45 protein-coding genes and 1 pseudogene (1 of these 46 running past the window's edge) are annotated in these 57,671 nt (G+C 72.6%); 21 read left to right on the plus strand and 25 right to left on the minus strand.

The genetic code is table 11. From position 1 onward, the window contains the following. Positions 1-88: the 5' portion of a chaplin gene (locus ACZ7KF_RS21870; protein WP_471077385.1), read on the minus strand. It extends 572 nt beyond the left edge of the window; only the first 88 of its 660 coding nucleotides appear in the window; it begins with the start codon at positions 86-88; the stop codon falls past the left edge of the window. 307 nt (positions 89-395) lie between these two features. Between ACZ7KF_RS21870 and ACZ7KF_RS21875 the strand changes: the two genes are divergently transcribed. After that, positions 396-1,997 (plus strand): alpha/beta hydrolase, encoded by a 1,602-nt coding sequence (locus tag ACZ7KF_RS21875; protein ID WP_471077388.1) that lies wholly within the window; start codon positions 396-398, stop codon positions 1,995-1,997. Between the two features lie 165 nt (positions 1,998-2,162). Further along, positions 2,163-2,681, plus strand: a pseudogene (locus tag ACZ7KF_RS21880) (DUF4232 domain-containing protein); the annotation flags it as partial. Positions 2,682-2,737: 56 nt separating this feature from the next. Here ACZ7KF_RS21880 and asnB read toward each other — a convergent pair. Together asnB and ACZ7KF_RS21890 are read right to left on the minus strand one after the other, a co-directional pair. Beyond that, positions 2,738-4,579 carry an asparagine synthase (glutamine-hydrolyzing) gene (gene asnB, locus ACZ7KF_RS21885; RefSeq protein ID WP_471077390.1) on the minus strand — a complete coding sequence of 614 codons (1,842 nt, stop codon included), beginning with the start codon at positions 4,577-4,579 and terminating at the stop codon, positions 2,738-2,740. Positions 4,580-4,856: 277 nt separating this feature from the next. Beyond that, entirely contained in the window at positions 4,857-5,636 is a 780-nt protein-coding gene (locus ACZ7KF_RS21890) for an alpha/beta fold hydrolase (protein WP_471077393.1), read from the minus strand. Between the two features lie 170 nt (positions 5,637-5,806). On the opposite strand from ACZ7KF_RS21890, the gene ACZ7KF_RS21895 reads away from it, so the two are divergent. Together ACZ7KF_RS21895 and ACZ7KF_RS21900 are read left to right on the plus strand one after the other, a co-directional pair. Continuing rightward, entirely contained in the window at positions 5,807-6,901 is a 1,095-nt protein-coding gene (locus ACZ7KF_RS21895) for a baeRF3 domain-containing protein (RefSeq protein WP_471077396.1), read from the plus strand. A gap of 71 nt (positions 6,902-6,972) precedes the next feature. Then, the gene (locus ACZ7KF_RS21900) at positions 6,973-7,998 is read left to right on the plus strand and encodes a Gfo/Idh/MocA family protein (RefSeq protein ID WP_471077399.1); all 1,026 of its coding nucleotides are present in this window, start codon (positions 6,973-6,975) and stop codon (positions 7,996-7,998) included. Here ACZ7KF_RS21900 and ACZ7KF_RS21905 read toward each other — a convergent pair. Next, positions 7,988-8,668, minus strand: a complete 681-nt coding sequence (locus tag ACZ7KF_RS21905) for an alkaline phosphatase family protein (RefSeq protein WP_471077401.1) — start codon at positions 8,666-8,668, stop codon at positions 7,988-7,990. The genes ACZ7KF_RS21900 and ACZ7KF_RS21905 overlap by 11 nt on opposite strands. Next, positions 8,665-9,078, minus strand: coding sequence for an SsgA family sporulation/cell division regulator (locus ACZ7KF_RS21910; protein ID WP_471077404.1), 414 nt, complete (start codon positions 9,076-9,078; stop codon positions 8,665-8,667). Before ACZ7KF_RS21910 ends, ACZ7KF_RS21905 begins: the two co-directional genes overlap by 4 nt. 349 nt (positions 9,079-9,427) lie before the next feature. Between ACZ7KF_RS21910 and ACZ7KF_RS21915 the strand changes: the two genes are divergently transcribed. Beyond that, complete coding sequence (locus ACZ7KF_RS21915) at positions 9,428-10,858, plus strand: PP2C family protein-serine/threonine phosphatase (protein WP_471077407.1); 1,431 nt, start codon at positions 9,428-9,430, stop codon at positions 10,856-10,858. Positions 10,859-10,963: 105 nt separating this feature from the next. Here the strand turns inward: ACZ7KF_RS21915 and ACZ7KF_RS21920 are convergent, their stop codons facing one another. Next, entirely contained in the window at positions 10,964-12,460 is a 1,497-nt protein-coding gene (locus ACZ7KF_RS21920; protein WP_471077410.1) for a DNA-binding protein NsdB, read from the minus strand. A 343-nt stretch (positions 12,461-12,803) separates the two neighbouring features. Between ACZ7KF_RS21920 and ACZ7KF_RS21925 the strand changes: the two genes are divergently transcribed. Further along, entirely contained in the window at positions 12,804-13,949 is a 1,146-nt protein-coding gene (locus ACZ7KF_RS21925) for an aminoglycoside phosphotransferase family protein (protein WP_471077413.1), read from the plus strand. 294 nt (positions 13,950-14,243) lie between these two features. Next, complete coding sequence (locus ACZ7KF_RS21930; protein ID WP_471077416.1) at positions 14,244-16,214, plus strand: N-acetylmuramoyl-L-alanine amidase; 1,971 nt, start codon at positions 14,244-14,246, stop codon at positions 16,212-16,214. 15 nt (positions 16,215-16,229) lie between these two features. Here the strand turns inward: ACZ7KF_RS21930 and ACZ7KF_RS21935 are convergent, their stop codons facing one another. The 9 genes from ACZ7KF_RS21935 to ACZ7KF_RS21975 form a co-directional block, all read right to left on the minus strand. Continuing rightward, the gene (locus ACZ7KF_RS21935; RefSeq protein WP_030783931.1) at positions 16,230-16,727 is read right to left on the minus strand and encodes a glycosyltransferase family protein; all 498 of its coding nucleotides are present in this window, start codon (positions 16,725-16,727) and stop codon (positions 16,230-16,232) included. 58 nt (positions 16,728-16,785) lie between these two features. Continuing rightward, complete coding sequence (locus ACZ7KF_RS21940) at positions 16,786-18,216, minus strand: 3-hydroxybutyrate oligomer hydrolase family protein (RefSeq protein WP_471077419.1); 1,431 nt, start codon at positions 18,214-18,216, stop codon at positions 16,786-16,788. A gap of 140 nt (positions 18,217-18,356) precedes the next feature. Then, on the minus strand, positions 18,357-19,622 hold the full coding sequence (locus ACZ7KF_RS21945) for an extracellular catalytic domain type 1 short-chain-length polyhydroxyalkanoate depolymerase (protein ID WP_471077422.1): 1,266 nt from the start codon (positions 19,620-19,622) through the stop codon (positions 18,357-18,359). A 191-nt stretch (positions 19,623-19,813) separates the two neighbouring features. Next, the gene (locus tag ACZ7KF_RS21950; RefSeq protein ID WP_471077425.1) at positions 19,814-20,716 is read right to left on the minus strand and encodes a universal stress protein; all 903 of its coding nucleotides are present in this window, start codon (positions 20,714-20,716) and stop codon (positions 19,814-19,816) included. A 149-nt stretch (positions 20,717-20,865) separates the two neighbouring features. After that, positions 20,866-21,108: a DUF397 domain-containing protein gene (locus ACZ7KF_RS21955; protein WP_471077428.1), complete on the minus strand. Its 243-nt coding sequence runs from the start codon at positions 21,106-21,108 to the stop codon at positions 20,866-20,868. A 117-nt stretch (positions 21,109-21,225) separates the two neighbouring features. After that, complete coding sequence (locus ACZ7KF_RS21960; protein ID WP_471077431.1) at positions 21,226-22,392, minus strand: thiolase domain-containing protein; 1,167 nt, start codon at positions 22,390-22,392, stop codon at positions 21,226-21,228. After that, positions 22,389-23,459 carry a thiolase domain-containing protein gene (locus ACZ7KF_RS21965; RefSeq protein ID WP_471077434.1) on the minus strand — a complete coding sequence of 357 codons (1,071 nt, stop codon included), beginning with the start codon at positions 23,457-23,459 and terminating at the stop codon, positions 22,389-22,391. Before ACZ7KF_RS21965 ends, ACZ7KF_RS21960 begins: the two co-directional genes overlap by 4 nt. Then, positions 23,456-24,397 carry a Zn-ribbon domain-containing OB-fold protein gene (locus tag ACZ7KF_RS21970; protein ID WP_471077437.1) on the minus strand — a complete coding sequence of 314 codons (942 nt, stop codon included), beginning with the start codon at positions 24,395-24,397 and terminating at the stop codon, positions 23,456-23,458. The genes ACZ7KF_RS21965 and ACZ7KF_RS21970 overlap by 4 nt, the downstream gene beginning before the upstream one ends. 15 nt (positions 24,398-24,412) lie before the next feature. Continuing rightward, positions 24,413-25,213, minus strand: a complete 801-nt coding sequence (locus ACZ7KF_RS21975) for a crotonase/enoyl-CoA hydratase family protein (protein ID WP_471077439.1) — start codon at positions 25,211-25,213, stop codon at positions 24,413-24,415. 188 nt (positions 25,214-25,401) lie between these two features. Between ACZ7KF_RS21975 and ACZ7KF_RS21980 the strand changes: the two genes are divergently transcribed. Together ACZ7KF_RS21980 and ACZ7KF_RS21985 are read left to right on the plus strand one after the other, a co-directional pair. Next, entirely contained in the window at positions 25,402-27,021 is a 1,620-nt protein-coding gene (locus ACZ7KF_RS21980) for an acyl-CoA synthetase (protein ID WP_471077442.1), read from the plus strand. Between the two features lie 168 nt (positions 27,022-27,189). Continuing rightward, entirely contained in the window at positions 27,190-28,938 is a 1,749-nt protein-coding gene (locus ACZ7KF_RS21985; protein ID WP_471077445.1) for an alkaline phosphatase family protein, read from the plus strand. Positions 28,939-29,028: 90 nt separating this feature from the next. Here the strand turns inward: ACZ7KF_RS21985 and ACZ7KF_RS21990 are convergent, their stop codons facing one another. After that, the gene (locus tag ACZ7KF_RS21990; RefSeq protein WP_471077448.1) at positions 29,029-29,922 is read right to left on the minus strand and encodes an alpha/beta fold hydrolase; all 894 of its coding nucleotides are present in this window, start codon (positions 29,920-29,922) and stop codon (positions 29,029-29,031) included. Between the two features lie 208 nt (positions 29,923-30,130). Between ACZ7KF_RS21990 and paaK the strand changes: the two genes are divergently transcribed. The 3 genes from paaK to ACZ7KF_RS22005 all read left to right on the plus strand — a co-directional run bounded on the left by paaK (position 30,131) and on the right by ACZ7KF_RS22005 (position 33,117). Then, entirely contained in the window at positions 30,131-31,435 is a 1,305-nt protein-coding gene (paaK, locus tag ACZ7KF_RS21995; RefSeq protein ID WP_471077451.1) for a phenylacetate--CoA ligase PaaK, read from the plus strand. An 89-nt stretch (positions 31,436-31,524) separates the two neighbouring features. Continuing rightward, positions 31,525-31,857: an ArsR/SmtB family transcription factor gene (locus tag ACZ7KF_RS22000; RefSeq protein ID WP_471077454.1), complete on the plus strand. Its 333-nt coding sequence runs from the start codon at positions 31,525-31,527 to the stop codon at positions 31,855-31,857. 378 nt (positions 31,858-32,235) lie between these two features. After that, the gene (locus tag ACZ7KF_RS22005) at positions 32,236-33,117 is read left to right on the plus strand and encodes a TIGR03620 family F420-dependent LLM class oxidoreductase (RefSeq protein WP_471077457.1); all 882 of its coding nucleotides are present in this window, start codon (positions 32,236-32,238) and stop codon (positions 33,115-33,117) included. Here ACZ7KF_RS22005 and ACZ7KF_RS22010 read toward each other — a convergent pair. Next, on the minus strand, positions 33,107-34,603 hold the full coding sequence (locus tag ACZ7KF_RS22010) for an acyl-CoA synthetase (RefSeq protein ID WP_471077460.1): 1,497 nt from the start codon (positions 34,601-34,603) through the stop codon (positions 33,107-33,109). The two genes, ACZ7KF_RS22005 and ACZ7KF_RS22010, sit on opposite strands and share 11 nt — an antisense overlap. 113 nt (positions 34,604-34,716) lie before the next feature. On the opposite strand from ACZ7KF_RS22010, the gene ACZ7KF_RS22015 reads away from it, so the two are divergent. Next, complete coding sequence (locus tag ACZ7KF_RS22015) at positions 34,717-37,134, plus strand: penicillin acylase family protein (protein ID WP_471077463.1); 2,418 nt, start codon at positions 34,717-34,719, stop codon at positions 37,132-37,134. Between the two features lie 42 nt (positions 37,135-37,176). Here the strand turns inward: ACZ7KF_RS22015 and ACZ7KF_RS22020 are convergent, their stop codons facing one another. Further along, positions 37,177-38,727, minus strand: coding sequence for an acyl-CoA synthetase (locus ACZ7KF_RS22020; protein WP_471077466.1), 1,551 nt, complete (start codon positions 38,725-38,727; stop codon positions 37,177-37,179). Continuing rightward, complete coding sequence (locus tag ACZ7KF_RS22025) at positions 38,724-39,848, minus strand: nitronate monooxygenase (RefSeq protein WP_471077469.1); 1,125 nt, start codon at positions 39,846-39,848, stop codon at positions 38,724-38,726. Before ACZ7KF_RS22025 ends, ACZ7KF_RS22020 begins: the two co-directional genes overlap by 4 nt. A gap of 162 nt (positions 39,849-40,010) precedes the next feature. On the opposite strand from ACZ7KF_RS22025, the gene ACZ7KF_RS22030 reads away from it, so the two are divergent. Next, the gene (locus tag ACZ7KF_RS22030) at positions 40,011-41,798 is read left to right on the plus strand and encodes a serine hydrolase domain-containing protein (RefSeq protein WP_471077472.1); all 1,788 of its coding nucleotides are present in this window, start codon (positions 40,011-40,013) and stop codon (positions 41,796-41,798) included. 98 nt (positions 41,799-41,896) lie between these two features. On the opposite strand, the gene ACZ7KF_RS22035 is transcribed toward ACZ7KF_RS22030, so the two are convergent. Then, positions 41,897-43,459 (minus strand): phytoene desaturase family protein, encoded by a 1,563-nt coding sequence (locus ACZ7KF_RS22035; RefSeq protein WP_471077475.1) that lies wholly within the window; start codon positions 43,457-43,459, stop codon positions 41,897-41,899. Positions 43,460-43,654: 195 nt separating this feature from the next. Beyond that, positions 43,655-44,506 (minus strand): oxygenase MpaB family protein, encoded by an 852-nt coding sequence (locus ACZ7KF_RS22040; protein ID WP_471077478.1) that lies wholly within the window; start codon positions 44,504-44,506, stop codon positions 43,655-43,657. A gap of 233 nt (positions 44,507-44,739) precedes the next feature. Here ACZ7KF_RS22040 and ACZ7KF_RS22045 point away from each other — a divergent pair, with 233 nt between their 5' ends. From ACZ7KF_RS22045 to ACZ7KF_RS22075, 7 genes are all read left to right on the plus strand, one after another. Further along, positions 44,740-46,104 (plus strand): alkaline phosphatase, encoded by a 1,365-nt coding sequence (locus ACZ7KF_RS22045; RefSeq protein WP_471077481.1) that lies wholly within the window; start codon positions 44,740-44,742, stop codon positions 46,102-46,104. 233 nt (positions 46,105-46,337) lie between these two features. Continuing rightward, positions 46,338-46,703 (plus strand): peptidoglycan-binding domain-containing protein, encoded by a 366-nt coding sequence (locus ACZ7KF_RS22050; protein WP_471077484.1) that lies wholly within the window; start codon positions 46,338-46,340, stop codon positions 46,701-46,703. 156 nt (positions 46,704-46,859) lie between these two features. Continuing rightward, complete coding sequence (locus ACZ7KF_RS22055; RefSeq protein WP_471077487.1) at positions 46,860-48,056, plus strand: exo-beta-N-acetylmuramidase NamZ family protein; 1,197 nt, start codon at positions 46,860-46,862, stop codon at positions 48,054-48,056. Between the two features lie 98 nt (positions 48,057-48,154). Beyond that, complete coding sequence (locus ACZ7KF_RS22060) at positions 48,155-49,135, plus strand: GNAT family N-acetyltransferase (RefSeq protein ID WP_471077490.1); 981 nt, start codon at positions 48,155-48,157, stop codon at positions 49,133-49,135. Then, entirely contained in the window at positions 49,132-50,460 is a 1,329-nt protein-coding gene (locus ACZ7KF_RS22065) for an ABC transporter substrate-binding protein (RefSeq protein WP_471077493.1), read from the plus strand. The genes ACZ7KF_RS22060 and ACZ7KF_RS22065 overlap by 4 nt, the downstream gene beginning before the upstream one ends. Further along, positions 50,454-51,416 carry a carbohydrate ABC transporter permease gene (locus ACZ7KF_RS22070; RefSeq protein WP_471077496.1) on the plus strand — a complete coding sequence of 321 codons (963 nt, stop codon included), beginning with the start codon at positions 50,454-50,456 and terminating at the stop codon, positions 51,414-51,416. Before ACZ7KF_RS22065 ends, ACZ7KF_RS22070 begins: the two co-directional genes overlap by 7 nt. Next, positions 51,413-52,282: a carbohydrate ABC transporter permease gene (locus tag ACZ7KF_RS22075; protein ID WP_471077498.1), complete on the plus strand. Its 870-nt coding sequence runs from the start codon at positions 51,413-51,415 to the stop codon at positions 52,280-52,282. The genes ACZ7KF_RS22070 and ACZ7KF_RS22075 overlap by 4 nt, the downstream gene beginning before the upstream one ends. Positions 52,283-52,339: 57 nt before the next feature. Here the strand turns inward: ACZ7KF_RS22075 and ACZ7KF_RS22080 are convergent, their stop codons facing one another. From ACZ7KF_RS22080 to kdpA, 4 genes are all read right to left on the minus strand, one after another. Then, the gene (locus tag ACZ7KF_RS22080) at positions 52,340-53,023 is read right to left on the minus strand and encodes a response regulator (RefSeq protein WP_471077501.1); all 684 of its coding nucleotides are present in this window, start codon (positions 53,021-53,023) and stop codon (positions 52,340-52,342) included. A 132-nt stretch (positions 53,024-53,155) separates the two neighbouring features. Beyond that, positions 53,156-53,863, minus strand: coding sequence for a potassium-transporting ATPase subunit C (locus ACZ7KF_RS22085; protein WP_471077504.1), 708 nt, complete (start codon positions 53,861-53,863; stop codon positions 53,156-53,158). Positions 53,864-53,868: 5 nt separating this feature from the next. Next, complete coding sequence (gene kdpB, locus ACZ7KF_RS22090; protein ID WP_471077507.1) at positions 53,869-55,971, minus strand: potassium-transporting ATPase subunit KdpB; 2,103 nt, start codon at positions 55,969-55,971, stop codon at positions 53,869-53,871. Between the two features lie 32 nt (positions 55,972-56,003). Continuing rightward, positions 56,004-57,665 (minus strand): potassium-transporting ATPase subunit KdpA, encoded by a 1,662-nt coding sequence (gene kdpA / locus ACZ7KF_RS22095; protein ID WP_471077812.1) that lies wholly within the window; start codon positions 57,663-57,665, stop codon positions 56,004-56,006. Between the last annotated feature and the right edge of the window lie 6 nt (positions 57,666-57,671).

The raw sequence follows: 57,671 nt of genomic DNA on the forward strand, positions 1-57,671 counted from the left end.
CCGCCGCACCGTGGGCGTCGGCCGCGAAGGCGGCGGACACCGGCAGTGCCACGGCCATCGCGCCCGCTGTGGTGGCGACGGCGATCACGCCGTTTCGGGTAGCCCGTCTCATAGGTTCCCTGCCTTCCAGACGTCGTCGCGGGCACTCACCCGCACCTCGTAGAACGCAGGCGAACCATCCGAGTTATGGCTTATCGGCCTTTCACCCCATCGAGCGTCACTGTTATCGAACTGGATGTAAAACCATCCAATGATCGCCAAGGGGAACGCAGGGCGCGAAGGATACGCCCGCGGGCGCCGTCCCGCTCGCCCGGGAGGCGGGTCGGCCGGGGCCCGCTTATGGTGATCCGAGGGCGCCGACCCCGGTCCGAGGCGGGCGCCCCGGGAGGCGATCGATGCTGGCCATGCTCTCCACCCGGCCCGCCGTGCGGCGCTGTGCGGGTGTCTCGGCGCTCGTCCTCGCGCTGCTCGGAGCCGGGCTGCCCGCGGTCGCCGCCGACCAGCCGCAACCGGACCTGTCCCGGTTCTACCGGCAGAAGCCGACCTGGGCCGCCTGCCAGGGGCCGGACATGCCGAAGGACCTCCAGTGCGCCAAGGTCACCGTGCCGCTCGACTACGCGAAGCCGGGGGCGGGCACGCTCGACGTGGCACTGGCCCGCTACCGCGCCACCGGGAAGTCACGGGGATCGGTGCTGCTGAACTTCGGCGGCCCGGGCGGTGCCGGCATCCCCGCGCTGGCCACCCAGGGCAGGCAGTTCATGGACCTGACCAACGGCTACGACGTGGTCACCTTCGATCCGCGCGGCGTCGGCCGCTCCTCCCCGGTGAGCTGCGGGGAGGGCAGTGACGACGCCTTGGCCCTGGCGGACGACGAGGACATCGGCCGTCCGCAGGCCCTGTTCCGGCAGTTGCGGCAGGCCGCCGGCCAGTGCGCCCGCAACTCCGGTCCGGTGCTGCCCCACATCGGCACCGTGAACGCCTCCCGCGACCTGGACGTCATCCGCCAGGCGCTCGGCGACGACAAGCTCGACTACCTCGGCTTCTCCTACGGCACCCGGCTCGGCGCGGTGTACGCGGCGCAGTTCCCGGGCAAGGTGGGCCGGCTCGTCCTCGACGGCGTGGACACCCTGACCGAGTCGCCGGCCGAGCAGGGGATGGCGGGCGCCGAGGGGCAGCAGACGGCACTGGACGGCTTCCTGGACTGGTGTACGACGGACACCGGCTGTCCGTTCGGGCAGGACCGGCGCAGGGCCGGGGACGAGGTGGTCCGGCTGGTCCACTCGCTCGACAAGGACCCGGTGCCCACGGGCTTCGGCGGCTCGTTCACCGGCCAGGACCTGGTGGGCGCCATCGGCCAGGCCCTCTACGACAAGGAGCTGTGGTCCTCCCTGGAGCGTGCGCTGATCTCGCTGGTCGAGGACGGCGACACCCGGCGCGTCCTCGCCTTCGCCACCGGCGGCATCGGTCTGCCCCGCGACCCGCACCGGACGAACGGCGGGCTGGTCGACACCGAGGACGTCCCGCTGGACAACCTGTCGGCCGCGCTGATGGCGATCAACTGCGCGGACGATCCCGACCGGCCCGCCGCGGCCCGGCTCACCAAGGACCTGAAGGACCTGCGGGCGGCCTACGACCACGCCTCGCCCGTCTTCGGCCGCTACCGGCTCACCCAGCTGCTGATGTGCTACGGCCGGCCCAAGGGCACCGACTTCATCCGCGAGCGGGTGAAGAACGTGCACTCGGCGAAGATGCTGCTCGTCGGCACGCGCGGCGACCCGGCGACGCCGTACCGGTGGGCCGTGGAGACCGCCCACCGGCTCGGCCCGTCGGCGGTGCTGCTCGACAACAAGGGCGACGGCCACACCGGGTACTCCTCGTCCCTGTGCGTGCACCGCAAGATCGACGACTTCCTGCTCTACGGCTCGCTCCCGCCCGACGGCAGTTCCTGTCCCGCGGACGCGCCCCCCGAGTCCGCCACCTCGGACAGCGCCGACTGAGCACGGCGCGCCCCGTGACCCCGCCCCCCCGCCGACGGGTGACAGGAGTGGCGCAACCGGGTGACAGCCGCGAACCGGGGCAACCCGCGCGCCGCGCCGGTCGTCACACTGGGCAGGCGGTCCGGCCGCCGCAGCCCGTACGTGACCACGACAGGGGGCATCCTCATGCGCATCCGCGCCGCCGTCGCCGTACCCGCCGCCTCGGCCGCCGTGGCGGCCCTGCTGCTGACCGCCCCGCAGAGCCGGGCCGCCACCGGCCACGACCGGCCCGTCCGCTGCGCCGAGAAGGCGCTGACGATCCGGGCGAAGGCCGCGGCCGGCCACTCCACCGTGCTGCGGGTCGAGGTCACCAACCGCGGCGCCCGTGCCTGCGTCGTCGACCGCGTGCCCACGGTCACCTTCGGGGACCTGGACGGCGCCGCGCTGCCCGTACCGGAGGGCGGCGCCGGCGACTACCCGCTCGCGGCGGGCGGCACGGCCTACGCCGCTGTCCGGACCATCGCCGACCCCGCCGACCCCGAGGCCCGCCGGGTGGACGCGGTCACCGTGGCGGCGTCGGCCGCGCACTGGGGCCGTTCCTTCACCGCCGCGCGGCTCGGCACCGGGCGGCGGGTCCTCGTCTGGGAGCCGGTGACCACCTGGTGGCAGCGCTCGGCGGCGGCCGCCGACCGGGCCGTCGGGCTGGACCGAGCACCGGCCCGGGCGAGCGGGTCAGTCCAGTACCAGCCCGGGCGAGCAGGTCAGTCCAGGACCAGCTCGGGCGAGTAGAGGTCCAGCCACCCCGCGAGGTCCAGGGTGCGTTCCAGGCCGCGCCGGGCCGCCTGGGTGCTGACCGGCGCGCTGCGCTCGGCGGCCTGCCGGACCCGGTCCCGGTCGACCAGGTCGAAGACGGGGTGGGAGGGCCGGGCGAGGACCTCCTTGACCTGCTCCTGGAGCGCGCGGGCGTACTGCGGGTCCTGCGTGGACGGGTACGGGCTCTTCACCCGCTCGTACACCGACCGCGGCAGGACGTCTGCCGACGCTTCCCGGAGCAGGCTCTTCTCCCGGCCGTCGAAGGACTTCAGGGCCCAGGGCGTGTTGTAGACGTACTCGACCAGCCGGTGGTCGCAGAACGGCACCCGGACCTCCAGGCCGACGGCCATGCTCATCCGGTCCTTGCGGTCGAGCAGCATGCGGACGAAGCGGGTCAGGTGCAGATGGCAGATCCGCCGCATCCGGTACTCGAAGTCGCTCTCGCCGTCCAGCCGGTCGATGCCGGCGACGGCGGTGCGGTACCCGTCGGCGACATACCCCTCCAGGTCCAGGGCCTTGGTGACGTCCGCGCGCACCACGTCTGCGTCCTCCCCGAAGTGGCGGCCCATCGTCGTCAGCCAGGGGAACGTGTCGGCGCGGCGTGCCTCCTCGTCGAAGAACTGGAGATAGCCGCCGAAGACCTCGTCGGCGGACTCGCCGGAGAGGGCCACCGTGGACTTCTCCCGGACGGCGCGGAAGAGGAGCAGCAGCGAGCTGTCCATGTCGCCGAGGCCGGACGGCAGGTCGCGGGCCCGGATCACCCGCTCGCGCACGGCGGGGTCGGCCAGGGCCTCGGAGTCGAGCACGATGTCCTGGTGCTCGGTGCCGGCGAGCCGGGCCACGTCGTGCACGAAGGGCGTGTCGGGGGTGCCCCGCAGTTCGTCGGCGACGAAGTGCTCGGTCTGGCCGGCGAAGTCGACGGCGAAGCTGCGCACCTTCTCGCCCTCCGCGGCGAGTTGCCGGGCGGCGAGGGCGGTCATGGCGGAGGAGTCGAGCCCGCCGGAGAGCAGGGTGCAGCGCGGTACGTCGGCGACCAGTTGGCGCCGGACGATGTCGTCGAGGAGCGAGCGCACGGTGGCGATGGTGGTGTCGCGGTCGTCGGTGTGCGGGCGGGTCTCCAGACGCCAGTACACGCGGGTGGACAGGCCGGTGCCGTCGACGGTGACGACGGTGCCGGGCTCCACCTCGGACATGCCGTCCCAGACGGCGTGTCCCGGCGTCTTGACCATGACGAACAGCTCGCGCAGGCCGTCCAGGGTGACCCGGGGGCGGGCCAGCGGATTGGCCAGGATCGCCTTGGGTTCGGAGCCGAACAGGACGCCGTCGGGGGTGGGGTAGTAGTAGAAGGGCTTGATGCCCATGCGGTCGCGGATCATCACCAGCTTGTCGTGCCGGCCGTCCCAGACGGCGAACGCGTACATGCCGTTGAGCCGTTCGGCGACCGCGTCGCCCCACTCCAGATAGCCGTGCAGCACGACCTCGGTGTCGGAGTCGGTGGTGAACCGGTGGCCACGGTCCGTCAGTTCCCGGCGCAGCTCGGTGAAGTTGTACGTCTCCCCGGAGTAGACCAGGGCGACGGTCCCCCCGGGAGTGGACAGGGACATCGGCTGACGGCCGCCGGGGAGGTCGATGATGGCCAGCCGGCGGTGCCCCAGGGCGGCCGGACCCTCGCACCAGGTGCCGCGATCGTCCGGGCCGCGGCAGGCCATCGTCTCCGTCATCGCATGCAATGTGGTGGTCTCGGCCGTCAGATCACGGTCGAAGGAGACCCATCCGGTGATGCCGCACATGCGCTGCCTCCTGCCTCCGGCCTGCCGGTAGGACCCCGCCCACCTGGGCATTCCTGGTGTCGGAGACCTGCCGGGGCAAACCAGTTGTATCGAGCACCTATATGACGAGCGTCCGCCAGGTGCCCGCGCGCGTCAACGCGGCCGTAACACGACCCGGCCGCCCACCCCGCGGTTCCGGCCGCATTTTGCCTCGGCAAAGTCCGGGGACAGCCGTGTCACCGCGTCCGGGAGGGAAGGAACCGGCCATGGGCAAAAACTTCCTCAAGCGGCCCGCACGTCAGGGCTTCGCGGTCAGGAACGAGTCGAGCACCCCGGTCAGCTCGGCCGGCTTCTCCAGCGGCAGCTCGTGCCCCGCGTCCAGGATGCGCACGACTGCGTCGGGGTAGGCCTTGGCCATCCGGAGCATCTGCCGCACCGGCAGCTGGACGTCGTGGTAGCCGTGCACCATCAGGGTGGGCACGGAGATCTCGCCGGCGCGGTCCAGGACGTCGAAGGCCCGCATCGCGCCGTACAGCGTCATGACGACCTCCCGCGGGGTGGCGGCCGAGGCGCGGATGTGCGCCCGGATCTCCTCGCGCGGGTAGCCGGGCGCGAAGGCCCGCTGGATGTTGGCGGCCACGAAGAGCTTGTACGGCACCAGGGTGGAGGCCGCCATGAGCAGACCCCGGCCCCGGCTGTAGGTCATCCGGCCGATGGAGCCCACCAGCACCAGCCGCTCCACCCGGGCGGGGTGCGCGAGGGCGATGGTCTGCGCGATCATCCCGCCCATCGAGTGACCGACCAGCACGCACCGCTCCACCCCGAGGTGGTCGAGGAGCGCGAGGACGTCGCGCGCCAGCTCGGCGATGGTCCGCACCCCCGCCCCCGTGCTCTCGCCGTGCCCGCGCAGGTCCAGCCGGACCACCCGGCGCCCCGCGGAGAAGTGCGCCATCTGGTGGTCCCAGCGGTGCCGGTTCGCGGTCCAGCCGTGCACGAACACCACGGGCACGTCCGGGGCGTCACGGGGGCCCTCGTCGTCGTACGTCAGCGTCGCTCCGTCGACGTCGAGCTGCGGCATGGGGGCCTCCCGGGGGTGCGGCACGGTCTGGTTACTGACGGGTACGTTATCCGGCGGCACGGCTTCGCGTCACCGGCCGCCGCCGGGAAATCCGGGCCGCGACCGACAGAGTCACCCGTGCCCGGAATACCCCGAATGCCGTAAAGGTGAATCCGCCCTATCGTGCTGTCATGGAGCACGCACTGAGTCCCGCGACCCTCGCCGAACTGCGGCGCCCACGTCCCTACCCGGCGGTCTCCGTGCTGACCCCGACGCACCGTCGGGAGCGCGGCGTCGGCCAGAATCCGGTCCGGCTGCGCAACGCGGTGGCCGAGGCCAGGAGGCGGCTGGAGGCCGACCCCGCCGTCACCCGGGAGCGGCGCGCCGACATCGTCAGCCAACTCGACCGCGCCCTCGCCGAAGTGGATCTCTCACACACCGAGGACGCCCTGGTGATCTTCGCGGCGCCGGGCGAGCACCAGGTCTGGTCGCTGGCCCGCACCGTCCCCGAGCGGGTGGTGTTCTCGGACACCTTCCTCACCCGCAACCTGGTCTCCGCGCAGGCCGCCGAACGGCCCTTCTGGGTGCTGTCGCTCGCCGCCGACCGCATCACGCTGTGGAGCGGCGGCCCCGACCGGGTCGTCGAGGACCACTGCGGAGGCTTCCCGCTGCTGCACGTCCGGGAGAACTTCGACGCCGAGCGGCAGATGCAGATCGGCGACCAGCCGAGCACCTTCCGCGACGAGGGGACGCGCCAGTACCTGCGCGAGGCGGACATCGCCATGAGCACGGTCCTGCGCGAACAGCCCCGCCCGCTGTACATCACCGGCGAACAGGCGGCGCTCTCCCTGCTGGACGAGGTGGGCAGCGTCGCCAAGTCCGCCGTCCACGTGCCGCACGGCGGACTCGCCCACGCCGGTCCGGAGGCCGTGTGGCAGGCACTCCAGCCGGTCCTGGAGGCCGAGGCCCGCAAGGACACCACGTCCGTCATCAGAGAGCTGATCGCGGCACGCGGGCGCAGGAACTTCGCCGCCGGCGTGGACGAGCTGTGGCAGAACGCCCGGGACGGCCGGGTCCGGCTCCTCGCCGTCGAGGAGAACTACCGCACGACCGTCCGCGACAACGGCGACCACCTCCTGCCTGCCGAGCCCGGCGATCTGGACGCCCGCGACGACATCGTGGACGAGATCGTCGAGCAGTGCCTGGAGACCGGCGCCGACGTCCGCTTCGTCCCGGACGGCGCTTTGGGCGACGCGAACGGCATGGCCGGGGTGCTGCGGTACTGAGAACGGCCCCGGAGCGCGCTCCCCGCGCGGCGTACGCTACGGCGTGATCGTCTGCGTAAGGGAGCGCGCGCATGGGTGACCTGCTGGGTGTGGCCGTACTGGGTGCCGGACACATGGGAGCCGATCACATACGACGCCTTGATCAGGTGGTGAGCGGCGCCCGGGTGGCCGCCGTGGCGGACCCCGACACCGAGCGCGCGCAGGAGGCCGTGGCCGGCCTGGACGGCGTGACCGTGCACACGGACCCCGTGGCCGCGCTCGACACACCCGGTGTGGCGGCCGTCCTGGTCGCGTCTCCCGGCCCCGCGCACGAGGAGGCGCTGCTCGCCGCCTTCGCCCGCGGGCTGCCGGTGCTGTGCGAGAAGCCCATGGTCCCGGACTCCGCGGGCGCCCTCCGGGTCCTGGAGGCCGAGGCGCGGCTCGGCCGCCGGCTGGCACAGATCGGCTTCATGCGCCGCTACGACACCGAGTACCGCCGGCTGAAGGCTCTGCTCGACGGGGGCGGCCTGGGCCGGCCCCTGATGCTCCACTGCACGCACCGCAACGTCTCCTCCCCCGCCCACTTCACCAGCGCCATGCTGATCAACAGCTCGGTCTCGCACGAGATCGACGCGGCCCGCTGGCTGCTCGGGCAGGAGCTGACGGCGGTCACCGTGCTGCGGCCCACCCCGTCCTCGGACGCGCCCGAGGGTCTGCTCGACCCGCAGTTCGTGCTGTTCGAGACCGAGCGGGGCGCCCTGGTGGACGTGGAGGTCTTCGTCAACTGCGGATTCGGCTACCAGGTGCGCTGCGAGGCCGTGTGCGAGGCGGGCAGCGCCCGGATCGGCGAGGAGCACACCATGGTGGTCACCTCCCGGGGCGGCGCCGCGGAGGAGGTGGCGCAGGACTACCTCGTCCGCTTCGCCGACGCCTACGACCGCGAGGTGCAGGCGTGGGTCGACGCCACCCGGCGCGGAGAGGTCACCGGCGCGAGCGTCTGGGACGGCTACGCGGCCTCGGTCGTCGCCGAGGCGGGGGTCCGGGCGCTGGAGACCGGCGGCCGGGTGGCCGTCGAACTGGCCCCGCGCCCGGACCTCTACGCGCGGGTCAGCCGCTGATTCCGGCGGCGCCCGTCTCCCGAGGCGCCCGCGGCGACGGTGTACGTCCAGGGGGCTGGTACGGCAGCGCGCGGGCCGCGCGGGTGCCGGGCTGCTGGGCGGGCAGGGCGTTGCCGGTCCGCCAGTCGCTGATGTCCGGGCACTTGGCGGGCTTGCCGATCGCGGCCGTCCAGGTCTCCAGGAAGCGCAGCACCGAGGTGTGCTCGAAGACGTCCGAGGACGTCCTGGTCGGCGGCGAGGGCCTGGTAGACGAGGTGGACGAAGTGGGCGCCGTCGCCCGGCTCGGCGTCGGCGAAGTTCCTGGAGTAGGCGCAGCCGTTGTCGCCGTAGTTGTCCGCCGGCTCTGGTGGACCTTCCGGCTCACCCCGGCGGCCTGCAGGGCCTCCGCGTAGTTCTGCCAGGTCGGGCCGGACTCGTCGCCGCCGTCGTAGCCGGCGGAGTCGACCTTGCCCCTCGACGGGAAGGTGCGGTGGGGAGCGGTGGCGCCGAGCGTGGAGCAGAAGCAGGCGGCACAGACGGTGTGGTTGTCGTCGATCGCGTAGGGGAACGGGATGTCGGAGCGGTCCGGACAGCCCAGCGGGCGGACGTCGCCCACGCCCGCGACCCAGGTGTCGAGGCGGCCCTTGTTCCGGGCGGAGTGCCCTGCCGCCCCGGCCCGCCGTCGGCTCACACCCCGCCGAACAGGGTGCTCAGCCCCCGCTCCACCACCCCGGCGACGTCCTCCTGGCCGCACGGCACCGTCGCGTACGTGCGCACCAGGAAGCGGCGCAGCACCGAGGCCGGGAACAGCAGCAGCGCCATGCCGTGCGGCGAGTGGAGCTCCAGTACGGTACGGGTGCGGCCGTAGGGCCATATCTGCACGTCCCCGTGGCCGGCGGGGGTGCGCAGCCCCTGGTCGAGCAGGGACCGCGCGAACGTCCAGGTGACCTCCTCGCCGTGCAGGGACGCCTCCGCCGGGAAGTCCAGGAACACGGCGAGGGGGTCGTCCGCGGTGTAGCGCAAGGTGGCGGGCACCGGGACCTCCTGGTCCTCGGCGGTGACGAGCCGGGCCTCGGCGAGTTGTTCGACGATGTTGTCCATGCTCTTAAGGAGTCCGCGGAGGCCCGCCACATGCCGTCAATTCCGGTCAGAGTTCGGTGGGTACCGGCCGCTCTGCGGCACCCTGGAACAAAGAACCGTCGAACAAGCGCCTGAACGGCGGGTACAGGCGCTTCGCCTGACTCAACTCGCGTAACTCTCCTACGACTTCACCCGAGCCGCGCGTACGCCGATCGGCCCCTCGGACCTCCCCGGAAAGACTCTGGCATATGTCAGAAGCACCACCGTATCGTGTGTTGCCAAATCCCTTACAGGGCGTCGCGGGCTGTGCCACAGTCGTAACGGTCCCCGCCGTTCCCGCCGTGCCGATCCCCTCATTCCGGAGTGCGTCATGCCGTCCCCAGTCTCCGCGGACCGCCCAGCCGCCCAGCCGCCCGGACGCGGCTCGGTCGAGGCACTGATCACACAGGCGCGGCGACTCAAGGGCGACGTGGACGCCGTGCGGCGGGACACCCGGAGCGACGGTGCGGACCCCCGGGAGCGCTGGCAGCGCGCCCTCTACGACCTCGCCCTGCACCAACTGGACGACCTGGACGTCCACTTGGCCCAGCTGCGGGACGGACCCACTCCCACGCCGGACGAGCCCGCCGAACCGCCCGTCGCCCGGCCCGCGCCGGCCGACGTGCCCCGCGGTTCGCTGCTCAGCCGTGTCGGCAGCGCCGAGTGGAACCTGCTGACGGACGAGGCCGACTGGTCCGGGGAGCTGTACCAGATCCTCGGTCTCGACCCGGCCCGTCCCGCCCTCACCCTGGACGAGCTGCCCAGCCTCGTCCTGGAGGACGACCGGCCGACGCTCACCACGATGGTGACCGACTGCCTGGTCGACGCCAAACCGATCGACGGCGAGTTCCGTGTCGTACGGCCCGACGGCTCCGTGCGGACCGTGCACATGATGGGCGAACCGGTGCTCGGCGCCGACGGCGGCACGACCTCCATGTGGGCCGTGCTCCGCGACGTCAGCGAACTGCGCCGCAGCCAGCGGACGGTGTGCGAGACCCGTGACTCGTTGCACCACCACCGCCGGCAGGAGCGGACCGAGCACCGGATCGCGGCAGAGCTGCAGGAAGCCGTGCTACCGCCATGGCGCGGCTCCCTGCGGCTCCCGCACCAGGGACCGGTGGCCCTGGACCTGGCCGCCCACCGCCTCCCCGCCGCGACCACCACCCCGCTCGGCGGGGACTGGTACGACGCGCTGGAGCTGTCCGACGGCCAGACCCTGCTCAGCGTCGGCGACCTCACCGGACAGGGCGTGGCCGTCGCCTCCGGCCTGGCGATGCTGCTCGGCGCCGTACGCGGCATGGCGCTGGCCGGCTCGGAGCCCGGTCAGCTGCTCACCATGCTCAACCAACTGCTGGACACCACCGTGCAGCCCGCCCTCGGCAGCGCCGTCTGCTGCCGCTACCGGCCCGAGACCCGCACCCTGGTCTGGGCACAGGCAGGACACCCCGCCCCGCTGCTGTTCCGCGACGGGACGGGGCGCATGCTGAACACACCCGACGGCGTCCTGCTCGGCGCCTCCTCGGGCGCCGTCTACGGCCAGTCCGCGGTCACCCTGCGACCGGGCGACCTGCTCCTGCTGTACACCGACGGGCTGCTGTCGGGCCACAGCAGGACGGCGGCGGCGGACCGGCTCCTCGGCCTCGCCGCACGGTTCGACGCGGCACGCACCGCGCAGGACGGGGTGCGGACGGTCGTCGAGGAGTTCGGCGGGGGCGGGCGCGAGGACGACGCGTGTGTGCTCGTCGCCAAGGTCACCGCGTGATCAAGGTCCCCGTGAGCATGGGGCACCGCATGAGAAGGGGTCACCGCATGGGCAAGAGTCACCCTGTGGACTGACCCGTCGGTCGGTCGGACAGCGCACGGGCCCCTATGCCTGTGCGCTGTTGCCGTCCGTCTTGGCCCTCGGCTTGGGCAGGGCGAGCCTGATCTCCTCCCGCAGTTCGTGGATCTTCGGGTAACCGGCGTACTCCGCGGTCAGCCGGTACATCTGCCGCAGCCGGTCCCAGGTGCGACGGGAGGAGTTCGAGCCCATCGACATCAGGGCCAGTCGGGCGTAGCGGTTGGCCTGTTCGGGGTCGTCGGCGATGAAGCAGGCCGAGGCCATGGAGAGATGATCGAAGATCTTGGACCGCTCCCGCCCGTCGACGCGCAGGGCGAGGGCCTTCTCCGCGTAGTACTGGGCGTGCGCGGCCGCGCCCGGGTCGAACTCCGCCAGGGTGCGGTAGGCCAGCGCCTGCATGCCGTACAGATCCTCGTCCTTGAAGGTCTGCATCCAGTCGGGCGTCTCCGCGTCCTGCCGGTCGGAGACGAAGAGATCCTCCGCCTGTCCCAGCGTGCGGCGCATCGCCTGGCCCTTGCCCATCGACGCCTGCGCCCAGGCCTCGATGGTGTGGAACATCGCCTTCGTCCGCGGCTGCAGCCGGTCGCCGGCCCCGGACTGGGCGAGCTTCATCAGGTCCAGGGCGTCGTCCGGCCGGCCGAGGTGCACCATCTGCCGGGCCGCCCGGGACAGCGCCTCACCGGCGCGCGGCCGGTCACCGCCCTCCCGGGCGGCGTGGGCGGCGATGACGAAGTACTTCTGCGCCGTGGGCTCCAGGCCGACGTCGTGCGACATCCAGCCCGCGAGCACGGCGAGGTTGGCGGCGACGCCCCACAGGCGCCGCTGGAGATGGGGTGGATGGTGGTAGGCGAGCATGCCGCCCACTTCGTTGAGTTGCCCCACGACCGCCTTGCGCTGCAGCCCGCCGCCACGGGCCGCGTCCCAGGCGCGGAACACCTCGACCGAGCGCTCCAGCTCCTCGATCTCCTGGGATCCGATCGGGGCGGCCTCGTACCGGTCGAAACCGGCGGGGTCGGCGTGCAGGGGGTCGTCGAGAACAGGGGCGTCGGCCTTCAGGGCCGGGTCGGTGTGCAGCCAGTCGTGCATGGCGCTGCTGAGTGTGGATCCCGCGGCGAGCGCGGCACCCGCGCCCACCAAGCCGCGTCGGTTGAGCATGAGGTCCATTCCCGTGAATTCGGTGAGGACCGCGGCGGTTCGCTCGGGCGCCCACGGCACTCCGTCGGGATGTTCCTCGATCCCGTCGACCTGCCGTTTCCCCGCACGCCCGTGCCGCACCAGACCAAGGTCCTCGGTGGTCACGACACGGCCGAGACGCTCGGTGAACAGAGCCGCCAGCACCCGCGGTACGGGATCGCGCGGGATCTCTCCCGTGTCGATCCACCGCCGCACCCGGGAGGTGTCGGTCGACAGCTGGGGGTGGCCCATGGCCGCCGCCTGCCGGTTGACCAGCCTCGCGAGTTCGCCCTTCGACCAGCCGGCCAGGCCGAACAGGTCCGCAAGGCGGGTGTTGGGTTGTCCGCTCACGTCAAGCCCCCAGGTTCTCGGCTGAGTTGACAGTAGCCCGGTGGAGGTTGCCGGGCGACTATTCGCCAGGGTTCGCCAGGGTCCGCCAGATGGTGTGCCACTGGGCATGGGGTGTCAGGTAGGAACGAGCCACCCCGACCCGGTCGCCACCCGCATATGACGGCCGTAAAGGCCCCGTACGACGGGCAGGACGGGCACATTCCCCAGGGTGTGCCCGGGCGGCCGGGCCGGGTGGGCGCACGCTTCCGAAACCACGCTCACGGGGCACGCCCCCACGAGCAGGGGTTCGGAGTGCGGACGTACAGGCAGGCACAGCAGGCACACGAAGGGACCTGTTTCTCCCATGTACGCAGCATCGTCCTCCGTGTCCGCCCCGCCCCGGCCGCTGCGCCCCCGCCCGGCGGGCGGCGGGCCGTATCTCGACCCGGCGGCGCGTCCGGGCGGCCCCGTGCTCGGCGCGGGCCGGCCCCGGCGGGTACCGGGCCAGCCCGGGACCCAACCGCTCAGCGGGAGGCTCGACTTGTCCGGCCCCCAGGGCGCGCAGCTGCGCACCGCGCTCGCCTCGGTGCACCGGATCTGCCCGGAGTTCGCGCCGGTGCAGGTCCTGCGGCGCAGCGGACGGTCGGTCCTCCTCGTCGGGACGACGGGGCGCAGCACGGCCGTCGCCAAGTGCCTCCTGGACCACTCGCCCGCCTGGGCGGAGCGGAGCCGTCAGGAAATAGCCGCATACCGCTCGTTCGTCCGGCACCGGCCGCCGGTCCGGGTGCCGAGGCTGATCGCGGCGGACCCGGACAACTGCACGCTGGTGATCGAGCGGATGGCGGGCCGTACGGCGGCGTTCCAGCGGCATCCGGCGGAGGCCCCGCCCCGGGCGGACATCCGGGCCGCGCTCGGCGCGATCTGCCGGGTGAACGCCTGGCGGCCCCCGGCGGGCACGTTCGACATGCCGCTGGACTACGCGGCCCGCATGTCCCGGTACCACGAACTGGGCCTGCTCACCGACCGGGACCTCGGAGACCTGCAGAAGCTGCTGCACGGCATCGCCCACGAGGTGGGCCGGCACGGCATGCTCCAGTTCTGCCACGGCGACGCCCTGCTCTCGAACATCCTGCTCTCACCGGCCGGTCCAGTGCTGGTGGACTGGGAGCACGCGGGCTGGTATCTGCCGGGGTACGACCTGGCGACACTGTGGCTGGTCCTCGGGGACGCGCCGGTGGCCCGGCGGCAGATCAGCCAGATCGCCCAGTCGGCGGGCCCGGCCTCCCGGGACGCCTTCCTGGTGAACCTGATGCTCCTGCTGACCCGGGAGATCCGCACCTACGAGACGGCCGTGCAGCGTTCGATGCACGACACGGCCCCGACGGCACCGGGCATGGCCCACCCGGGTGCCGCGCCGTCCGGCGAGGAACAGCGGCTGCTGCTCAGGCGGCTGCACGACGACTGTCAGATGGCCCGCAGGGCCGTCCGCGCGGCGGTCGGCACTCGCTGACGGGGACGACGGCTCCGCGGTGCGCCCTGAGCGGCGGCGCACCGCGGACCTTCGTGCCGGGGCCCGTGTCCTCGGGCACCCGGCGCGGCGGGTGGTGCAAGGGCGCGTTCACTGGTGTACGCCAGTGACGCTCCGCAGGCCCGCGCACCGCCGCCGCGAAACTCGCCGAAACCCCTCCGTGACATGGGAAATCCCCCTCTGACGGCATGATTGACGGATCGTCGGCAAGCGAGTACCACTGACCCAGCTCGGCGCCGCACGCCCCGCCACGCCCGCCCGTCACAGGAGGCCGCATTGCGAGGATCCGCCACCGACCCCACATCCACACCCGGCCACAGACCCCTGCGGCGGACCGCCGTGCCGCTCGCTGCCGCCGCCCTGCTGCTGCCCCTGCTGGGCGCGGCCCCGGCCCACACCGCCACGGACTCCTCCGCGGACCGGCTCCAGCACGCGTTCGCCACCGCGGCGGCCGACTATCACGTGCCACAGAGCGTGCTGCTGGCCGTCTCCTATCTGCAGTCCCGCTGGGACGGGCACGGCGGCGCGCCGAGTGTCACCGGCGGCTACGGTCCGATGCACCTCACCGATGCCCGGACCGCGATCGCCACCGCGGAACACTTCGCCGAAGGGACGGAGGACCCCCGCGGTGACACGGCCCGTGCCGCCCGGCGTCCCACCGTCGAGGCACCGGCCCGGTCGGCGGTCCCGGCCCGGCTGCGGACGCTGCCGAAGGCCGCGGAGCTGACCGGCATCCCGGCCGCCGAGCTGCGCACCGACTCCGCGGCGAACGTGGCCGGCGGCGCCGCTCTGCTCGCCGCCGCGCAGAAGGAGCTGGGCGAGCCGCTCAGCGCCGACCCGGCCGACTGGTACGGCGCGGTGGCCCGGTTCTCCGGCGCCGACGACACGGCGACCGCCGCCGCGTACGCCGACGACGTGTACGACGTGCTGCGCACCGGCGAGGAGCGCACCACGGACGACGGCCAGCTGGTGACGCTGGCCGCCCGGCCACGACTGACCGCCGACACCGCCCAGCTGGAGCGGGCCGGTCTGCGCACGCTGCCCAGGGACGGCACCGAGTGCCCGAAGTCGGTGTCCTGCGAGTCGGTCCCGGCGCCCTACGCCGAGTTCGGGGACAACGACTACGGCAACCACGACCTCGGCGACCGCCCGGCCTCGCAGCGCATCAAATACATCGTCATCCACGACACGGAAGGCGCGTGGGACGGTGTCCTGAAGCTGATCCAGGACCCCACCTATGTGTCGTGGAACTACACGATCCGCTCCACCGACGGTCTGATCGCCCAGCACGTCAAGGCGAAGGACGTGGCCTGGCACGCCGGCAACTGGGACGTCAACGCCCGGTCCATCGGCATCGAGCACGAGGGCTTCCTCGCCGCGCCGGACGCCTGGTACACCGAGGCGATGTACCGCTCCTCGGCGCGGCTGGTGCGGTATCTGGCCAGGACGTACGACATCCCGCTGGACCGGCAGCACATCCTGGGCCACGACAACGTTCCGGGTCCGACCGCCTCCACCGTCCCGGGTATGCACACGGACCCCGGCCCGTACTGGGACTGGCGGCACTACTTCCGGCTGCTGGGCCACCCGTTCCAGCGCACGGCCGGCCGGCACTCGGGGGTGCTGACGATCCTGCCGGACTACGCCTCGAACCGGCCCGTGTACACCGGCTGCACCACCAAGGGCGAGCCCTGCGCGGAGCACGGCTCCAGCGAGGTGCGGCTGTACACGGACCACGACGTCAGCGCCCCGCTGGTGAAGGACATCGGTCTGAGGACGGACCCGACCGACGGGGTGAACGATCTGTCCTCGCGGGTCTCCACCGGCCAGCAGTACGCGGTCGCCGACCGCTGGGGCGACTGGACGGCCATCTGGTACCTCGGCCAGAAGGCCTGGTTCCGCAACCCCCGCGAGGAGCCGGCCGCCGTACCGGCGAAGGGCTTCGTGGTGACCCCGAAGGACGGCCTGGCGAGCGTCCCGGTGTACGGCCGTGCCTACCCGGAGAAGGATGCCTATCCGGCGGGCGTCCCCGCCCAGTCGGTGGTGCCGCTGCCCTACACGATCCCGGCCGGGCAGACGTACGTGGCCGGTGACGAGATGCCCGGCGAGTACTACTACGCGGTCACCTTCACCACCGACTCTCACCGGGTCGTGGTCGGCGAGGACCTGTACTACGAGATCCAGTACGGCCACCGGGTCGCGTTCGTCCGGGCCGCCGACGTGACACTCGAAGCCTCGTCCCGCTAGCCGCGGCAGGGGGCCTCAGCCCTGCTGGAAAAGCTCCGCCGGGAGCGGCTTCAGCAGGGCGTACAGGTCGTCCGTGATCGGGCGGTCCCAGGCGGCGATGGTCACGAGGACGCCGTCGCTGCGGTCGAACTGGACGCAGGAGATCCGGCTCTCGGAGAGCTTGAGCCGCCGCACGATGAGCAGGTTGTCGCCCTGGAGGACCGGCGTGTCCTCGGTGCCGACGACGGTGACCTCCTCGTCGTTCTCCAGCGCCAGCAGCAGCTGGCCCACCTCGAAGGGGATCTCCCCCTCGGCGACGTCGCGAGCCGGGGAGCCCTCCGGGAGATTGCCGATGATCATGGCGGGGCCGCGTCCGCCGAACAGGTCGTAGCGCAGGAAGACACCCTGGCAGGTGCCGTCGGGGGCGGGCAGCAGGCCCGCGCCGAGATTGCCCGGCCAGTCGCCCGGGTCCATGGCCAGCACGTCGAAGTCGGGTCCGGCAGGGGTCGCGCTGCGGCGGCGGAGGAACGACATGCGGCCATGGTACGTGCCCGGGCTCCGGCGGGTGACCTGCGGGCACCCGAAAGATCGTCTACGCCAGGGGGCAGCTGGTGAGCAGGGTCGCCGGGTCCGCGCCGGCCGGACGGCCCACCGTGTGGTCCCCGGGCGGGGCGCCCGCTCCGGCGAGCCAGCGTTCCAGGGCGGTGAACGCGGACCGGTGGCAGGGCACCAGCGGGCGGACCCGGCCGGGGAAGGCGTCGGCCAGGGCGTCGGTGTGGGTGCCGTCCTCGATGCGGTAGTAGCGCAGCAGGGAGCCGCGTCCGGCCCGGTGGACCATGCGGGCGTAGACGTCGGAGTCCTCGCTGATCGGCAGCAGCACGTCGAGGGTGCCCTGGAGGGTGATCAGGGGCTTGCCGATGCGTCCGGTGAGGGCGATGCGGCCGACCGCCCGGTGGACGGCGGCGGGCCGGGCCGGGTAGGCGTAGTCGGCGTCGCAGGCGGGGGTGCCGGAGGCGCAGAACGGGGTGCCGGCCTCGGTGTCCCCGTCGTAGCCGGGGTCGAGTTCCTCGCGGTAGATGCGCTGGGTGAGGTCCCAGTAGACCTGGTGGTGGTACGGCCAGAGGAACTCGGAGCCGGCCGGGAAGCCGGCCCGGTGCAGGGCCGCCGCGGCCTCCGCCGCTCCGGGGCCGCCGGCGGCGTAGACGGGGTAGTGACGCAGCGCGGTCGGCAGGAAGGTGAGCAGGCTGGGGCCGTCGGCGCGCCACAGGGTGCCCTCCCAGTCCACTCCGCCGTCGTACAGCTCGGGGTGGTGCTCCAGCTGCCAGCGCACCAGGTAACCGCCGTTGGAGATGCCGGTGGCCAGGGTGCGGGCCGGGGGCCGCTCGTAGCGCTGGGTGACGACGGTGCGGGCGGCGCGGGTGAGCTGGGTGAGACGGGTGTTCCATTCGGCGATGGCGTCGCCGGGGCGGCGGCCGTCGCGGTGGAAGGCCGTGCCGGTGTTGCCCTTGTCGGTGGCGGCGTAGGCGTAGCCGCGGGCGAGCACCCAGTCGGCGATCGCCCGGTCGTTCGCGTACTGCTCGCGGTTGCCCGGGGTGCCGGCGACCACCAGGCCGCCGTTCCAGCGGTCGGGCAGCCGGATGACGAACTGGGAGTCGTGCTGCCAGCCGTGGTTGGTGTTCGTGGTGGAGGTGTCCGGGAAGTAGCCGTCGATCTGGATGCCGGGTACACCGCTGGGCGTGGACAGGTCCTCGGGGGTGAGCCCCGCGTAGTCGGCCGGGTCGGTGTGTCCGGACGCCACGGTTCCCGCGGTGGTCAGCTCGTCCAGGCAGTCGGCCTGCTGACGGGCGGCGCCGGGCACGTGCAGCCGGGCGCGTCCGGCGCAGTGGGCGTCCGGTGTCCTCGGGCCGATGGGTGTCGCCGTGGCCGGGGTGACCAGGAGCGCGCAGACGGCGGCGAGGGAGAGGGTGCCGAGCGCGGTACGACGGACCGGTCGGCCGGGCGGTGCGGTGCGGTGAAGAGGCATGTGGTTCCTCCGGCGGATGGGGGACGCGCTGGAGGTTAGGGGTGCTGTGGGGGATCCGGACATGTGTGGAGCCGCCATGATGACGGCCCGTTCGGGGGCGTCGGCCACCATGGCGGCGCGTCAGGTCTCCTGGCGTGCCGTCAGGGGCAGCCCGTGTCGGCGAGAGTGAAGTATCCCGTGGGTGATTCCTTGAGGGTGTGGGTGACGAACGTGTTGTACAGGCCCAGGTTCTGGCCGGAGCCCTTGGCGTAGGTGTAGCCGCCGCTGGTGGTGGCCCGGCCTGCCTGTACATGGCCGTAGTTGCTGGCCGTCCAGCAGGCGGCGGTGCCACCGCCCGGGTCCGGGTCGCCCGGGTCGGGGTCGCCCGGTGCGGAGGTGTCCAGGCCGAAGAACCGGGCGATCCAGCGGCTGGAGCAGATCGAGTCGAGGAAGTAGGGGGCACCGGTGCCGCCGCACTGCTCGCCGCCGGTGCCGGGGTCGACCGGGGTGCCGTGCCCGATGCCCGGGACGCGGTCGACCTCGACGGCGACCGTGCCGTCGGCGGCCAGGTACTGGTCCTGCCGGGTGGCGTCGGGGCCGATGGTTGTCGTCCGGGTGGGGGTCTGGGACAGGCCGTGCAGTGCCGTCCACTGGTCTCGCAGCTCGGTGGCGTTGCGCGGTGCGACGGTGGTGTCCTGGTCGCCGTACCAGACGGCCGCCCGCGGCCACGGCCCGGTGTACGCCGGGTAGGCGTCGCGCACCCGCTGGGCCCAGTCGGACGGGCTCAGGTCGACGCCGGGGTTCATGCAGGTGTAGGGGCTGTTGTCGCGCGTGCAGTCGTAGGGCAGACCGGCCACTACCGCACCCGCGGAGAAGACGTCGGGGTAGGCGGCGAGCATGACCGCGGTCATGGCACCGCCGGCGGACAGGCCGGTGACGTAGACGCGTCGCGGGTCGGCGCCGTACGCGGTGACGGCGTGGTCGGCCATCTGGCGGACGGACAGGGCCTCGCCCTGGCCGCGCCGGTTGTCGGCGCTCTGGAACCAGTTGAAGCACTTGCTCGGGTTGTTGGCGGTGCCGGTCTCCGCGAGCACCAGCAGGAAGCCGTCGTGGTCGGCGAGTTGCGGCAGCCCGGAGTTGTCGGCGTAGACCTGGGCGCTCTGCGTGCAGCCGTGCAGGGCCACGACCACCGGGGGGTGGGCCGGCAGGTCGGCGGGCCGGTACACGTACATGGTGAGGGCGCCCGGGTTGGATCCGAAGGCGCTCACCCTGGTGAGCGTGACGGAGGCGCGGGCGGCCGGCGCGGGACCGGTGAGCACGGTGCCGAGGACGACGGCGACGACGGCGAGGAGGCGGGTCAGCAGGCGGGGCAGCGGGCGGGCGCGCGGTGGCGCTTGGGGTGTCCCGCTGGACGGGGGCTGTGGCATGGCGGCTCCTTCGGTGGACACACGGGATCCGGCGGCCGCTCCCGCGGGGGCGGCGTCCGGGGGTGGCGGAACCATAGGTTCGGGTGTGTCCGGGCACCATGGCGTCGGGCACCACAGCCTGCTGAGCGCCGGTCGGCGGCGAACGTATTGCGGAGCATCGGACGGTCTGCTAGGCCGATTCGGCCCCGGTTTCACGCCCGCGACGGGGCTGGCGGCACCACAGCGACCGGGCTCGCCGCGTGCAGCAGCACGGCCTGGGTGACCGAGCCCATCATGCGGGCCGGGGCGAGCAGCCGTCGCCGGTGCCGGCCGACGACGACCAGATCGGCGTCCTTGGAGGCGGCGACGAGGTGGCCGGCCGCGTCGCCGGCCAGCGCTTCGACGTCGGCGCGGACCTCGGGGTGCCGCTCGCGGTGCGGGGCGAGGAAGCCGTCGGCGAGGGCGCGGGTCTCGTCCTCCACGGCGTCCTGGTCGACCGGGGGCGGCACCAGCTGGCCGGGGGCGGACCAGGTCTGCACGGGCCAGGGATAGGCGGCGATCACCTGGAGCCGGGCGTCGCGCAGGGCGGCCTCGGCGAAGGCGAAGGCGAGGACGCCGTCGTCGGGGCTGTCGGCGTGCAGTCCGACGACCACCCGGGGTCCGGGTCCGGCGGGCCCCTCTCCGTGGACCTCGCGGCCGGGCCGGGGCACGACGACCACCGGGCAGTCGGCGTCCCGCGCGACGGCGAGGCCGTTGGAGCCGAGCAGCAGGCTGGCGAAGCCCCCGCGCCCCCGGGAGCCGAGCACCAACAACTGGGCGTCGCCGCCCAGTTCGGGCAGGACGGCGCCCGGGACACCCTCCAGGGCGACGTACTCCAGGGGCGGTTCCGCGACCGGGTCGGGGATCCGGTCGCGCACCTCGTCGAGCACCGGATCGCCCTCCGCCTCGGGCGGTCCGGCGACCAGCACGTCGGCCTGGCCCCAGGCCGCGTACTGCCGTACGTGCACCACGCGCAGCGGTGCCGCGCGACGGCGGGCGGCGTCCAGGGCCCAGTCCAGGGCGCGCAGACTGTCCGGGGAACCGTCGACCGCGGCGATGACCGGCGCAGCGCTCATCCTTCCTCACCTCCGGAGCACGACTTCTCGTTCGCTGGGGCCAGCCTCGCTCAGGTCCGGCCCCCGCGGGGCGCTGCTGGTCGCGTGTCCGGAAATCCGGCGGGAACACCCCCGGTTCAGGTGAGGTGAGGATGCGGCGCGGGGAGGGGTCAGGTGAGGTCGAACTCCCCCTCGCGCGCCCCGGAGACGAAGGCGCCCCATTCCGCGGGCGTGAAGATCAGGGAGGGGCCCTCCGGCCGACCGCTGTTCCGCATCGCGATGAAGCCCTCGACGAAGGCGATCTGGACATCGCCCAGACCTCGGCTGCTGGACTGCCACTCGGCCCCGCTGAGGTCCAGCTCCGGCTTGTCCCAGCCCGCGAGCGGCTGCTGCTGGGTGATGGTCTCGGCCACGTCCGTGCTCCTCCCGGTTCGTCTTCCGCGGGCCAGCCTAGCGACCGGTCGCTACGGCGGACAGGGCACGCGGGGGCGGCCTTTCCGGAGTCCGGCCGGCGGGCTCCGGACGGTCCGTCAGGAGTCGGGCGGCGCGGAGCCCACGAGCCACATGGAGAAGAACTGCGAGCCGCCGCCGTAGGCGTGGCCGAGCACTTTGCGGGCTCCGTCCACCTGGTGTTCCCCGGCCCGGCCGCGCACCTGGAGGGCGGCCTCGGCGAAGCGGATCATGCCGGAGGCGCCGATGGGGTTGGTGGACAGTACGCCGCCGGACATGTTGACCGGCAGGTCACCGTCGAGTGCGGTCACCCCGGACTCGGTGAGCTTCCAGCCCTCGCCCTCGGCGGCGAAGCCCAGGTTCTCCAGCCACATGGGCTCGTACCAGGAGAACGGCACGTACATCTCGACGGCGTCGATGTCCCGGCGCGGGTCGGCGATGCCGGCCTGGCGGTAGACGTCGGCGGCGCAGTCCTTGCCGGCCTGCGGGGAGACGAAGTCCTTGCCCGCGAACAGGGTCGGTTCGCTGCGCATGGCGCCGCCGAGCAGCCAGGCGGGTGGCCGGGGCGCGCGGGCGGCTCCGGCGCGGTCGGTCAGCACCATGGCGCAGGCACCGTCCGAGGACGGACACGTCTCGGAGTAGCGAATGGGGTCCCACAACATGGGTGACGCCACCACCTTCTCCAGCGTGATGTCGTGCTCGTGGAGGTGGGCGTAGGGGTTCTTCAGGGCGTTGCGCCGGTCCTTGTAGGCGACGAGGGAGCCGATGGTGTCGGGGGCGCCGCTGCGCCGCATGTAGGCGCGCACATGGGGGGCGAAGAAACCGCCGGCTCCGGCGAGCAGGGGCTGTTGGAAGGGGATCGGCAGGGACAGGCCCCACATGGCGTTGGACTCGGACTGCTTTTCGAAGGCGAGGGTGAGGACCGTGCCGTGGACGCGGGCGGCGACGAGGTTCGCGGCGACGAGCGCGGTGGATCCGCCGACGGAGCCGGCGGTGTGCACGCGCAGCATGGGTTTGCCGACGGCGCCGAGGGCGTCGGCCAGGTACAGCTCGGGCATCATCACGCCCTCGAAGAAGTCGGGCGCCTTGCCGATGACGACGGCGTCGATGTCGGCCCACGTCAACTCGGCGTCCGCCAGGGCGCGGTGGGCGGCCTCGCGGACGAGTCCGGCGATCGACACGTCCCGGCGGGCCGCCACGTGCTTGGTCTGGCCGATCCCTGTGACGGCCACGGGCTCCTTGCTCATCGGGGATCCCCTTCGAGGACGGCGACCAGGTTCTGCTGGAGGCAGGGGCCGGAGGTGGCGTGGGCGAGGGCGCGGTCGGAGGCGCCGTGGTGGATGCGGGCGGCGGCCTCGCCGATGCGGAGGAGTCCGGCGGCCATGACCGGGTTGGCGGCGAGGGCGCCGCCGGAGGGGTTGACGCGCACGCTGTCGTCGAGCCGGAGCGCCCGGCGCAGGACCACCTCCTGCGCACTGAACGGCGCGTGCAGCTCGGCGGTGTCGACGGGGCGTTCGAAGGCACCCGCGCGTTCGGCGGCGAGCCGGGCGGAGGGTGAGTCGGTGAGGTCGCGCACGCCCAGGGCGTGGGCCTCGACGCGGTGGTCGATGCCCCGGATCCAGGCGGGCCGCTCGCACAGTTCGCGGGCCCGCTGCCCGGCCGCGAGGATCACGGCGGCGGCGCCGTCGCCGACGGGCGGGCAGTCCCCGGTGCGCAGCGGCCGTACGACGTAGTCGCCCTGTGGCACCCGGCCCTTGAGCTGGGCGTGGGGGTTGGCGGCGGCGTCGGCGCGGCTGCGGGCGCCGATGGCGGCGAGGGCCGGTTCGTCGGTGTGTCCGGCGTCGAGGAGGGCCTGCGCCTGGAGGGCGGCCAAGGCGACCGCGTCGGGCCACAGCGGGGCGACGTAGTACGGGTCGAGCTGGCGGGTGAGCACGTCCCGGACCGAGCCCGGGGAGCACTTGCCGTAGGAGTAGACGAGTGCGGTGTCGGCGTCGCCGGTGAGCAGCTTGGTCCAGGCCTCGTACAGCGCCCAGGCACCGTCCATCTCGACGTGCGACTCGGAGATGGGCGGCCAGGCACCGACGCCGTCGAGGGCGAGGGTGAAGGAGAAGGCCCGGCCGGCGAGGTAGTCGCTGGAGCCGGAGCAGGTGAAGCCGATGTCGGAGGTCTTCAGGCCGGTCTGCGCCAGGACGTCGTGGAGCACCGGCATGAGCATCTCGACCTCGGAGGACTCCTCGGTGGAGCGCCGGTGGTCGGTCTGGGCGAAGGCGACGACGGCGATGTCGCGGGGGCCGGGGGGTTCCTCGCGGGTCACAGCAGCTCCTTGTACGTCTCGTAGTCCGCGTCCGGTTCGCCGGTGGGCCGGTAGTGGTCGGGGTGGCGGGCGCCCTCGGTCCACACCGGTTCCACTCGCAGCCCCATCCGCACCTGGTCGTAGGGGATGCCGCCGATCCGGGCGTGCAGGGCGAGGTCGGCGCCGTCCAGGGCGATGTGCGCGTAGACGTACGGCACCTCGATGTCGAGGTTCTTCGCCTTGATGTTGACGATGCAGAAGGTGGTGACCGTGCCTCGGGGACCCACTTCGACCTGTTCGGCGGTGGCCAGCCCGCAGGTGGGGCACGCACCCCGCGGCGGGACGTACACCTTGTGGCAGGAGGGGCAGCGTTCGCCGACGGTGCGGCGTGCGGAGAGGGCGTCGATGTAGGCGGTCTGGGCACGGCCGGGCGAGTAGGTGTAGTCGAGGCGGGCGGGCGCGACGATGCCGCCGAGCGGGTTCGCGAACTCGCCGGTGCTGTCGCCGGGCTGTGCGGGCTCGCCGTCGTGCGGTTCGAAGCAGGCGATGTCGGTGATGGCTCCGGTGCGCTCCTCGGCCCAGCGGACGCGGACCCGCATGCCGGTGCGGACGGCGTCGGGGCCGGGGGCGTCGAGGGCGTGCAGCAGGGCGGTGTCGGCGCCGTCGAGCCGGACCAGGACCCAGGCGAAGGGGGTGGCGAGCGGCTGGCCGCGGCGGGGGGCGTGGTTCCAGGCCCAGGTGGTGACCGTGCCCGTCGGAGCGACCTCCACCAGGTCGTGGATCTCCTCGGCGGTGGCGGGGTCGTACTCGACGGGCGGGACGAGGACGCGGCCGTCGGTGGTCCGTACGCCGAGGACGACGCGTTCGCGCAGACCGGTGAGGAAGGCGCTCTGGACGGGGCCGAGGGAGCGGGTGAAGGGGAACTCGAGGACGAGGGGCGCGGAGAGGACTTCGGGCATCGGGGGCTCCTGGGGTCAGGCGCGCTTGTAGACGGGGGGCCGTTTCTCCGCGAAGGCGCGGGCGCCCTCCTTGGCGTCGGCGGTGTCGAAGACCGGCCAGCCGCGGGCGAGTTCGGCGGCGAGCCCGTCGGCCTCGGTCATCTCCGCGGTCTCGTACACGGACGCCTTGACGGCCTCGACGGCGAGCGGCCCGCAGGCGTTGATCCGTTCGGCGATCCCCAGGGCCTCGGCGAGGGCGGTGCCGTCGGGCACGACGTGTCCGATCAGACCGATGCCGGCGGCCTCCCGGGCGCTGTACGGGCGTCCGGTGAGCAGCATCTCCAGGGCGTGGGTGCGCGGGATCTGGCGCTGGAGGCGGACGGTGGAGCCGCCGATCGGGAACAGGCCGCGTCGCACCTCGAACAGGCCGAAGGTGGCGGACTCGCCCGCGACCCGGATGTCGGTGCCCTGGAGGATCTCGGTGCCGCCGGCGACGCAGTGGCCCTCGACGGCGGCGATCACCGGTTTGCGGGGGCGGTGGTGGCGCAGCATCGCTTTCCAGTGCAGGTCGGGATCGTCCTTCAGCCGGTCGCGGTACCGCTGTCCCTGCATGCGGTCGCCGGCCAGCGCCTTGAGGTCCATGCCGGCGCAGAACGCGCCGCCGGCCCCGGTGAGGACGATCGAGCGGACCGTGTCGTCCGCGTCGGCCTCGAGCCAGCCGTCGTACAGGCCGACGAGCATCGCCAGCGAGAGCGCGTTCCTGGCGTCGGGCCGGTTGAGCGTGAGCACCAGTGTGGCGCCTTCTCGCTGCACGGTGAGGTGTTCCGTCCCACCCATGGGCCATCTCCCCTCGGTCGGAACGAGAACAGGTTGCAGGAGGCGGGGAGGCACTTCAAGGGTTTTCTGACAGTCAGTCAGATTAATTGGCGCGAGCCCTTCACAGTTGTCGTGGGCTTTGCTCTGATGACCGGCGGACCGACGGATGCGCCTCTCTTCGCCAGGACTGCCGGGGTCAGGAGGATGCGGTGGAGTACAACCTTGCCGACCTGTTCGAGTCGGTCGTCGACGCGGTCCCGGACCGCGAGGCACTCGTGTACGCCGATCATCCCGGCACGGGCGCGGAACGCCGGCTGACGTACGCCGAGCTGGACGCCGCCGCCAACCGCGTCGCGCACCATCTGATCGACAGCGGCCTGCGGCCCGGCGAGCACCTCGGCCTCCACCTGTACAACGGCGTGGAGTACCTCCAGACGGTACTGGCCTGTCTGAAGGCCAGGGTCGTCCCGGTGAACGTCAACTACCGCTATGTCGAGGAAGAGCTGGTGTACCTCTACCGGGACGCGGACCTGGCGGCGCTGGTCTTCGACGCGGAGTTCGAGGACCGGGTGGCGGGGGCACTGCCGCGGGCGCCGCGGCTGCGGCATCTGCTGCGGGTCGGCACCCCGGCCGCCGTGGCGGTGCCCGGGGCCGTACCGTTCGCCGGTGCGGAGGCCGGCGGGTCGCCCGCGCGGGGCTTCCCCCCGCGTTCCGGCGACGACCAGTTCATCATCTACACCGGCGGCACGACGGGCATGCCCAAGGGGGTGATGTGGCGTCAGGAGGACCTGTTCTTCGCCGGGCTGGGCGGCGGGGCCCCGACCGGGGAGCCGGTGAAGGCGCCGGAGGAACTGGCCGAACGGGTCGCCGCGGGCGGCTCCGGGATCACCTTCTTCCCCACTCCCCCGCTGATGCACGGCACGTCGACGCTCACCGCGTTCATCGGCTTCAATTTCGGCCAACGGGTGGTCCTGCACCGCAAGTTCGTGCCGGAGGAGGTGCTGCGCACGATCGAGCGGGAGAAGGTCACCAGCGTGTCGCTGGTCGGGGACGCGATGCTCCGGCCGCTGATCGACGCGCTGAACGGGCCGATGAAGGGCACCGACTGCTCGGCGCTGTTCAGCGTCTCCTCGTCGGGCGCGATCATGTCGGAGACGGTGCGCCGGCAGTTCCGCGAGCTGGTCCCCCACGCCATGCTGCTGAACAACTTCGGCTCCTCGGAGTCCGGCTTCAACGGCACCGCGACCGAGGACTCGGGGCCGGAACGCGGCTTCCGCATCCGGGTCAACTCCCGTACCCGTGTGGTGGATCCGGCGACGCACGAGCCGGTCGCGGCCGGCGAGGTCGGCCGGGTCGCCCAGTGCGGGCACGTACCGCTCGGGTACTACAACGACCCGGGGAAGACCGCCGAGACGTTCTTCGAGAGGGACGGGCGGCGCTGGGTACTGCTGGGCGACATGGCCACGGTCGACGCGGACGGGGTGGTCACCGTTCTCGGACGGGGCTCGCAGTGCATCAACACCGGGGGCGAGAAGGTGTACCCGGAAGAGGTCGAGCAGGCCCTCAAGGCGCATCCGGATGTGTACGACGCGCTGGTCGCCGGTGTCCCGGACGCCAGGTGGGGTAACCATGTGGCGGCCGTGGTGCAGTTGCGCGCGGGGGCGCCGCACCTGTCGCTGGCCGACCTCCAGAGCCACTGCCGTACCCGCCTGGCCGGTTACAAGGTCCCCCGCCAGCTGGTGATCGCGGACACCATCCAGCGGTCGCCCAGCGGCAAGGCGGACTACCGGTGGGCCCGGGAGGTGGCCGTGGCGGCGGAGCAGCCGTAGCCCCCTCGGGGGTGTCCCACACCCCCGATCCGGTCCGGGGTGACTACGCTGTGTGCACGTGACGACGACCGTCCCGCACGGGCCGTGACGTCGGTCCGGGTGGCGACGGAGCCTCGGCGTGCCCGGACCCTCGTCCCGGCCCCGGGCCGCGCGCGGAAGGATCGACAGGTGCCGGACCGCACGCCCCGACCGCCGGACAGCGAAGAGGCAGCGGACACCGGGGGCGCCGGGGCGGGCGACCCCGGGCCGCGGGCGCGTTCCCGGCCCGGCCGGTTCGGGCGCCGGCGCCGGCACCCCCGGGTCGCGCGGGTGCTGAGCGTGGCCACCACCGTCCTCGCCGCCGCGCTGCTCCTGGCCGCCCTGCTGCTGCCGGACCAGCTCGACCGCCTCACTCCGAGCGCGTTCCTGCGTCTTCCGGCCGAGGCCGTCCTGCTCACCGCCCTGCCGCTGGTACTGCCGCGGTGGGCCCGGCGGGCCGCAGCGGTGGTCACCGGCCTGCTGGTCGGGCTGCTCGCCCTCCTCAAGTGCCTGGACATGGGCTTCTCCTCGGTGCTCTTCCGTCCGTTCGACCCGGTGCTGGACTGGGGTCTGCTGGAGAACGCGGCCGACTACGTACGGGACACGTCCGGCCGGACCGGTGAGCTGCTCACCGTCGCCGGTGCCGTGCTCCTCGCGGTCGCGGTGCCCGCCCTGACCACGGCCTCGGCACTCCGGGTGACCGCGCTGACGGCCCGCCACCGTTCCCGGGCGGTGCGTGCCTGTCTCGCCCTGGGCACCGCCTGGCTCACATGTGTCACGTTCGGCCTGCGCGGCGGCGGAGAGTCCCTGGCCGCCACCGTGGACACCGACCTCCTCGGCGCACGCGTCCCGCAGATCCGCGCCTCCCTGGCGGACGCGCGGCTCTTCCGGCGCCTGGCCGCCCACGACGCCTTCGCGCACACCCCGCCGGACCGGCTGCTGACCGGTCTGCGCGGCAAGGACGTGCTGTTCACCTTCGTCGAGAGCTACGGCCGTTCGGCCGTCGAGGACCCGGCGCCGGCCCCACGGATCGGCACGGTCCTGAAGGAGAGCACCGCCGCGCTGCGGGCGGCCGGGTTCACGGCGCGCAGCGGCTGGCTGCGTTCACCGGTGACCGGCGGCGGCAGCTGGCTGGCCCACTCGACCTTCCTGTCGGGGCTGTGGATCAGCAACCAGCAGCGCTTCCGCACCCTGACCTCCAGTGACCGCGCCACCCTCACCGGCGCCTTCCGCCGGACGGGCGCCTGGCGGACCGTCGGCATCGTGCCGGGGGTGCGCGGAGCCTGGCCCGAGGGCGGGTTCTTCGGCCTGGACCACGTCTACGACGCCACCCACCTCGGCTACCGCGGCCCGGCCTTCGGCTGGTCGCAGGTGCCGGACCAGTACAGCCTGGAGGCCTTCCGGCGGCGGGAGTTCGGTCGGCGCGGCCGGGGCCCGCTGATGGCGGAGATCGTCCTCACCTCCAGCCACCATCCCTGGGCGCCCGTCCCCCGCCCGGTCGACTGGACGGAGCTGGGCGACGGCTCGGTCTTCCGCCGGGTCGAGCGCGCGGGCAAGGATCAGAAGGAGGTGTGGCGCAGCGCGCGGAGCGTGCGCGCCGAGTACCGCGGCGCCGTCGAGTACGCGCTGCGCAGCCTCGTCGGATTCCTGCTGCGGTACGGCGACGACCGGACGGTCCTGGTCTTCCTCGGCGATCACCAGCCCGTCCCGGTCGTCACCGCGGGCAGCCCCCGGAAGGACGTGCCCGTGACCGTCGTCGCCCGCGACCCGAAGGTCCTGGAGCGCGTCTCCGGCTGGGGCTGGACCGCGGGGCTGAAGCCGGCCGCGGACGCCCCGGTCTGGGGGATGGACACGTTCCGGGACCGGTTCCTGACGGCGTACGGGCCGCGGCCGCGCTGACCCACGGCCGTCGGACCCCGGGTGCCGCAGGCCGGTTTCGGTTCGGTTCGCCGCGACGGTGTGCGGCGGGGAACGTCGGTGCCGGGCGCGCTAGCCGAGTGCCCCCTCGGGGGTGGCCCGCTCCGCCGGGGGCGGAACGGAGTCCGCGGGCCCGTCCAGGAAGGCGAGCGTGCCGCTCAGGAACCGCTCCGGGTCGTCCAGCCAGGGGTAGTGGCCGGCGCCCGGCTGGACGATGGTCTCGGCGTTCGGAAAGGCCCGTGCCGTGCGGCGGGCGAGGTCGGGGCGCGGGGAGCCGTCGGCCTCCCCCGCGTACACGAGGACGGGGGCGGCCAGGGCGGACAGGGCGGCGCGCGTCGCGTCCGGGGTGAACGCGCCCTCGCCGAAGTAGCGCTCGCCGGCCTCGTCGTTGGTCTGCTCCAGTTCGGCGTCGGAGTGGGCGCGGGCGGTCTCGTCCCAGCGGCCGTGGAAGAACGGCAGGAACACGTCGTCGAAGTCCGCCTCGCCCGCGAGCCAGGCCCGGTAGGCGGGGAACGCCTGCGCGAACCACGGCTCGTCCGCGCGCAGCCGGGCGGCGGCCAGCCGCTCCTCGGGCGTGCCGCGCATGCCCAGGGCCGACGGGTTGGGGGTGATCAGCACCAGCCGCCGTATCCGGTGCGGGTGGCGGGCCGCGTAGAGCATCGCCAGGGCGGCGCCCGCCGAGTGGGCGAGCAGATCCATGTGTTCCAGCCCCATGTGGGCTCGCCATGCCTCCACGTCCTCGACCATCCGGTCACAGCGGTACGTCGCCGGGTCCGCGGGCACCGCGGAGTCGCCGGTGCCCCGCAGGTCGAGCAGGGCCAGCCGGCGGTGCGCGGTCAGCCCGCCGAGATCCCCGAGGTAGGCGGAGGCCCGCATGGGGCCGCCCGGCAGCACCGCGAGGGGCTCTCCGGTTCCGCGCAGGTGGTAGACGAGCTGGGTCCCGTCGGCGGCGGTGAAGGTCGACATGCCTTGATCATCTCGGACCGCGCCATCCGGCCGCAACGGCTTTGCCGGCGGCGCTTTCCCTGCTGGTTCCACGCGTCCTGCCTGCGCGGGCGTGGAAAATCCCGCAGACCTCTTGCCCGGAGGCGCAGTGGCCTGAATTACTGACCCCGAAGGCATCGACCGAATGATCGGTCGTCCGGAATGCGCGGCTGGCGAGGGAGACGTGCCGATGGCGGATGTGACGGACCTGCTCGACGGGGGCGAACGGCTCGGGCCCGAGGAACTGCGGGCGCTGCAGCTGGAGCGGCTGCGCGCCTCGCTGCGGCACGCGTACGAGCACGTACCGTTCTACCGGGAGTCCTTCGACAAAGCCCGTGTCCGCCCGGAGGACTGCCGTTCGCTCGCCGACCTGGCCCGCTTCCCCTTCACGACCAAGGCCGATCTCCGGGCGAACTATCCGTACGGCATGTTCGCCGTGCCCCGGGAGAGGATCCGCCGTCTGCACGCCTCCAGCGGCACCACGGGACGCCCCACGGTGGTCGGCTATACGGACAACGACCTGTCCATGTGGGCCGACATGGTGGCTCGGTCGATACGGGCGGCCGGCGGACGCCCGGGCGACGTCGTGCATGTGGCGTACGGCTATGGACTGTTCACCGGTGGCCTGGGCGCTCACTATGGCGCCGAGCGCCTGGGCTGTACGGTCGTCCCGGCGTCCGGCGGCATGACGGCCCGGCAGGTGCAGCTGATCCAGGACCTGGAACCCTCCGTCATCATGGTGACCCCGTCCTACATGCTCACGCTCCTGGACGAGTTCGAACGGCAGGGCGTCGACCCGCGCACCACCTCGCTGCGGGTGGGCGTCTTCGGGGCCGAGCCCTGGACCGAGCAGATGCGGCGGGAGATCGAGGAGCGGTTCGCGATCGACGCCGTCGACATCTACGGACTGTCCGAGGTCATCGGCCCGGGTGTCGCCCAGGAGTGCGCGGAGACCAAGGACGGCCTCCACGTGTGGGAGGACCACTTCTATCCGGAGATCGTGGATCCGATCACCGGCGAGGTGCTTCCCGAGGGCGAGCGGGGCGAGCTGGTGTTCACCTCGCTGACCAAGGAGGCCATGCCGGTCGTCCGGTACCGGACGCGGGACCTGACGCGGCTGCTGCCCGGCACGGCCCGGGTGTTCCGGCGGATGGAGAAGATCACCGGGCGCAGCGACGACATGGTGATCCTGCGCGGGGTCAACCTCTTCCCGACCCAGATCGAGGAGATCGTGCTGCGCACTCCCGGCGTGGCACCGCACTTCCAGCTGCGGCTCACCCGCGAGGGCCGCCTGGACTCCCTGACCGTCCGCGCCGAGGCCCGGCCGGACGCGCCGCCGGAGGCACGGGAGGCGGCCGCCCGGGCCATCGTCGCGGCGGTCAAGGACGGCATCGGGGTGTCGGTCGACGTGGAGATCGTGGACCCGGAGTCACTGGAGCGGTCGGTGGGCAAGATCCGCCGGATCGTGGATCTGCGGCCGCGGGCCGCCGAATAGCGGCGCGCATGCCGGGGCGCCGTGCGGACCGGCCGCGGGCGACGTATCGACGTACCTCGAATCGTCGGCGGCGGCCTATACTCCGGGCCATGACGGACACCGCCCCCATCCCGGATCCGGACCTGGTCAACGCGCTGCGGGCGCTGTCCAACCCGATGCGGCTGCAGATGCTGCGGTGGCTGCGTGAGCCCGAGCGGCACTTCCCGATGGAGGCTGCCATCGCCGACCCCGCCGAGGTTGGTGTGTGCGTGAGCCATATACAGGCGAAGGCGGGGCTGGCCCAGTCCACCGTGTCGGCGTACATGGCGGAACTCCAGCGCGCGGGGCTGGTCCGGGCGACCCGCGTGGGCAAGTGGACCCACTACAAGCGGGACGAGCGCCGCATCGCCGACCTCGTCACGGAGCTGGGACAGACGCTCTAGCCGCCCTTCCGACACGACCACACCTTCCCCTCCGACGCGACCTCACCTTCCCCTCCGACCAACGACCACCGACCCTCCACTCCGCCACGCACACCGGCCACGCACCCTCCGCTCCGCCGCACCACACCGGTCGCGCCCCCGCCGCCCCCACCGGCCACGCCCCCACCGGCCGTCACTCCCCTCCCTCTCCCCCGGCCACCCACCCCGCCGTCGAACTCGCACCCCTCAGGCCACCGGCGCCCCTTCCCCGCCCCCGCCCCCTCCCCCCGGTGACCGCCCCCTTGCGCTTCATATCGTAATTCTGCGATATTTCGATTCAACGCATCGACGACGCGACGGACGGGCGATCCGATCCGTCTCCTGCCAGGGAGCACACCGATGGACCTCGGCACGTTCGGGATCTACACCTTCGACTTCGAGCATCAGCCGGCCGCGCTGATCCGGGACTCCGTCCGGCAGTTGGAGGACCAGGGCTGGCGGGCGCTGTGGATCCCCGAGGCGCTCGGCCGGGACGCGTTCACGCACGCCGGCTTCCTGCTCTCCGCCACCCGGCGGCTGACCGTCGTGAACGGCATCGCCCGGATCTGGTCCCGGGAGGCCCGCTGGGCGCACGGCGCCTCGACGCTGCTCGCGGACGCCTATCCGGGCCGGCACATCCTCGGCCTCGGCTTCGGCGGTGACCCCCGCCCCGGCGTCAGACCACTGGCCGCCATGGCCGCGTACCTGGACGAGCTGGACACCCTGGAGACCCCCAACCCGCGCCCCGAGACCCCGGTCCGGCGGCTGCTCGCCGCGTACGGGCCGAAGATGCTGGAGCTGGCCCGGGACCGCGCCGCGGGTGCCCACACGTACCACGTGAACACGGCCCACACCGCGCAGGCCCGGGAGATCCTCGGCCCCGACGCGTTCCTGGCCGTCGAGCACGCCGTACTGTTCGAGACCGACCCGGCCCGGGCCCGCTCCCTCGCCCGTGCGCATCTGCACGGCTACCTCGGGACGCCGTACAACCTCGCCAAGTTCCGCCGGCTGGGCTACACGGACGACGACCTCTCCGGCGGCGGCAGCGACCGCTTCGTGGACGACCTGGTGTTCTGGGGCGCCCCGGACACCGTGGCACGGAAGCTGCACGGCCATGTGGACGCGGGCGCCGACCATGTGGCCGTGCAGGTGATCGGGGTCGAGCCGGGTACCTCGGCACTGCCGCACTGGCGGCTGCTGGCCGACGCGCTGATGCCGTCGAAGGTGCCGGCTACCCGCTGAAGCGGTCGCGCAGCTCGCGTTTGAGGATCTTGCCGCTGGCGTTGCGCGGCAACTCGGTCACGAACAGCACCCGCTTGGGTGCCTTGAACGGGGCGAGCTGCTCCTTCACGTGCGCGACGAGCTGATCCTCCGTCACCTCGCCGCGCGGCACGACCACCGCCGTGACGGCCTCGATCCACCGCTCGTCGGGCAGGCCGATCACGGCGGCCTCGGCGACCGCCTCGTGGGTGTACAGGGCGTCCTCGACCTGGCGCGAAGCCACCAGCACCCCGCCGGAGTTGATGACGTCCTTCACCCGGTCCACGATGGTGAAGTACCCCTCGGCGTCCCGCACCGCGAGATCCCCGGAGCGGAACCAGCCGTCCCGGAAGGCCTCGGCGGTCTCCTCGGGCTTGTCCCAGTAGCCCTCGCAGAGCTGCGGTGAGCGGTAGACGATCTCACCGGGCGTGCCGACGGGCACGTCCTCGCCCTCCTCGTCCACCACCCGCGCGTCCACGAACAGCACGGGCCGGCCGCAGGAGTCCATCCGGCCCCGGTGCTCCTCGGGTGCCAGGACGGTCGCCAGCGGACCGATCTCGCTCTGCCCGAAACAGTTGTAGAAACCGAGCCGCGGCAGCCGCTCGCGCAGCCGCTCCAGGACCGGCACCGGCATGATCGACGCGCCGTAGTAGGCCTTGCGCAGTCCGGACAGGTCCCGGGCCGCGAAATCCGGGCGGCCCGCCAGAGCGATCCAGACCGTCGGCGGGGCGAACAGGCTGTCCACACGCCCCGCTTCGATCAGATCGAACAGCCGGTCCCCGTCGGGCCCGTCGAGGATCAGATTGGTGGCCCCGACCGCCAGGTACGGCAGCAGGAAGACGTGCATCTGCGCGGAGTGGTACAGCGGCAGGGAGTGCGCGGGGCGGTCGCCGGCGCTGAGGTCGAGGGCGGTGATCGCGCTCAGGTACTCGTGGACCAGGGCGCGGTGCGTCATCATCGCGCCCTTGGGGAGGGCGGTGGTGCCCGAGGTGTAGAGCAGCTGCACCAGGTCCTCGGTGCGCGGCTCGGGGCCGTCGTACACGGGCGCCGTCGCCAGCCGTGCCAGCAGGGAGTCCTCGGCGTCGCGCAGCGGCAGCGCGCGGACACCGTCGGGGAGCCGGTCCGCCAGACCGGGGTCGGCGAGGACCAGGGAGCTGCCGGACTGGCCGACGAGGTAGGCGAGGTCGTCGCCGGTCAGGTTCTGGTTGACCGGCACGTGCACGAGGCCGGCGCGGGCGCAGGCCAGGAAACCGATCAGATACGCGTCGGAGTTGTGGCCGTAGGAGCCGACCCGGTCGCCTGCGGCCAGGCCCTGGCCGCGCAGGACGCTCGCCGCGCGGGAGACCGCGTCGTCGAGTTCCCCGTACGTCCAGCTGCGGTCGCCGTACTCGACCGCGACCCGCGCCGGGGTGCGCCGGGCACTGCGCCGCAGCACCCCGTCAACCGTGCTGCCCTGTCCCTGCGTCATGACTCATGATCCTCGGTCCCCCACCGGGGCAGGTCAAGCACCCGGGAGGCCCGGACACATACCGGTTGGTACGCTCAACCGCTCCTTCCCTCATTGATGTTGGGAGGCACCACTTGCGCAAGCACTTCGGACGACTGGCCGTCACGGCCGTCGCCCTGCTCACCACCTCGACGGCGCTGCCGGCCATCGCGGCCGAACGGCCGAGCCACCAGGAACATCCCTCGCACGGCGGTCTGTCCGCCGTCATCCGCTACACCGAGTACGGCATTCCCCACATACGCGCGAAGGACTACGCCGATCTCGGCTTCGGCACCGGCTGGGCGCAGGCCGCCGACCAGGTGTGCGTGCTCGCCGACGGCTTCGTGACGGTGCGCGGCGAACGCTCCCGCTTCTTCGGACCGCGGGCCAGGACCGACGGCTCGCTGTCCTCGGCCGGCGGCAACCTCTCCAGCGACCTGTACTTCCGGGGCGTCCGGGAGGCGGGCACGGTGGAGAAGCTGCTCGCCCAGCCTGCCCCGCTGGGCCCCAGCCGGCAGGTCAAGGACCTGATGCGGGGCTACGCGGCCGGGTACGACGCCTGGCTGAGACAGCACCGGATCACCGACCCGGCCTGCAAGGGGGCCGCCTGGGTACGACCGGTCACCACCGTGGACGTCGCCGCCCGCTTCTACGCCCTCGCCGTGATCGGCGGCCAGGGCGGCGCCGTGGACGACATCACCGCGGCCCAGCCGCCCACCGCCACCGCGGGCCGGGCCCGGGGCGCCGGACGCGCTCCGGACGCCCGGGCCCTGATCCGTGCCGTGCGCGAGCGGGCGGCGGACGCGGACATGGGGTCGAACGCGGTGGCCTTCGCCGGCGGGACGACGGCGAACGGCCGGGGCCTGCTCCTGGGCAATCCGCACTACCCCTGGCAGGGCGGACGCCGGTTCTGGCAGGTGCAGCAGACGATACCGGGCGAGCTGGACGTCGCCGGTGCCTCGCTGCTCGGCTCGCCGACCGTCTCCATCGGCTACAACTCCCGGGTGGCGTGGAGCCACACGGTCTCCACCGGTGTCCCGTACAACCTCACCCAGCTGACCCTGGATCCCGCCGACCCCACCGCCTATCTGGTCGACGGGCGGCCGGAGCGGATGACCCGGCGGACCGTGACCGTCCCGGTCGCGGACGGCCCGCCGGTCACCCGCACCCAGTGGTGGACCCGCTACGGCCCGGTCGTCGCCTCCACCGACGGTGACCTCCCGCTGCCCTGGACCACCACGACGGCGTACGCGCTGAACGATCCGAACGCCGCGAACATGCGGTTCGCCGACACCTCGCTCGACTTCGGCAAGGCCCGCGGCACGGCGGACGTGCTCGCCTCCCTCCGCCGGCACCAGGGTCTGCCCTGGGTGAACACCGTCGCCGCGGACTCCGCGGGGCACTCCCTGTTCAGCCAGTCGCAGGTGCTGCCGCGGATCACCGACGACCTGGCGGCGCGCTGCTCCACGGCGCTCGGCAGGGCCACCTACCCGGCGGCGGGTCTCGCGGTCCTGGACGGCTCCCGCGGCGCCTGCGCCCTCGGCGAGGACGCCGACGCCGTCCAGCGGGGGATCTTCGGGCCCGCCCGCATGCCGACGCTGCGGGACGCCCCGTACGCGGAGAACTCCAACGACAGCGCCTGGCTGGCCAACGCCGACCGGCCGCTGACCGGATACGAGCGGATCTTCGGCACCGTGGGGACCGCGCGCTCGCCGCGCACCCGGGGCGCGATCGACGCCGTGGCGGCGATGGCGGAACGCGGCGGTCTGACCGTACGGGACCTCCAGCGGCAGCAGTTCGCGAACCGGGTGACCGTCGGCGCCCTGGCGGCCGAGGACGCGGCCCGGGCCTGCGCCGCCCTGCCCGGGGGCATCGCCGAGGACAAGGACGGCCGGAAGGTCGACGTCTCCGCGGCGTGCCCGGTGCTCGCGGCGTGGGATCGCACCGCCGACACCGGCAGCCGGGGAGCGCTGCTGTTCGACCGCTTCTGGCGCCGGATCGGCGCGCTGATGCCCGGCGCCCAGCGGTGGAAGGTTCCGTTCTCGGCCGCGGACCCGGTCCACACGCCGAACACGCTCGACACCGGCGCGCCGGGCTTCGCCACGGCCCTCGCGGACGCGGTGACCGAGCTGCGGGCGGCCGGCATCGCGCTGGACTCCCCGCTGGGCGAGCACCAGTTCCTGGTGCGGGACGGCCGGCGCCTGCCCGTGCCGGGCGGCACGGAGGCCCTGGGCGTGTGGAACAAGGTCGAGCCGGTGTGGGATCCGGCGCACGGCGGCTACACCGAGGTGGCGATGGGCTCCAGCCACATCCAGGCAGTGGGCTGGGACGGCGGCCGCTGCCCGGTGGCCCGCACGCTCCTGACCTACTCCCAGTCCTCCAACCCGAACTCGCCGCACCACAGCGACCAGACCCGGTTGTTCTCCCAGGAGAAATGGGTGACACCGCGCTTCTGCGAGAAGGACATCCTGTCCTCCCCCGCGCTCACGGTCGTGCACGCACGCGAACGCTGATCGTGTGGTCCCGTCCCCCCATGGGACGGGACCACACGCGGTTCACACGGAACGTGTACGTCCCTCCCAGTACGGGTCCCTCAGCCGCCGCTTGTACAGCTTGCCGTTGGGGTCCCGGGGCATCTCCGCGATGAAGTCGACGCTCCTGGGCCGCTTGTAGCCGGCGAGGCGCTCGGCGCAGTGGTCGAGGAGGGCGGCGGCCAGCTCCGGGCCGGGCTCGTGGCCCGGGGCCGGTTCGACGACGGCCTTGACCTCCTCGCCCCAGTCGTCGTGCGGAATGCCGAAGACGGCGGCGTCGGCGACGCCGGGGTGGGCGAGCAGGGCGGACTCGATCTCGGCCGGATAGATGTTGACCCCACCGGAGATGATCATGTCGATCTTCCGGTCGCGGAGGAAGAGATAGCCGTCCTCGTCGAGATGGCCGAGGTCGCCGACGGTGAAGAAATCACCGATGCGGTTCTTCCTCGTCTTGGCCTCGTCCTTGTGGTACGAGAACCCGCCGGTGTTCATCTTCAGGTACACGGTGCCGAGTTCCCCGGGCGGCAGCCGCTCGCCGTCCTCGGCGAAGATCGCGAGTTCGCTGATGGGCCAGGCCTTGCCGACGGTGCCGGGCTTCTTCAGCCAGTCCTCGGCGGTGGCGAAGGCCCCGCCGCCCTCGCTGGCGGCGTAGTACTCCTCCACACAGTCGCCCCACCATTCGATCATCGCCCGCTTCACGTGGTCGGGGCAGGGCGCGGCTCCGTGGATGGCGTGCCGCATGGACGAGACGTCGTACGACCGCCGTACCTCCTCCGGCAGGGCGAGCAGCCGGTGGAACTGGGTGGGGACCATATGGGTGTGCGTGCACCCGTGGGCGTCGATGAGGCGCAGCATCTCCTCGGGCGTCCACTTGTCCATCAGCACCAGGCGGTGACCGATGTGCAGGGAGGCGCCGGCGAACTGGAGCACGGCGGTGTGGTAGAGCGGCGAGCAGACGAGGTGGACGTCGTCGCCGTACGGCGTGATGCCGAAGATGCCGAGGAAGCCGCCGAGGTAGGCCTCCTCGGGGCGCTTGCCGGGCAGGGGGCGGCGGATGCCGCGCGGGCGGCCGGTCGTGCCCGAGGTGTAGTTCATGACCCAGCCCAGTTCGCGGTCCTCCGGCGCCGCCCCGGGCTGTCCGTCGAGGAGTTCGGCGTACGGCCGGAAGCCCTCGACCGCGCCGACGGCGTACCGGTGGCTCGCCGGGAGCCCGGCCTCGTCGGCCGCGCGCCGGGCGGGCTCGGCGAACCGCTCGTGGGCGATGAGCACCTTGGCGCCGGAGTCGGCGACGATCCAGGCGATCTCGGGGCCCACGAAGTGGTGATTGACGGGGACGAGGTAGAGACCGGCCTGGCTGGCGGCCAGGTACGCGGTGAAGAACTCGGCGCCGTTGGGCAGGACGACCGCGAAGGCGTCCCCGCGTGCGAGGCCGGCGGCGCGCAGCCCGTGGACGAGGCGGTTGGCGGCGGAGTGCAGCCGTCCGGCCGTCCATGCCTCGCCGTCCGGCGCGATCAGGACCGTGCGGTCGGGGTCCTGGGTGGCCTGGGCCCAGAATCCGGCGGGGGGTGTGCTCACTGGCCGCTCCTTCCGGCGATGCGGTTGATGCGGTCCACGGCCTGTTCGAAGCCGCGGGTGAGGTCGTCGAAGACGGCCTGGACGCTGCGTTCGCCGGTCATCCGGCCGACGATCTGGCCGACGGGGGTGCCGAGCAGCGGCTCGACCTCGTACTTCTGGATCCGGGAGACCGCCTCGGCGACCAGCAGTCCCTGCAGGGGCATCGGCAGGGTGCCGGGACCGGCCGCGTCGTCCCAGGCGTCGGTCCACTCGGTGCGGAGCTGGCGTGCGGGTTTGCCGGTCAGGGCACGGGAGCGGACGGTGTCGCCGGAGCCTGCGGCGAGCAGTTTGCGGGTCAGGGCGGGCGAGTGGAGGTCCGCTTCTGTGGTGGTCAGCCACACAGAGCCCAGCCACACGCCTTGCGCGCCGAGGCTCAGTGCCGCCGCCACCTGCGGGCCGCTGCCGATGCCCCCTGCGGCCAGGACGGGCAGCGGGTCGACGGCGTCCACGATCTCGGGGGTGAGCACCATGGTGGCGATCTCCCCGGTGTGGCCGCCGGCCTCGTAGCCCTGGGCCACCACGATGTCGATGCCGGCCTGCTGGTGCTTGCGGGCGTGCCGGGCGCTGCCGGCGAGCGCGGCGACCTGGACGTCCCGGTCGTGGGCGCGGGCGACGACGTCGGCGGGCGGGGAGCCGAGCGCGTTGGCCAGCAGCCTGATCGGGTAGTCGAAGGCGACGTCGAGCTGGCTGCGGGCGACCTGCTCCATCCAGCCGGTGATGCGCCACCCGGACGCCTCGCCCTCGGCCAGTTCGGGCACCCCGTGCCGGGCGAGGGTGTCCCGCACGAACCGCCGGTGCCCCTCGGGGATCATGGCCTCGACGTCGGCCTCGGTCAGCGTCTGGGTCTCCGGCCCTTCGGCCTTCTTGGCGGGCATCACCACGTCCAGCCCGTAGGGCCGGCCCTCGGCGTGCGCGTCGAGCCAGTCGAGGTCGCGTGTGAGGTCGTCGGGGGCGGTGTAGCGGACCGCGCCGAGCACGCCGAAGCCGCCGGCCCGGCTGATGGCCGCGGCGACGGCGGGGAACGGCGTGAAGCCGAAGACGGCGTGCTCGATTCCCAGTTTCCTGCTCAGCTCCGTCTGCATGGGCGCAGGATGCCGCAGCGGACCGGACGACGGAAGACCTTTCCTGATGCTCCGTCAGATTTTGACGCGGGCACGCGCCCCGTTGACACACCCCCCTCCTGACAGGAAAGTTTCACCGGCAGGGCAAGCCCCGAAAGATACTTTCAGGCGGGAGGCCGCGCGATGACGGACGACCTCGAAGGCGGACGGGCCGGCGGGCTGACGCGCCGTCGGCTCGTGGCGGGCTCGCTGGCAGCGGGCGGCGCGCTGACCCTCGGTACGCTCACGGCGGGCCCGGCCGGCGCCGCGCCCGCCTCCGCCCGCCGCCCCACCCTGCGCCACGGCTCGCCCGAGCGCGCCGGGCTGCTCCCCGGACAGCTGCGGCAACTCGTCGCCGACGCCCGGGGCTTCCTCGGCCCCTCCCCCCGCCACCCCTGGTACGCGGGCGCCGTCCTGCTCGCCGGGCGCGGCGCCACCGTGGCACTGCACGAGCCGATCGGCACGGCGGTGCGCTACGCCGCGTACGACGAGAAGACCGACACCGGCGTCGAGTTCCCACCCGACCGGCAGCTCCCGATGACCCGGGACACCGTGTTCGACCTGGCCTCCGTCTCCAAGCTGTTCACCTCGCTGCTGGCGGTGCAGCAGATCGAGCGGGGCGCGCTGGACCTGGAGGGCAGGGTCGCCGCACATCTCCCGGACTTCGGGCGTGCGGGCAAGCAGGAGATGACCATCCGCCAGTTGCTGACCCACACCTCGGGATTCCGCGCCTGGATCCCCCTGTACGAGGCTCCGACCCACGAGCGGAAGCTGGAGCTGATCTGGAACGAGGCCCCGCTGCACCCGCCCGGCACCACGTACCTGTACTCGGACCTGAACCTGATCTCCCTGCAACTCGTCCTGGAGAAGATCACCGGCCGGGGGCTGGACGTGCTGCTGCGCGAGGAGATCACCGGTCCGCTCGGCCTGGACAGCACCCGCTACAACCCGCCGGCCTCCTGGAAGCCGCGGATCGCGGCCACCGAGGACGCCCGCAGGCCCTGGTCCGGGCTCGACCGGGGGCTGGTGTGGGGCGAGGTGCACGACGAGAACGCGTACAGCCTGGGCGGTGTCGCGGGCCACGCGGGGGTGTTCTCCTGCGCGTGGGACCTCGCGGTCCTCGGCCGCACGCTGCTCGACGGCGGCGCCTACGGCCGGGCCCGCATCCTGCGGCCCGAGTCGGTGGACCTGATGTTCACCGACTTCAACACGGCCTTCCCCGGCGACGAGCACGGCCTCGGCTTCGAGCTGTACCAGCACTGGTACATGGGGGCGATGGCCACCCCGCGCACGGCCGGCCACACTGGCTTCACCGGCACCTCCCTCGTGCTCGATCCCACGACCGACTCCTTCCTGGTCGTCCTCGGCAACTCGGTCCACCCGGTGCGCACATGGCGATCCGGATCCGCTCCACGGGTCGCCGCGGGCAACCGGCTCGCCCGCGCGGTCCCGGTCCGCCCGGCGCGCGGCCGTACGGCCTGGTTCTCGGGCATGGCGAGCGCCACGGCCGCGACGCTCGCCCTCCCGCCGCTGGACACCTCCCCCGGTGCCGCCCGCCTCGGGTGCGCCCTGTGGTGGGACACCGAGCCCGGTTCCGACGGGGTGGCCCTGCAGTGCACGACGGACGGCGGGGCCACCTGGCAGCCGGTCCCCTTCACCACCACCCGCCACGGCGAGGCCCCCGAGGACCACCCGGCGGGCACGGTCACCGGCTGGTCGGGGCGCGTCTGGCACCGGGTGACCGCGGCGCTCCCGGCCGACTCCCGGCTGGCCCTGCGCTGGCGGTACACCACCGACGCCCTCTACGTCGGCCGGGGAGCGTACGTCGACGCGCTGCGCGTCGAGGCGGGCGGGGCGGTGCTGTTCGACGGGGGACGCCCGGCGGACGCGGCCCGGATCACGGCGGTGGGCTGGCAGGACGTGGCCGACTGAGCCCCACCGAGCCTCCTGAGACCGGCCGCGACCGACCCGGCCGTGCGGGGAGCCGGCCCGCCGGCCCCCCGCCCGCGCGGTCGCGCTCCGGCGGCCCGTCAGTCCCGCTCCAGCACCGCCCTCGCCGCGTTGTGCCCCGGTACTCCGCTCACCCCGCCGCCGCGCACCGCGCCCGCCCCGCACAGCGACACGTTGGCGTGCCGTGTCTCCACACCCCAACGGCCGCTCCCTTCCTGGGCGTAGGGCCAGGACAGGGCTCGGTGGAAGATGTGGCCGCCGGGCAGCCGCAGGTCGCGTTCGAGGTCGAGCGGGGTCTTCGCCTCGATGCAGGGGCGGCCGTCGGCGTCGGTGGCCAGGCAGTCCGCGAGGGGTTCGGCGAGGTGGGCGTCGAGCTGGGCGAGCGTGGACTTCAGCAGTTCCTCCCGTACGGCGTCGTTGTCCCGGTCGAAGAGCCGGGCCGGGGTGTGCAGACCGAAGAGGGTGAGGGTCTGGTAGCCGCGCTCGGCGAGGTCGGGGCCGAGGATGGTGGGGTCGGTCAGGGAGTGGCAGTAGATCTCCGAGGGCGGTGCGGCGGGGAGTTCGCCGGCGGCGGCCTGGTGGTGGGCGGTGGCCAGCTGCCCGTAGCCCTCGGCGATGTGGAAGGTGCCGGCGAAGGCCTCGCGGGGGTCGACGGCGGGGTCGCGCAGCTTCGGGAGCCGGGTGAGCAGCATGTTGACCTTGAGCTGGGCGCCCTCGGCGGGTTCGGGCGCAACGTCGCCGGTGAGGGTGGCCAGCTCCTGCGGGGAGGCGTTGACCAGGACGTGCCGGGCGGCGGCGACGCCCTCGCCGTCCGCCGTGCGGTAGGCGACCTCGGCGGTGTGTCCGTCGGTGTCGATCCGGACCGCCTCGTGGCCGGTCGCGATGACCGCGCCCGCCGATCGGGCCGCCGCGGCCAGCGCGCCGGTCAGCGCGCCCATGCCGCCGACGGGCACGTCCCAGGCTCCGGTCCCGCCGCCGATGACGTGGTAGAGAAAGCAGCGGTTCTGGGCGAGGGAGGGGTCGTGGGCGTCGGCGAAGGTGCCGATCAGGGCGTCGGTGAGGACGACGCCCCGGACCAGGTCGTCGGTGAAGTTCTCCTCGACCGCGACGCCGATCGGCTCCTCGAACAGGGTGCGCCAGGCGGTCTCGTCGTCGATGCGGCGGCGCAGTTCGTCGCGGGTCGGCAGCGGTGCGGTGAGCGTCGGGAAGACGCGCTGGGCGACGCGGCCCGTCATGCCGTAGAAGCGCTGCCAGGCCGTGTACTCGTGGTCGCCGCCGGTCAGCCGGGCGAACGCCTCCCGGGTGCGCTGCTCGCCACCGCCGACCAGAAGACCGGTGGGCCGCCCCGCCCGCTCGACGGGGGTGTACGAGGAGATGGTGCGGGAGCGGATCCGGAAGTCCAGCCCGAGGTCGTTCACGATCTTCTGCGGCAGCAGGCTCACCAGGTAGGAGTACCGCGACAGCCGGGCGTCGACCCCCGCGAACGGGCGGGTGGAGACGGCCGCGCCGCCGGTGTGGTCCAGGCGCTCCAGAACCAGCACCGAGCGGCCGGCGCGGGCCAGGTAGGCGGCGGCGACCAGGCCGTTGTGGCCGCCGCCGACGATGACGGCGTCGTACGCGCGGGTTCCCTCGTTCGCAGACATGGTTCTTCGTAGCACGTCGTGATCGGCCGGGGAAGCCGGACGTTTCCGTGGGGACGTGGCCCGTCCGATCGGACCAGTCACCGTCGGGTCCGCCGGCCCGGCCGCGGCACTCCGGCGGACCGGACCGGGCGAGGAGAACCGGCAGCGGGCGCCCGCGGGCCCTCCGGCGCGTCGGGGGGCGAGGGCCGCGGCGGCCTACCGGCCGAGCTTGTCCGGGGCCGGTCGCGCCTGCGGGCCCAGCCGGGCCATCGCACGCAGGATGTGTTTCGGCGGGAGTCGCCAGCGCAGCCGTGCGGGTATCGCACGCAGCACGGCGCCCGTGACGCGGAGCCTGCGGGTGACGGTGGCGGGCGCGGGGGCCGGCCTGCCGTACAACTCGTGGGCGTACGGCGGCAGGGAGGCGTAGGCGAGCCGTGCCACCCAGCGCCACAGCACCGCGCGGGCCGGCACGAGGAGCGGGTGGACCGGCGGGCGGAGCAGGAAGTCGTCCACCGTACGGGCCTCGGGTCCCGCGGCCAGCTCCGGCCGCACCTTCTCGAAATACGCGGCCAGTTCGGCACGGCTCGCCGGTACGGTCCCCGGGTCGAGCCCCACCAGCCGGGCGCCGGCGCGGTGTTCGGCCGTGTACCGGTCGGCCTGTGCGTCGGTGAGCGGGAAACCGGAGCGGCGCAGGACGTGCAGATAGGAGTCGATCTCCGCGCAGTGCACCCACAGCAGCAGTCCGGGCTCGTCGACCCCGTACCGCTCGCCGGTGTCGGGGTCGGTCACCCGCAGCATGGCGTGGATCTTCCGCACCCGGGCACCGGCCCGCTCGGCCGCCTCGCTCGTGCCGTACGTCGTCGTCCCGACGAAGTCGGCCGTGCGCATCAGCCGCCCCCAGGCGTCGCGCCGGAAGTCGGAGTTCTGCATCACCCCGCGGACCGCCCGCGGGTGCAGGGCCTGGAGATAGAGCGCGCGGACGCCGGCGATCCACATCATGGGGTCGCCGTGCATCTGCCACGTCACCGAGCCGGGGCCGAAGAGGCCCGGGTCGTCACGTTTCTCCATGCCGTCCACACCGGCAGTGTGGCCATCGGACGGCCCCGGTATCAAGGTGCGCGCCTCTTCGCCGCGCGCACACCTGCGAGAGGCGCACCGTGGTCCGCGCCGGGACGCACCTGTGCGTCACGTTCCGGATACACCGGCACGACCGGCCATTTACCCAGCCTTTGCCTGTACATGGTCATCTGGCACGAGTTGATCACCGGATCAGCACACTGAACGCTCAAGGAGTCGTTTTCATGCCCGGACCCACCCGTCGTCGCCTCACCGTCGCCACGGCCCTGGTCGCCGCGACCACGGCCGCCGTGGCCGTCACGAGCGCCGCCGGCGCCTTCGACAACGCGCAGCAGGCGAAGGACGCCATCAAGGGCGGGAAGGCGAAGAACGTCATCCTGCTCATCGGCGACGGCATGGGCGACTCGGAGATCACCCTCGCCCGCGACTACACGGTCGGTGCCGACGGCCGTCTGAATCTGGACAAGTTCCCGCTGACCGGCGCCTACACCACCTACGCGGTCCACGCCGACGGCACCCCGGACTACGTCACCGACTCCGCCGCCAGCGGCAGCGGCTGGGCCACCGGTGTGAAGACGGTCAACGGGCGCATCTCCAAGACGCCCGGCACCGACAAGGCGGTGCGGACCGTCCTGGAGCTGGCGCAGAAGAACGGCTACGCCACCGGCAGCGTCACCACCGCCGAACTCACCGACGCCACCCCGGCCGTGCTCGCCTCCCACGCCACCGACCGCTCCTGCCAGGGCCCGGCCGACATGGCCAAGTGCCCGGCGGACACGCTCGCGAAGGGCGGTCCCGGCTCGATCGCCGAGCAGTCCGTCAACCACAAGGTCGACGTCCTCATCGGCGGCGGCAGGCAGCGCTTCGACCAGAAGGTCACCGACGGCAGGTACAAGGGTCTCACCGTCACCGAGCAGGCGAGGAAGCTCGGCTACCAGGTCGTCACCGACAAGGCGGGGCTGAACAAGGTCAAGGCCGGCAAGCCGGTGCTCGGCCTGCTCGCGAGCGGCAACGTGCCGGTGGAGTGGACCGGCAAGGCGGCGGCCGTCGGCGGTACGGACCCGCAGCGGTGCGTGACGTCCAACCCGAACCGCCCGTCGACGACGCCGAGTCTCGCCGACTCCGCCACCAAGGCGATCCAGCTGCTGGCGGCCAAGCAGCAGGCCAAGCACTCCAAGCAGGGCTTCTTCCTGCAGATCGAGGGTGCCTCGATCGACAAGCAGGACCACGCCGCCGACCCCTGCGGCCAGATCGGCGAGACCGCGGCCTTCGACCGCGCGGTGAAGGTGGCCCGCGCCTACGCGGCCAAGCACTCGGACACCCTGGTCGTCACCACCGCCGACCACGGCCACACCAGCCAGATCGTCCCGCTGGAGGCCACCCCGCCCGGTCTGTCCTCCACCCTGGTCACCAACGAGGGCCAGCAGCTGAAGGTCAACTACTCGACCAACACCCCGGGCCAGTCGCAGGAGCACACCGGCACCCAGGTCCGTATCGCCGCGCAGGGCCCGCAGGCGTACCGCGTGCTCGGCGTCACCAACCAGACCGACCTGTTCACCACGCTCCGCGAGGCGCTCGGACTGCGCTGACCCCGCCGTCGAGGGGAGCGAGGCCGTCGCCCCCCGTTCCCCTCGGCGCCGTGACCACCCGAGAGCGTGCCGCCTTGCGGCACGCTCTCCGCGGTGTCCGGGACGAGCGACGGGACGCCGCGCCCGCCCGGGTCCCGACTCGCGGATGTCACCGGATGTGCGGGATTATGGGGATACCCTCCGCCTCTGGACGCCGGGCTCGCCCAGCCACCGGCCGGACCGGAAGGAGCGGCATGCGAGAGAACAGATGGGCTGCCGTGGTCACGGCGCTCTGCACGGCCTCGGCGCTCGGTCTGGCGGTGCCCCGTGCCGCCGCGGCCGCCCCCGAGCGCTGCGGCTTCGCGTCCTCGGCGGATCGGCCCACGCTGACGTACGGGGACGCCGGCAGGGCGGTCAAGCAGGCGCAGTGCCTGAGCAACGTGTGGGGAGGCCAGCCGCCCAAGCTGACTCTCGACGGGGTGTTCGGGTCCGTCATGCTGAAGAAGATCGAGTGGATCCAGGGGTGTCACGGCCTGCCGCCGAGCGGTGTCATCGAGGGCCGCACCTGGCAGGTGCTCTACCACCCCGCGCTGGACTGTTACGACCCCTATCCGGCCTGAGCGGGCCGTCCGGCGCACGGGGCGCGGCGAGGCGGCCGGTCCGGTCGACGGTGCGAGATCCCGCGTGCGCCTTCGGCACGTCCCATTGGTGAATCCGCGACATACCAGTAAATTTCCGCCCACCGCTTCGAGAGGTCCGGCAGACGGGGGCGATGGATGAGCACGGCCGACCGCGGCACGGTGACGACCGGGATCGCCCGGCTGCACGCGGCGCCCGAACTCGCCGGGCCCGGCCGGCTCGGACTGGTGACCAACCACACCGGCGTCCTCCCCGACCTGCGCCCGGCCGCGCCCGCGCTGCTCCTGGCCGGCGCGCGGCTGGTCGCCCTGTTCGGTCCCGAGCACGGGCTGCACGGCACCGGCCAGGCCGGCGAGAGCGAGGACGCCCGCACGGACCCGGCCACCGGCCTGCCCGTGTACGACACCTACCGGTCCAGCGGTGAGCGCCTCGACAAGATGCTGGCCGACAGCGGCGTCGACGCCCTGGTGTACGACCTCCAGGACATCGGGGCCAGGTGCTACACCTACGTGTGGACCATGTTCGACCTGATGGTCTCGGCGGCCCGTACGGGCGTGCGGTTCATCGTCGCCGACCGGCCCAATCCCCTCGGCGGACGCGTCAGCGAGGGCCCGCTGCTCGATGAGGCGTGGGCGAGCTTCGTCGGGCGCGCCGCGGTACCCGTCCGGCACGGACTCACCTGTGGCGAACTCGCCCGGCGTCTCAACGCCTCGGCCGTGCCCCGGGCAGCGGGCGACACCGCCGACCTGACGGTGATCGAGGCCGTCGGCTGGCGGCGTGCCATGGACGCGGCGGCCACCGGCCTGCCCTGGGTCGCGCCTTCGCCGAACATCCCGACGCCCGCCACCGCCACCGTCTACCCCGGCACCTGTCTGTTCGAGGGGACGAACGTCTCGGAGGGCCGGGGCACCACGCAGCCCTTCGAGATCGTCGGGGCGCCGTACATCGACGCGCGGTTCGCTCCCTCGCTCGCCGCACTGGGCCTGCCCGGAGTGCGCTTCCGCGACCTGCGGTTCGTACCGGCGTTCCACCAGCACGCCGGACGGACGCTGCGCGGGGTCCAGCTCCATGTCACGGACCGCGAGGCGTTCGCCCCCGTCCGCACCGCCGTCGCGATGCTCGCCACGCTGCGGCGGCTGTACCCCGACGACTTCGCCTGGCACACCGTGGACGGCGGCACGCAGGAGAGCGGTCACCGTCACTTCATCGATCTGTTGTGGGGGTCCGACCGGCTGCGGCGCGCGGTCGACGGCGGAGAGGACCCGCTGCCGCTGTGCGATCCGCCCGCGCCGCCCGGCCGGTGGGCCGGCGACGGCGTGCTGCTCTACCCCTGAGACGTCTCTGAGACCCCCTGAGACCCCCTGAGACCCCCTGAGACCCGCTGCCCCCGCCCCCGCGGCCTGCCGCACCGCCCGGAAGGACAACCCCGTCGATGACCGATCGCACGACGCCATCCCGGGCCGGAGTCCGCGGCTTTCGCGCGGGCGACGGCCCGCAGCTGGTGGAGGTGTGGCGGCGGAGCGCACCCGCCGACCCCGTCACCGCGGACCGCTTCCGCTCCCTGGTGCTGCTCGACGCCAACTTCGACCCGGAGGGGCTGCGGATCGCCGTGGACGGCGGCCGGATCGTGGGCGCGGCCTACGCGGTACGCCGTCTGACGCCGATGACCGGCACCGATCTGGAGCCGGAGCAGGGCTGGATCCCGTTCTTCTTCGTCGATCCGGCCGCCCGCGGGCGCGGCCTCGGCCGCCGGCTGCTGACCGACGCCCTCGACTGGCTGCACGGCCACGGCCGCACTCGGGTGGACTTCTCCTCGTACACCCCGAACTACGTCCTCCCGGGTCTGGACGCCGAGGCGTACCCGGAAGCGGCGGGGCTCCTCGCGTCCCTGGGCTTTCGGACGCTGTACGAGGCGGCGGCGATGGACCGCGGCCTGGTCGGCTATCGCTTCCCCGAGGACGCCGCCCTCCGCCGGGACGAACTGACGGCGCGGGGCCACCGGTTCGCCACCCCGTCCGACGACGACCTGGTGGAGCTGCTCGCGCTCGCCGGGAACCGCTTCACGCCGGACTGGGCGCGGGCGATCCGGGAGTGTCTGACCGCGGGCACGCCGCTCGACCGGATCGTCGTCGCCCGGGACCCCTCGGGCCGCCTGGCCGGCTGGGCGATGCACGGCGCCTACGGGGCGACGGACGAGCGGTTCGGGCCGTTCGGGGTGGTGGAGGAGATGCGCGGCACCGGGCTCGGCAAGGTCCTGCTCCATCTGGTCCTGGAGCGGATGCGGGCGTGCGGGGCGCACTCCGCGTGGTTCCTGTGGACCGGCGAGCGGTCCCCGGCGGGCCACCTGTACCGCAAGGCCGGCTTCACCACGACCCGGGTGTTCCGCGTGCTGCGCCGGGAGGCCGCCCGGTGACGCGGCCACGCCCCGGGGACGGCCCGAGCCGCCGTCACTTCGCGCTGGCGCTCCCGTCGGCCCTGCTCGCCTCCGGCTGTGCCGGGCCGCGCCGGGGCAGCGGGCGCCCCGGGGATCCGATCGTCCTCACCCTGCTCTCCCACTACGCGAGCGGGGAGCTCCAGGAGGCTCTGCGGGGGCCCGTCGACGAGTGGAACGCCACCCACGACCGGGTGAAGGTGCGGACGAAGGCGGTCGAGTTCACGGACCTGCTGACCACGTTCATGGTCCGGCAGGCCGCGGGGCAGGGCGCCGACATCCTCCACCCGTACTGCCTGTGGAACGGCCAGCTCGTCCGGGCCGGTGTCCTGCGGCCCGCGCCCTCGGAGCACGCCGAGGAGATCCGGCGCGGCTACGGCGAGGCGGCGGTCGTCTCCGCGTCGGTGGGAGGCACGGTCTACGGCTATCCCACCGAGGTGCAGACGTACGCCCTCTACTACAACAAGCGGCTGCTGCGCGAGGCCGGCGTCGACGGTCCTCCGCGGACCTGGCCGGAGCTGGAGGAGACGGCCTACCGCACCACCCGGCGGGACCGGTACGGCAACACACTGGTCCAGGGCTTCGGACTGTCCACCGCCGACGACTCCACCACCGTCGGTCAGACCCTCGCGCTGCTCCACGCCGCCGGCGGATCGTTCCTCTCCGGGGACGGCAGGCGCACCGTCATCGACTCGCCCGCCGGCCGGGCCGTCTTCGGTCTGGAGCACCGCCTCGTCGCCCGCGGCGCGAGCGATCCCGGCGTCAACGTCTACAAGGCGTTCGCGTCCGGGCAGGTGGCCATGGTGATCAGCGCCGGCTGGTGGACCGGGAGCCTGAAGTCGCTGATGGGGAAGGACTACGCCGATGTCGGTGTCGCGCCGGTGCCCGTCCCCGAGGCGGGTGGCCAACGGGCCACGCTCGCCACCGGCTTCATGCTCGGGGTCAACGCGGCCAGCGAACACCCGCAAGCGGCCTGGGAGTTCCTGCGCTGGCTCAACGCGGGTCGGGTGCGCGGAAAAGGTGCGCCGGCGACCCGGATGAGCGTGCTGCAGGTGTCGGTCGGCTCCCTGACCGGCCGCGCCGACGACATGCGGGGGCTCCTGGGCGAGGGCGGTGATCCGAATCTGCGCCCCTTCCGGGACGCGCTGGCGTACGCGGTGCCGGAGCCGAACGGGCCGGGCGCGCAGCAGGCCAAGTCGCTGTTGCGCAAGAACATCGAGGCGCTGTGGACCGGACAGCAGTCGGTCGACGAGGCCCTGCGCACCACCCGCCGTCAGGTCGACCAGGAGGTGTCGCGCTCATGGTGAACACCCTCACCCCGGAGACGACCGGGCGGGCGGCGCACCGTCCGCGGTCCGTCGCGACGGCCGCCGGCCGCCACGGCCGGGCCCACCGCCGGCAGGCCGTCGTCGCCTATCTCTTCCTGGCGCCGGCGCTGCTGTTCTTCGCGGTCTTCCTGGTCCTGCCGCTCGGCTTCGCGCTGCTGCTGTCGATGTCCCGCTGGACCGGGTTCGCACTCGGCGACATCGATCCGGTCGGCCTGGACAATTTCACGGGTCTGTTCGCGGACGGATCGACCTTCCTGGCACCGATCCTGACCAATACGCTGCTGTTCGCCCTGGGCACCGTGGCCCTCGCGCTCGCCGGCTCCGTGCTCGTCGCCACCTGCATCGACAGGCTGCGGTTCCAGGGGCTGTGGCGCACCCTGTACTTCCTGCCGATCGTCACGACGGTGGTCGCCGTCGGCAACGTGTGGAAGTACATGTACGAGCCGGGCGGCCTCGTCAACGGCGTCCTGAACGCCCTCGGGCTCGGCTCGACGGCGTTCCTGCAGGATCCGGACACCGCGCTTCCGTCGGTCGTGGTCGTCCAGGCCTGGGCCACCGTCGGCTCGGCGATCCTCGTCCTGACCGCCGGGCTGAAGTCCGTTCCGCAGTCGTACTACGAGGCCGCCGCGCTCGACGGTGCCGGGCCCGTCACCGTCTTCTGGCGGATCACTCTGCCGCTGCTGCGGCCGTCCCTGCTGTTCGTGTGCATCACCCAGTTCCTCTCCGGCCTGCAGTCGTTCGCGCTGATCAACGTGATGACCAAGGGCGGCCCGGGAGACGCGACCGATGTGGCGGCGCTGGAGATGTACCGGCAGGCCTTCTCGTACGGCGACTGGGGCACCGCGAGCGCCGCCGCCTTCGTGCTGTTCCTGGTGGTCCTCGCGGTCACCCTGGCGCAGTTGTGGCTCTTCCGGCGCAAGGGGGAGGACGCATGACCCGACGCCGTTTCCCGTGGTTCTCGTCCCTGCTGGTCGTGACGGGCGCCGTGCTCACGGTGGTGCCGTTCCTGGACATGGTGATGACGTCCTTCAAGGGGCCCGGTGAGGCCGGCACGCTGCCGTACCGCTTCCTGCCCAAGGCGTTCGACCTGTCCAACTACCGGGCTGCGATCGACCAGCTCGATCTGCCGCTGCTCTTCCGCAACAGCGTCGTCGTCACCACCGCGATCACCACGTCGGTGCTGCTGACGTCCTCCCTCGCCGGTTACGCGCTCGCCAAACTGCGTTTCCCCGGGCGGGACTTCGTCTTCCGTCTGGTGCTGTCCACGATGATGTTCCCGCCGTTCGTCTTCCTCATCCCGCACTTCATGATCCTGGTGCACTGGCCGCTGGCCGGGGGCAACGACCTGTTCGGGCGCGGCGGGGCCGGCCTGACCGTCAGCATCGCGGCGCTCGCCATGCCGTTCCTCGTCAACGGCTTCGGGATCTTCCTGACGCGCCAGTTCATGGTCTCCATCCCGGACGAGGTCCTGGAGGCCGCACGCCTCGACGGGGCCGGGGAGTTCGCGGTGTGGTGGCGGATCGTGGTGCCGCAGACCAAGCCGGTGATCGTCACGCTCGGGCTGCTGACCTTCGTGGACGCCTGGAACGAGTACATCTGGGCGCTGCTCGTCTCGACGGCCGACCCGGACGTGATGACGCTGCCCGTCGGCATCCAGCTCCTGCAGGACCACGTCGACCCGGCCCGCACGATGCCGATCGTCATGGCCGGCCTCGTGCTGAGCGTCCTGCCGGTCCTGCTCCTCTTCCTGCTGCTGCAGAAGCACTACATCCGGGGCGTCATGCTCAGTGGCCTGAAGTGAGAGGGACACGGGAGGCACGCGGCCGGCCGGGCCGAGGCGGAGCCGGCGTGTGCCTCGTCATCCCTCGAAGCGATAGCCCATGCCGGGCTCGGTGATGAGATGGCGCGGGTGGGAGGGGTCGGCTTCGAGTTTGCGGCGGAGTTGAGCCATGTAGACCCGCAGATAGTTGGTCTTGTCGCCGTGGGTGGCGCCCCACACCTCCTGGAGGAGTCGCCGCTGCGTGATCAGCCGGCCCGGACGGGTCACGAGGATCTCCAGCAGGTGCCATTCGGTCGGCGTCAGCCGGACGTCGTTGCCGTCCCGCAGAACCTTCTTGGCGAGCAGGTCGATGCTGAGGTGTGCCGTCTCGACCAGGGTCGGCTCGCGGACGAGTTCCGTGTCCTCGGTCCGGCGGACGGCGGCCCGCAGCCGGGCCAGCAGCTCGTCCATGCCGAACGGCTTGGTGACGTAGTCGTCGGCGCCCGCGTCCAGCGCGGCCACCTTCTCGTCGGACGACCGCCGGGCGGACAGCACCACGATCGGTACGCGCGTCCAGCCGCGCAGTGCCGTGATGACGTCGGCGCCGTCCATGTCGGGCAGGCCGAGGTCGAGCAGGACCACGTCGGGCGGACGCGCGGCGGCGAGCCGGAGGGCGGTGGCCCCGTCGGGGGCGGCGTCCACGCCGTAGCGCCGTGCCTGCAAGTTGATGACGAGGGCCCGCACGAGCTGCGGGTCGTCCTCCACCACGAGCACCCGGGTCATGGGTGTGTGCCTCTCCTGTCGTACGTCGGTCCGTGGGTGCCGGAAGCGGGGCGGCCGACGTCATGGCGGCGGGAGCCGACGGTTCGGGAGGCCTCCCTCGCCGCCGGCTCCCGTGCGGGTCGCTCAGGGCCGTCACTGCTGCGCGGCGAGGTCCTTGAGCGCGATGTTGAGTTCGAGGACGTTCAGCCGGGGCTCACCGATGAAGCCGAGGACGCGGCCCTGCGTGTGGTTCCGGACCAGTTGCTCGACCTGTGCGACGGCCAGGCCGTTCTTCGCCGCGATCCGGTGGACCTGGAGTTCGGCGTACTCCGGGGAGATGGCCGGGTCCAGGCCGGAGCCGGACGAGGTGACGGCGTCGGCGGGGACGTCGGACGGCTTCACCGTGTAGCCGGCGACCGAGTTGTCCTTGACGACGGCGTCCTTGGCGGCGAGCACCTGGGCGCAGAGCGTGCCGTCGTCGGGCTTGTCGGGGCACTTGCCGTTCACGGCGCCGCTGTCGGCGGCCAGGTTGGTGGCGCCCGAGAGGATCAGCTTGTACCGCGTGTTGACGCTGTTGCCGCCGAGCCCGTCGGCCGGGCGGCCCTGGAACCACTTCAGGTCGGGTTGCGGGGTCTCCTGGCCCTTCTTCAGCGGCAGGTTGTACGACTGCCCGATCAGGGACGAGCCGACGACCCTGCCGTCCGCCTTGATCTCGGAGCCGTTCGCCTTGCCGGGGAACAGGCCCTGGGCGATGCCGGTGACCACCAGTGGATAGATGACGCCGGTGACCAAGGTCAGGACGAGCAGGGCCCTGAGGCCCGCGCCCAGCAACCGGGCCGTGTTCACGAAAGAGTTGGTCATGTCCTTCACCCGATCCCGGGGATCAGAGAGATGAGCAGGTCGATGATCTTGATGCCGATGAACGGGGCGATCAGCCCGCCGATGCCGTAGATGCCGAGGTTGCGGCGGAGCATCCGGTCGGCGCTCATCGGCCGGTACCGCACGCCCTTCAGGGACAGCGGCACCAGCGCGATGATGATCAGCGCGTTGAAGACGACGGCCGACAGGATCGCGGAGTCCGGCGAGGACAGCCGCATGATGTTCAGCTTGTCCAGGCCGGGGTAGACCGCCGCGAACAGCGCCGGGATGATCGCGAAGTACTTCGCGACGTCGTTGGCGATGGAGAACGTGGTCAGCGCACCGCGGGTGATGAGCAGCTGCTTGCCGATCTCGACGATCTCGATGAGCTTGGTCGGGTTGGAGTCGAGGTCGACCATGTTGCCGGCCTCCTTGGCGGCCGACGTACCGGTGTTCATCGCCACGCCGACGTCCGCCTGCGCGAGGGCCGGGGCGTCGTTGGTGCCGTCACCGGTCATCGCGACCAGCTTGCCGCCGGCCTGCTCCCGCTTGATGAGGGCCATCTTGTCCTCGGGGGTGGCCTCGGCGAGGAAGTCGTCGACGCCCGCCTCCTCGGCGATCGCCTTGGCGGTCAGCGGGTTGTCACCCGTGATCATGACGGTCTTGATGCCCATGCGGCGCAGTTCCTCGAACCGCTCCCGCATACCGTCCTTGACGACGTCCTTCAGGTGGATCACGCCGAGGACCCGGGCACCGTCGTCGTCGTGGACGGCGACCAGGAGCGGGGTACCGCCCGCCTCGGAGATGCGGCCGGCGATACCGTCCGCGTCCCCGGCGACCGTGCCGCCCTGCTCCTCGACCCAGGCGATGACCGAGGCGGTGGCTCCCTTGCGGATCCTGCGGCCGTCGACGTCCACGCCCGACATGCGGGTCTGGGCGGTGAACCCGATCCACTCGGCGTGCGCCAGCTCGCCCTGGTGCCGCTCGCGCAGCCCGTACTTCTCCTTGGCCAGGACGACGACGGACCGTCCCTCGGGCGTCTCGTCCGCGAGCGAGGACAGCTGGGCCGCGTCGGCGACCTCCGCCTCGGTGGCCCCCTTGACCGGCACGAACTCGGCGGCCTGACGGTTGCCGAGGGTGATGGTGCCGGTCTTGTCGAGCAGCAGGGTCGAGACGTCGCCGGCGGCCTCGACGGCGCGGCCCGACATGGCCAGCACGTTGCGCTGCACCAGACGGTCCATGCCCGCGATGCCGATGGCGGACAGCAGCGCGCCGATGGTGGTCGGGATCAGACAGACCAGCAGGGCCACCAGGACGACCATGGTCAGGTGCGTGCCGGCGTGGTCCGCGAACGGCGGCAGCGTGGCGCAGGCCAGCAGGAAGACGATGGTGAGCGAGGCCAGCAGGATGTTCAGCGCGATCTCGTTCGGCGTCTTCTGCCGGGCCGCGCCCTCGACCAGGTTGATCATCCGGTCGATGAAGGTCTCGCCGGGCTTCGTCGTGATCCGGACGACGATCCTGTCGGACAGGACTTTCGTACCGCCGGTGACCGCCGACCGGTCGCCGCCGGACTCACGGATGACGGGGGCCGATTCGCCGGTGATCGCGGACTCGTCCACCGAGGCCACGCCCTCGACGACGTCACCGTCGCCGGGGATGATGTCGCCCGCCTCGCACACGACGCGGTCGCCGATGGTCAGCGCGGTGCCCGGCACCCGCTCCTGCGAGCCGTCCTTCAGCAGTCGGCGCGCGACCGTGTCGGTCTTGGCCTTGCGCAGGGTGTCGGCCTGTGCCTTGCCCCGGCCCTCGGCGACCGCCTCCGCCAGGTTGGCGAAGATCACGGTCAGCCACAGCCAGGCGCTGATCGTCCAGCCGAACCAGTCGCCCGGGTCCTTGACGGAGAAGACGGTGGTCAGGACGGACCCGATCCACACCACGAACATCACGGGCGACGTGACCATCACCCGCGGGTCCAGCTTGCGGAACGCCTCCGGCAGGGATCTGACCAGCTGCTTGGGGTCGAACAGGCCCGCTCCGACCCGGCCCTCCGCGGGCTGGTGGCCGGTGGGGACGTCGCTGTGCGGCGCCCGGGTGGGTGTGACGGTGGACATGGAGTCCTCTGGCTTCTGTGTACGGGTGGTCATCACGCCAGCCCTTCGGCGAGCGGGCCCAGGGCGAGGGCGGGGAAGTACGTGAGACCGGTGATGATCAGGATCGCGCCCACCAGCAGGCCGGTGAACAGGGGCTTCTCGGTGCGCAGGGTGCCCGCGGTGACCGGGACCGGCTGCTGCTCGGCGAGCGAGCCGGCCAGTGCCAGGACGAAGATCATGGGCAGGAATCGGCCGAGCAGCATCGCGAGCCCGGTCATGGTGTTGAACCAGTCGGTGTTCGCGTTCAGGCCGGCGAAGGCCGAGCCGTTGTTGTTCGCGGCCGAGGTGAAGGCGTAGAGGACCTCGGAGAACCCGTGCGCGCCGGAGTTGAGCATCGAGTGCGGCGGGGTCGGCAGGGCCATGGAGGCCGCGCTGAGGACGAGCACCAGCGCCGGGGTGATCAGGATGTAGCAGGCGGCGAGCTTCATCTCCCGGCCGCCGATCTTCTTGCCGAGGTACTCGGGCGTACGGCCGACCATCAGGCCGGCGATGAACACCGCGATGACCGCCATGATCAGCATGCCGTAGAGGCCGGAGCCGGTACCGCCGGGCGCGATCTCGCCCAGCATCATGCCGAGCATGGTGATGCCGCCGCCCAGGCCGGTGAAGGAGGAGTGGAAGGAGTCCACCGCACCGGTCGAGGTGAGCGTGGTGGCCACCGCGAAGATCGACGAGCCGCCGACGCCGAAGCGGACCTCCTTGCCCTCCATCGCGCCGCCGGCGGCCTGGAGCGCCGGGCCGTGGTGGGCGAACTCGGTCCACATCATCAGGGCGGTGAAACCGAGCCAGATGGTGAACATCGTGGCGAGGATGGCGTAGCCCTGCTTCACCGAGCCGACCAGCACACCGAAGGTGCGGGTCAGTGCGAACGGGATCACCAGAATGAGGAAGATCTCGAACAGGTTGGTGAAGGGCGTGGGGTTCTCGAAGGGGTGGGCGCTGTTGGCGTTGAAGTAGCCGCCGCCGTTGGTGCCCAGCTCCTTGATGGCCTCCTGGGAGGCGACCGCGCCGCCGTTCCACTGCTGCGAGCCGCCCATGAACTGTCCGACCTCGTGGATGCCGGAGAAGTTCTGGATCGCGCCACAGGCGACCAGGACCACCGCGGCGACGGCCGCGACCGGCACCAGGATCCGCAGGGTGCCGCGCACGAGGTCGGCCCAGAAGTTGCCCAGTTCACCGGTGCGCGAGCGGGCGAAGCCGCGCACCAGTGCCACGGCGACGGCGATCCCGACGGCCGCGGAGACGAAGTTCTGCACGGCCAGACCGGCGGTCTGCACGACGTGCCCCATGGTCTGCTCGCCGTAGTAGGACTGCCAGTTGGTGTTGGTCACGAACGACACGGCCGTGTTGAACGACTGCGCCGGGTTCACTGACGAGAAGCCCATCGAGCCGGGCAGCACGCCCTGGAGCCGCTGGAGCAGGTAGAGGAACAGGACACCGACGGCCGAGAAGGCGAGGACCGAGCGCAGATACGCGGGCCAGGTCATCTCGGTGTCCGGGTCGGCACCGATGCTCTGGTAGATCCACTTCTCCACCCTGAGGTGCCGCTTCGAGGAGTAGACCCGGGCCATGTAGGTGCCGAGGGGGATGTAGACGAGCGCCAGCGCGCCTATGAGGGCGAGCAGCTGGAGGACGCCCGCGGACACGGGACCCACGGCGCC

It is taken from the genome of Streptomyces sp. NPDC038200, from assembly GCF_055600785.1.

Coding starts and splice junctions, on each gene's coding strand:
- ACZ7KF_RS22080 (WP_471077501.1), bottom strand. CDS start 53,023: ATGACCCGGGTGCTCGTGGTGGAGGACGACCCGCAGCTCGTGCGGGCC.
- ACZ7KF_RS22025 (WP_471077469.1), bottom strand. CDS start 39,848: ATGCAGACGGAGCTGAGCAGGAAACTGGGAATCGAGCACGCCGTCTTC.
- ACZ7KF_RS22005 (WP_471077457.1), top strand. CDS start 32,236: ATGGACCTCGGCACGTTCGGGATCTACACCTTCGACTTCGAGCATCAG.
- ACZ7KF_RS22000 (WP_471077454.1), top strand. CDS start 31,525: ATGACGGACACCGCCCCCATCCCGGATCCGGACCTGGTCAACGCGCTG.
- paaK (WP_471077451.1), top strand. CDS start 30,131: ATGGCGGATGTGACGGACCTGCTCGACGGGGGCGAACGGCTCGGGCCC.
- ACZ7KF_RS21900 (WP_471077399.1), top strand. CDS start 6,973: ATGGGTGACCTGCTGGGTGTGGCCGTACTGGGTGCCGGACACATGGGA.
- ACZ7KF_RS22050 (WP_471077484.1), top strand. CDS start 46,338: ATGCGAGAGAACAGATGGGCTGCCGTGGTCACGGCGCTCTGCACGGCC.
- ACZ7KF_RS22010 (WP_471077460.1), bottom strand. CDS start 34,603: ATGACGCAGGGACAGGGCAGCACGGTTGACGGGGTGCTGCGGCGCAGT.
- ACZ7KF_RS22035 (WP_471077475.1), bottom strand. CDS start 43,459: ATGTCTGCGAACGAGGGAACCCGCGCGTACGACGCCGTCATCGTCGGC.
- ACZ7KF_RS22075 (WP_471077498.1), top strand. CDS start 51,413: ATGACCCGACGCCGTTTCCCGTGGTTCTCGTCCCTGCTGGTCGTGACG.
- ACZ7KF_RS21950 (WP_471077425.1), bottom strand. CDS start 20,716: ATGAGCGCTGCGCCGGTCATCGCCGCGGTCGACGGTTCCCCGGACAGT.
- ACZ7KF_RS22030 (WP_471077472.1), top strand. CDS start 40,011: ATGACGGACGACCTCGAAGGCGGACGGGCCGGCGGGCTGACGCGCCGT.
- ACZ7KF_RS21990 (WP_471077448.1), bottom strand. CDS start 29,922: ATGTCGACCTTCACCGCCGCCGACGGGACCCAGCTCGTCTACCACCTG.
- ACZ7KF_RS21975 (WP_471077439.1), bottom strand. CDS start 25,213: ATGGGTGGGACGGAACACCTCACCGTGCAGCGAGAAGGCGCCACACTG.
- ACZ7KF_RS21910 (WP_471077404.1), bottom strand. CDS start 9,078: ATGGACAACATCGTCGAACAACTCGCCGAGGCCCGGCTCGTCACCGCC.
- ACZ7KF_RS21935 (WP_030783931.1), bottom strand. CDS start 16,727: ATGTCGTTCCTCCGCCGCCGCAGCGCGACCCCTGCCGGACCCGACTTC.
- ACZ7KF_RS21940 (WP_471077419.1), bottom strand. CDS start 18,216: ATGCCTCTTCACCGCACCGCACCGCCCGGCCGACCGGTCCGTCGTACC.
- ACZ7KF_RS21925 (WP_471077413.1), top strand. CDS start 12,804: ATGTACGCAGCATCGTCCTCCGTGTCCGCCCCGCCCCGGCCGCTGCGC.
- ACZ7KF_RS21895 (WP_471077396.1), top strand. CDS start 5,807: ATGGAGCACGCACTGAGTCCCGCGACCCTCGCCGAACTGCGGCGCCCA.
- ACZ7KF_RS22070 (WP_471077496.1), top strand. CDS start 50,454: ATGGTGAACACCCTCACCCCGGAGACGACCGGGCGGGCGGCGCACCGT.
- ACZ7KF_RS22055 (WP_471077487.1), top strand. CDS start 46,860: ATGAGCACGGCCGACCGCGGCACGGTGACGACCGGGATCGCCCGGCTG.
- ACZ7KF_RS22085 (WP_471077504.1), bottom strand. CDS start 53,863: ATGACCAACTCTTTCGTGAACACGGCCCGGTTGCTGGGCGCGGGCCTC.
- ACZ7KF_RS22045 (WP_471077481.1), top strand. CDS start 44,740: ATGCCCGGACCCACCCGTCGTCGCCTCACCGTCGCCACGGCCCTGGTC.
- ACZ7KF_RS22040 (WP_471077478.1), bottom strand. CDS start 44,506: ATGGAGAAACGTGACGACCCGGGCCTCTTCGGCCCCGGCTCGGTGACG.
- ACZ7KF_RS22060 (WP_471077490.1), top strand. CDS start 48,155: ATGACCGATCGCACGACGCCATCCCGGGCCGGAGTCCGCGGCTTTCGC.
- asnB (WP_471077390.1), bottom strand. CDS start 4,579: ATGTGCGGCATCACCGGATGGGTCTCCTTCGACCGTGATCTGACGGCC.
- ACZ7KF_RS21890 (WP_471077393.1), bottom strand. CDS start 5,636: ATGCCGCAGCTCGACGTCGACGGAGCGACGCTGACGTACGACGACGAG.
- ACZ7KF_RS21945 (WP_471077422.1), bottom strand. CDS start 19,622: ATGCCACAGCCCCCGTCCAGCGGGACACCCCAAGCGCCACCGCGCGCC.
- ACZ7KF_RS21875 (WP_471077388.1), top strand. CDS start 396: ATGCTGGCCATGCTCTCCACCCGGCCCGCCGTGCGGCGCTGTGCGGGT.
- ACZ7KF_RS21915 (WP_471077407.1), top strand. CDS start 9,428: ATGCCGTCCCCAGTCTCCGCGGACCGCCCAGCCGCCCAGCCGCCCGGA.
- ACZ7KF_RS21960 (WP_471077431.1), bottom strand. CDS start 22,392: ATGAGCAAGGAGCCCGTGGCCGTCACAGGGATCGGCCAGACCAAGCAC.
- ACZ7KF_RS21970 (WP_471077437.1), bottom strand. CDS start 24,397: ATGCCCGAAGTCCTCTCCGCGCCCCTCGTCCTCGAGTTCCCCTTCACC.
- kdpB (WP_471077507.1), bottom strand. CDS start 55,971: ATGTCCACCGTCACACCCACCCGGGCGCCGCACAGCGACGTCCCCACC.